The organism is Actinomycetospora cinnamomea, from assembly GCF_003096675.1.
Lineage (GTDB): Bacteria > Actinomycetota > Actinomycetes > Mycobacteriales > Pseudonocardiaceae > Actinomycetospora > Actinomycetospora cinnamomea.
The window spans coordinates 397566-453358 of record NZ_QEKW01000003.1 but is presented as its reverse complement, the minus strand read 5'-3'; the positions used below and the strand labels follow the sequence as shown (position 1 = coordinate 453358).

Genomic DNA, 55793 nt, shown 5'->3' with positions numbered 1-55793 from the left:
GCAGGCGCCCGTCGCCCCGCAGCGCGAGTGGTCGTGGCCCGCCGAGGGCGAGAACCGCTGGGGCGCCTGGTACGCCCGCTGCCGCGTCGAGGGTGCGGCGGGCGGGCCGCTCGCCGGGCGCACCGTGGCGATCAAGGACAACACCGCCGTCGCCGGCGTGCCGATGGCCAACGGCTCGCGTCTCGTCGACGGGTACGTGCCGTCCCGTGACGCGACCGTGGTGACGCGCCTGCTCGAGGCCGGCGCGACGATCACCGGCAAGGCGGTGTGCGAGGACCTCTGCTTCTCCGGCGCGAGCCACACCTCGCACACGGGTCCGGTGCGCAACCCGTGGGACCCGACGCGGACCACCGGCGGCTCGTCGAGCGGCAGCGCCGCGCTGCTCGCCGCAGGCGAGGTCGACCTCGCCACCGGCGGTGACCAGGGCGGCTCGGTGCGCATGCCGGCGTCGATGTGCGGGATCGTCGGGCACAAGCCCACCCACGGGCTCGTGCCCTACACCGGCGCCTTCCCCATCGAGACCACGATCGACCACCTCGGCCCGATGACGCGCACCGTCGCCGACGCCGCCCTCGCCCTCGGGATCCTGGCGGGGCCCGACGGGCTCGACCCGCGCCAGCCCGACGCCGTCGCGTCCGTCGACTATCTCGCCGAGATCGACCGCGGGGCGCAGGGCCTGCGCGTCGGGGTGGTCACCGAGGGCTTCGGGCACGAGGGCCTGTCGGTGCCCGGCGTCGACGCGAGCGTGCGGTCCGCCCTCGACGTCCTCGCCGGCGCGGGCCTGGCCGTCGACGAGGTCTCGCTGCCGTGGCACCGCCACGCCTTCGACGTGTGGACGGTCGTGGCCACCGACGGCGTCGTCGCGCAGATGATCGAGGGCAACGGTTACGGCCTGAACTGGGAGGGCCTCTACGACCCCGACCTCATCGCGCACTACGGGCGCCGTCGTGCCGAGGGTGGGCACCTGTTCTCCGACACCGTGAAGATGGTGACGATGGCCGGACGCCACGCCCTGACCCAGGAGCACGGCCGGTACTACGCCATGGCGCGCAACCTCGTCCCGACCGCCCGCGCGGCCTACGACGCGGCGCTGGCGCAGTACGACGTGCTGGTCATGCCCACCGTGCCGATCCTGCCGACCACGATCGTCGCCGACGACGCGCCCGTGGCCGAGAGCGTCGCCCGCGCCCTCGAGATGATCGTCAACACCGCGCCGACCGACGTCACCGGGCACCCCGCGACCTCGGTGCCCGCCGCGCCGGTCGACGGTCTGCCGGTCGGGATGATGATCGTGGGCCGGCGCTTCGACGACGCCACCTGCCTGCGCGTCGCCCACGCCTTCGAGCAGGCCGTCGGCGGCTTCCCCGCGCCGCCCGTGGGCGCGGGGGTCGCGGCGGGCTGAGGGACGGCCGGGTGTGCTCAGGTGGTGACCGACAGGCCCTGGCGACGGTGATCTGCACACGCCGGAGCGCGGGACCTGGGCGGTGGTCCTCGGCAGGTGCGGAGAACGCTTCGGGATCCGAAGCGAATTCGTGGTCGAAGCCGGCTGGGCCGCCCGGGGGCCGCCCGTCCTACTGCAGGTAGTCGTGCACCTGCTTCCCGGTCGCCTCGCCCGCGTCGCCGCCGTACTCACGTCCCGCGCGGCGGCGGCGCAGCACGTCCCAGCACTGGTCGAGCTGCTCCTCGATCGAGCGCAGCCGGGCCCGGTCGTCGTCGTCGATCCTCTCGCCGTGCGAGCGCAGGCGATGCTCCTCGTCGACCAGCGCGTGGATGGTCTGCAGGGTGTCCTCGTCGGCCATGGGCACGAGACTAGGTCAGCTGCGCACCAGGGCCACGAGGTCACGGACACGGGCCCGGGGCAGGTAGGCGCGGCCGATGCCGAGGCCGACGCGCGGCAGGTCGGCCTCGTCGCGGTAGACGAGGAACATCGGCGCGTACCGGGGCTGGAACTTCGCCTTGAAGGCGTGCAGTGAACGGAAGCCGTAGTAGGGCTCGAGCAGCTCGCCCATGCGGTCGAGCACCCGGTCGAGCACGTCCCGGCCCTCGACACCGCCCTCGATCTCGCCGGTGCGGGCCAGGGGCGCGCCGGACAGCGACACGAAGCGGGCGCCCTCGGCCTGGAAGGTCAGGCACGCCGACGCGATGAGGTACTCCACGACCGCGCGGAAGCCCTCCTGGCGCCGGCGCATCACGTCCAGGGTCCAGCCGACCACGACGCCGTCGGGCCCGTACACCGGCAGCCAGGACGTGACGCCGTGGATCGTGCCCTCGGCGTCGACGGCGAGACCCGTGCGGACCTCGGGGTCGAGCGCCTCCTCCACGCCGCCGAGGGTGAAGCCCATCTCGGGCAGGCCCTTGTCGCCGACCCACTCCTCGGAGATCGCCCGCACCTGGGCGACGACCGCGCGGGGCTCCCCGTCGAGACGCACCATGCGGTGGGTGATCCCCGCCTTCGTCGCCCGGTTGAGCGCGCTGCGGACGTTCTGCCAGGGCTTGCCCTTGAACTCGAGGCCGTCGAGATCGATCAGGGTGTCCTCGGCGACCTGCAGCGCCCGCCACCCGGCGGCCCGCGCCGCCGCCGCGAGCTCCTCGGTGGTGGAGAACAGGCAGGGCACCCAGCCGGCGCGCTCGGCCGTCGCGCGGAACTCGTCGAGGGCGACGGCGCGCTCCGCGGGGGCGACGATCGGGTCGCCCAGCGCCACGGCGACCCCGGCGTGCACGCGGTACGCGGTCACCCCGGCGCCGGGGCGGCCGTGGGCGAGGTACCGGTTCTCCGGCCACGTCGTCATCCACGACAGCGTCGAGCCGCCGTGGCGGTGCAGCGCCTCGCGGGCGACCTCGGGGCCCGTCGCGGCGCCGCGCTCGCGGCGGCGCAACCGGCGCCGTGACGGCACCGCGAACGCGTGCCGGCCCACGACGAGCCAGACCAGCAGGGCGGCCCACAGCACCGCGTTGGGCACGAACACCGCGAGGCCCACGAGCTCGACCTCGTCCATGCGGCCGGTGAGCTCCGCGACCACCACGACCGCGATGACGACCAGGCCCACCAGCGCGTAGAACGCCCCGAGCACCAGGCCGAGCACCCACGCCGGGCGCCGCCCGCGGCGCAGCCCCTCGGCGAGCAGCAGCGCGACGACCACGGAGACGACTGTCTCGGCGACGGTGGCGTCCGAGGCCGTGTTGCCGAGCGGCCCGACGACGGGCACGACGAGCGTCAGGACACGGATCGCCGCGATGACGACGAGCCCTACGGCGGCGACGAGGCGCCACTCGCGCCGCCCCGGGCGTCCGGCGGACCCGGCGGGCGCACCGGCGATCCGCCGGCCGAGGGGGAGCGCGACGGCCAGGACGAGCGCGTGCGCGACGTCGGCGAGGTGGCCGAGGAACAGCAGCCCGACCGCCGCGACGACCACGAGGACCAGGCGCAGCCGCAGTCGCCAGGGGGCGGCGAGGGTGGCCGACGCGACGGCGACCACGGCGAGCACGCCCGGTGACATCCCGCCCGTGAGGGCGCCGGCGAGCGCGACCGCCCACACCCACCCGGTGGCCGCGAGCGCCGCGACCAGCCCGATCGTCACCAGCGCCGCGGCCAGCTGGCCCACGACGAGCACCACCGCGGTGCGCCGGGACCCGAGCCGGCCCTCCGCCCAGCCCACCCCGACCGCGACGAGCAGGAGGCCGAGCAGGGCCGTCAGGGGATGGACACCGACGAGCCCGCCGCTCGCGACCGTCCACCAGTGGCCCGCCGCGAGGGACGGGACGCCGGAGGCGACCGCGTCGGCCCAGGGGCGGTCGGCGAGCGGGGACCAGAACGCGCCGGTGGCGACGCCGGCGGCGACCACCAGGAGCAGCGCCACCGCGGTGACCGGCCGCCGCCGGGCGACGGCGAGGGCCCGCGCACCCGCCGCCACCGCGCGCGACGGCGCCGGGGTGGTCGTCTCCGGAGGGGCGGTCACCGTCATGGCGATCTCCTCGATGTCACACAGAGCGAAATTTTCGTCGCTCGGTGCGGCTGGACGGGTGAGTTCTGCGACGAGTCTGCGGGGCGAGACGGCCGAAGACAATCCTCTGGGTGACCGACGGTCTCGACGCCGTCCGGTGCGGGCGCCATGATCGCGGGTGTGGAGGGGGACACCGAGGACGCCGACGACCCTGACGTCCGCGACCGACGCCTGCTGCTCCTGTCGGTCTGGGCGTCCGCCGCCTTCGCCGTGATCTCGTCGGTGTGGGGTGTGCTCAGCGGCTCGTCGATGATCGTCTTCGACGGTCTCTCGTCGTTCCTGTCCATCGGGCTCTCGGTGCTGGCCGTGCTCGCGCTGCGCACGTCGCGGCGCGGCCCCGACGACCGCTACCCGTGGGGTCGCGAGGTGTGGGAGCCGGTGACGGTGGTCGTCAAGGCGGTCGCGCTGGCGGCGCTCTGCGTCTACGCGGTGGTCGGGGGGATCACCGACCTGCTCGCCGGCGGGCGGGAGGTCTCGACGGGCTGGGCGCTGGCCTACGCGATCGTCGCGACGGTCCTCGGCGTCGTCGTCACCGTCCTCATGCGCCGCGGCGGGCGCTCGGACCTGGTGCGCGCCGAGGCCGCGGAGTGGGTCGGCGACACGCTGCTCTCGGTCGGGGTGCTCGTGGGCTTCGTCGTCGCGGTCGTGCTCGTCGCGGCCGGGCGCCCGGACATCGCCGCCTACGTGGACCCCGCGATGGTGGTGATCGTGTCGCTGCTGTTCCTTCGGGTGCCCGCCCGGCTGATCGGCGGCGGGATGCGCGAGATCCTCGCGATGTCCCCGCCGCCGGAGACCCGGGCGGAGCTCGAGGCCGCGGTCGCGGCGGTGCGCGACCAGTTCGGGCTCGCCGAGTCGTTCCTGCGCGCGTCGAAGGTGGGGGGTCGGGTCGACGTGGAGGTGGACTACGTGGTGGGGAAGGGCTCCGCGGTGCACACCGTGGCCGAGTGCGACGTGGTGCGGGAGGCCCTCCACGAGCGGCTCGCGGCGCTCGGGCACGAGCGGTCGGTGGTCGTCGCGTTCACGACCGACCGGCGGTGGGCGCTGTGACCGGGGCGCCGGTGGTCGTGCACCTGCGCCGGCCCGAGGAGCTGCTCGCCGTCGAGCCGCCGACGCTGGACGACGACGCCGCCGCACGGACCGTGCCCGGGGTCGATGAGCTGCTCGACGAGATGCTCGCCCGGCGACGGGTCCCACGTCGCGACCGGGTGGTGCTGACGCTGCCGGCCGAGGCGATCGGCCCCGACCCCGCCGCCACCGAGGCCCGGCTGGTCACCGCGCTACGGCACTGGGCGCGCCGCCGCCTCGTGCGCACCGAGCGCGAGGCGGCCGTGCTGTGGCGTCAGGGGCTCGCCTCGTTGCGTCCCGGCGTCCCGCTGTTCCTCGTCGGCCTGCTGCTCTCCACCGACTTCCTCGCCCCCGACGTCCCCGAGTTCTTCCAGAACCTCCTGGGCAACGGGGTGTTCCTCGTGGTCGCGTGGGTCGGGCTCTGGTACCCGCTCGACCTGCTGTTCTTCGCCCGGCTCCCGCTGCGTCGCCAGCACCGGGCGCTCGACGCGCTCCTGGTCATGCCGGTGGAGCTGCAGGTGGGGGACGCGGTGGGCCGAACGGGTGGTTCGGCGCCGCGGTCCGAGTGACGCCCGGTGCCCGACGCTCGCCCCGAGGAGGATCCTCGCGCGCGCGGGCGGCAGGGGGACGGGGCCGGCGATGGACACCACCCAGCGGGACGGTGCGTGGCTGGACCTCGTCGCCGACCTGATCGCGCGCCCGCTGACCCACTGGCCGGTCGACCGTGTCGTGCCGCTGCTCGTGACGACCTTCGGGGCGCCGGCCGGGGTGTTCTACGACGCGGACCCCTCGGGCGCGGTCGACCAGCGGCCGTGGCCGCCGGGCTTCCACGCGCACGCGCGGGCCGAGATGGAGCGCTGGACGCGCGAGGACGCGCCCCGGGAGCACCCCCTGCTGCGCTACTACCTGGCGACGGGTCGGGCCGAGATCATGCAGGTGGCCGAGGTGCCGGAGCGCATCGCCGACCGGCGGGTGCAGGAGCGGTGGCGGGCGACGTGCGGGGCGGTGCTCGGCGGCGAGGTCGTCGCCCAGGTGTCCCTGCCGGTGCGCCTCGGACCGGCCGGTCACCGGGCGCTCGTCGTGGGGCGCGTCGACGCCTTCACCCCCGGGGAGATGGCGCTCGCCGGGCGCCTGCAGCGGGTGCTCGTCGGTCTCGACCGGCAGATCGCGGCGCACGCGCGCTGGGCGGCGCGGACCGGCGAGCTCGCCGTGCCCGCCGCGGCGGCGGTGGGCCTGACCCCGCGCGAGAGCGCCGTGCTCGACCTGCTCGCCGCCGGCGGTACCGCGCGGGCGATCGCGCGGCGCCTGGCCGTGGCGGAGCGGACCGTGCAGAAGCACCTGCAGCACGTCTACACCAAGCTCGGCGTCGCCGACCGGCTCGCCGCCGTGCAGCGCGCCCAGCTCCTGGGCCTGCTCCCGCCGCCCGAGCTCGACGGCTCGGCCGTGCGTACGTAGTTCCCGCCCCGTCGCGTTCCTCACCTCCCGGCGCCATCGCGCGCGGTCCTTCCCGTCGGGCCGGTGGACCGGCGACGATGTCGGAGGCGTCGATCACGGCGCCGCCCTCGGCCACGGAGGTCCGATGACGTACCGACTGATCGCCGCCTACCACCACCCCGCCGACCACGAGGCGTTCGTCGCGCACTACCGCGACGTCCACGCGCCCCTGGCGGCGAAGCTGCCGGACGTGCGCGCCTTCACCTGGGGCGTCTGCGAGAGCCCCGACGGGTCGAGGTCTCCGCACGCGCTGGTCGCGGTGCTGGACTGGGACACCCGCGAGGCCGCCCAGGCCGCGCTGTCCTCCGAGGCGGGCGAGGCCGCCGTCGCCGACCTGCAGAACTTCGCCCAGGCGGGGGTGGACATGCAGTTCACCGAGGTCACCACCGCCGTGTGACTCAGCGGTCGAGCATGGCCTCCTCGTAGTCCAGCTCGCGGAGCATCTCGCGCAGGACGCCCTCGTCGATGCGGCCCAGGTCCCGGAACCGCACGAACGTCTCGCGCTCGGCGACGAGCATCGCGCGACGCACGCGGGTGAACGCGACCGAGGGCGCTTCGCCGATCTCGTCGTCGGAGCGCCCGAGGCGTTCCCACGCGCCGTTGGCCCGGTGCTGCGCCCAGGTGCGCAGCTGCTCGCTGACGTGCCCCGGCGTGGACTCGTCGGCGAGCTCGTCGAGCCGGGTCAGCGCGGCCTCGGCGGCGGCCTGCTTCACCGCGGCCTCGTCGAGGACGTCGCGCTGGGTGTCCTTGTCCCGCACCTGCAGGCGCCGGATCAGCGTCGGCAGGGTCAGGCCCTGCACCAGCAGGGTGCCGACGGTGATGACGAACGCGGCGAACAGCACGACGTCGCGGCCGGGCATCCCGGGACCGGCGGGGCCGCCGGCGGGGACGGCGAACGCCGCCGCCAGCGTCACCACCCCGCGCATGCCCGCCCACGAGATGACGAACGGCCCGCGCCAGGACAGCGCCGGGGACCGCGCGCGGACGCGCGGGACGAGGCGCGGCAGGTAGATCGTCGGGAACACCCAGACGAAGCGCGCCAGGATCGTCACACCGAGCAGGGCGAGCGAGACCAGCAGGATGCGGGCGGCGTCCTCGCCGAGGCCGTCGACGACGACGCGCAGCTGCAGCCCGATCAGCGCGAACACCAGCGCCTCGAGCAGCGTGTCCAGCGCCTTCCACACCGCCTGCTCCTGCAGCCGCGTGGCGTAGCCGGCCTCGGTGGCCTTGTGGCCGAGGTAGAGCCCGGCGATGACGACCGCGAGCACCCCGGAGGTGTGCAGCTCCTCGGCGAGCAGGTAGATCGCGAACGGGACGAGCAGCCCCACCGAGCTCTCCAGCGCCTCGTCGGCCAGGCGCAGGCGCACCCGGTGGAGCACGAAGCCGGCCACCGCGCCGATGAGCACCCCGCCGACCGCGGCCAGCGCGAACTCCTCGAGCCCGTGGAGGATCGTCGTGCCCGTGCCGATCGTGGTGGACAGCGCCGCGGCCAGCAGCACCCGGAACAGCGTGAGCGCGGTGGCGTCGTTGAGCAGGCTCTCGCCCTCGAGGATCGTCATGATCCGCCGCGGCAGCCCCAACCGGCGCCCGATCGACGCGGCGGCCACCGCGTCGGGCGGGGCGACGACGGCGCCGAGCACGAGGGCGCTGGCCAGCGGCAGCTCGGGCACCAGCAGCCAGGCGGCGAGGCCGACCACGGCCGTGGTGAACACCACCAGACCGACCGCGAGCTGGCTGATGCGCCGCAGGTTCTCCCGCAGGCGCAACGTCGAGCTCTGCAGCGCCGCCGAGTACAGCAGCGGCGGCAGGACGAGGAACAGCACGAGGTCCGGGTCCAGCGGCACGACCGGCACGCCGGGCACGAACGACGCGGCGAGCCCCACGACGACGAGCAGCAGCGGGGCCGAGATCGCCCAGCGGCGGGCGAGGGCCGTGACGCCGAGGGCGACGACGAAGACCGCCAGCAGGACGTGGGGGTCGGTCCCGGTCACGCCGTGGGGGCCCCGCTCGCGGCCTCCGGCGGGATCCAGGGCGTCGTCGCCTGCAGGACGGCCTCGGTGAGCGCGTCGGAGCGCAGGTGCGTGCCCTGCTGGTAGCCGGGGTCGGCGACCATGTCGCTGAACGCCTGCCGGCTCGGGTAGCGCACGATCAGCACCGCGTCCCAGGCCTGGCCGTCCTCGGCCACCAGCGCGGTGCTGCCCTCGCCGAGGTAGAGGATCTCGGCGCCGCGGGGTTCGGCGTACCGGCGGAAGTGCGCGAGGTAGGCGGTGTAGGAGTCCCGCGCCGCCGTGTGGCCGCCCTCGGTGTCGGGGCGGAAGCGCAACAGGTTGAGCATCACCACCGGGCCGCCCGGGTCCTCGGCCAGGAACGTCTTGAGGTCGCGCCCGCGCGGGTCGACGGCCATCAGGGTGCCTCCACTCGGCGATCGGTCAGGACGTGCACGCTGACGGCGTAGCCGCCGCCCGCGTAGGGCTCCCGGCCGGCCCAGTCCGCCGTGCGCTCGCGGAGCGCGAGCCCCGCGGCGGCGCAGGCGGCGTCGTAGTCGGCGAGCGAGGGGAACGGGACGTCGTCGGGCAGCGTGAACGGCACGTGGTCCACGTCGAGGCCGAAGCCCGCGACGAGCAGCCCGCCGGGCCGCAGCTGCCCAGCGAGCACCGCGACGACGGTCGCGTGCGTACCCGGCGTCAGCAGCGGCCACAGGTTGCCCGCCGCGACGACGGCGTCGACCGGCCGGTCGAGATCCAGGGCCCCGGGATCCGCGAGGTCGACCAGGCGCCAGTCGAGCTCGGGCGCCGCGGCACGCGCCTCGCCGAGCATGGAGGCGTCGAGGTCGGCCCCGACGACGTGGTGCCCGAGGCGCGCGAGGTGGATGGCGACCCGCCCGGTGCCGCAGCCGGCGTCGAGGACGGTGCCCGGCCGGCCGTCGAGCAGCGCGTGCACGCGTCGGGCCTCGCCGTGCAGGTCCTCACCCGCGGCCTCGAGGTCGGCGAAGCGGGCGGCGTAGCCCGGACCGGCGGTGCCGCCGGTGACGGCGAGCCAGGGGTTCTCGGCCACCGGGACACTCTAGGCCGCCCCGACGGGCCCGGTGATGATGTCCGCGAGCCCACACCGCACATGCAGAAGTGTGCATGTATCGTCCGGGTCGTGGGACACGGGCACGGTCACGGGCACGCCGGTCGCGACGACCGCCGCCGGCTCGGCCTCGCGCTCGGCGTCACGGTCGTGGTGCTCGTCGTCGGCGCCGTCGGCGCGGTGGTCACCGGGTCGCTGGCGCTGCTCGCCGACCTCGGACACGTCGGCACCGACGTCGTCGCGCTGGGCACGGCGCTCGCCGCCTCCGCGCTCGCGGCGCGTCCTCCCAGCCGGCGGCGCACCTTCGGCCTGGGGCGCGCCGAGGTGCTCGGTGCGGCGGTCAACGCGGTGCTGCTGCTCGGGGTCACGGTGTGGGTCGCGGTCGAGGCCGTCGAGCGGCTCGCGACACCCACCGAGGTCCCCGGCGGCGGTCTGCTGCTCTACGGCCTCGTCGGTCTGGTCGGCAACGTCGTCGCGCTCGCGGTCCTCCAGCGGGGCAGCGGCGGGATGAACGTGCGCGGCGCCGCGCTGCACGTGCTCGGCGACGCGCTGGGCTCGGTCGCGGTCCTGGTCGCCGCCGTGGTCACGCTGTCCACGGGCTGGGCCCACGCCGACACGAGCGCCTCGCTGGTGATCGTCGCCATCCTCCTGCCGCGCACGGTGGCGCTGCTGCGGGAGACGGGGCACGTGCTGCTCGAGGGCGCCCCGGCCGGCATCGACGTCGACGACGTCCACGCCGTGCTCCTCGACGTCGAGGGCGTGGCCGAGGTCCACGACCTGCACGTCTGGGCCATCAACGACCGCAGCCCCGCCGTCTCGGCGCACCTCGTGATCTCCGACGAGGGCTGCGCGACGGCCGACTGCGGCCCGCACGGGGTGCTCGACCGCGCGACGACGCTGCTGCGCGAGCACTTCGGGCTCGAGCACAGCACCCTGCAGATCGAGGCCACGGAGCACGCCGGGCACGAGCAGGCGTGCGACCCGCCGGTGCTCAGGAAGCGCTGACCGCGAACGCCCGCCGGTGCTCCGAGGGCGTGCGGCCGTAGGCGTCGATGAACGCGGTGCGCAGGGTCTCGGTGGAGCGGAAGCCGCAGCGGGCCGCCACCCGGGCCAGCGGGAGGTCGGTGGTGGCGACGAGGTGGGCGGCGGCCTCGGTGCGGGCGCGCCGGACGTGCTCGGCGGGCGTACGGCCCAGGTGCGCGCGGAACAGGCGGGCGAGGTGCCGCTCGCTGACCCCGGCGCGGGCGGCGAGGGCGGTGGCGCCCAGGTCGGCGTCGAGGTGCCCGGCGACATGGTCGACCACGCGGCGGACGACGTCGTCGGCGGGCACCGGGGCCGCGACGTGCAGGCTCATCTGCGCCTGCGTCCCGGGGCGCTGGAGGTAGGTCACCAGCGACCGCGCCACCCGGCGCGCGAGCGCCGGACCGTGGTCCTCGGCGACGAACGACAGCGTGAGGTCCAGGGCGCTGGTCACGCCGGCTGAGGTCGCGATCCGGCCGTCGCGGACGAAGATCGGGGCGGGGTCGACGGTCACCTCCGGGTGGGCGCGGGCGAGGTCGGCGGCGAAGCGCCAGTGCGTCGTGGCCCGGCGCCCGTCGAGCAGGCCGGCGGCGGCGAGGACACGGGCGCCGGTGCAGACGGACGCCACGCGGCGCGCGTCGCGGGCGAGACGGCGGACGTGGGCGACGAGCACCGGGTCGCGGGCCGCCGCCTCGCTGCCGAGACCGCCGACCACGACCAGGGTGTCGATCGGGGCCGTGTCGTGCTCGAGGGCGCCGTGTGCCTCCAGGCGCAGGCCGGGGCGGCAGGTGATCGCCCGGCCGCCGGGGGTGAGCAGGCGCACCGCGTAGGGCGGGTCGGCCCCGACGTCCCCGGCGACGGACAGGGTGCTGGTGACGCAGGACAGGTCGAGCAGCTCGGCGTCCTCGTAGCCGACCACCACCGTGTCCACATCGCGAGCCTAGCGGCGGGCGGGTCCGTCCGGACCCGGTGCGCAGGAATCCGGACACGATGCCTCTACTACCCCCTCGGGGTATGCGCCGGCGGCCACGCTCGCCGTCGTGAACACCCAGGTCCCCGCCCCGTCGCGCCCCGGCGTTCCCCGCGCCCTCGTCCACCGCTGGCCGATCGCGGTCGGCCTCCTCGCCGCCGTCGCGATCGTCCTGCCCGGCGCCGGCCGGGACGAGGTCGCGACGGTGGTGGTCATCGCCGTGTCCTGCTACGTCGCCGCCGCCGCGTCGTCGCGTCCGTGGATGGCGTGGGCGTGGTGCGCGCCGGCGACGGTGCTGGTCGTCGCGGCGCGCCTGCTCGACGTCTCACCCGTCCTCGTCAACGGGGTGGCGGCGGTGGCGCTGCTGCTGGTGGGCGTGCTGCGCGGCGTCGCCCGTCCGGCGCTCGCGCGACAGACGGTGGGGCTGGTGGTCTACGGCCTGCTCGTGCTCCTGGCGCTGGCGATCGCCCCGGCCGCCGGTCTCGTCGTCGCGGCCCTGACCCTGATCGGGCACGGCGCGTGGGACCTGTGGCACCTGCGCTGCCACCGCGACCAGGTCTCGCCGTCGCTCGCGAGGCGTGCGTGGCGCTCGACGTGCCCGCCGGCCTGGCCGTGCTGGTGCTGGCCCTGGTGGTGTGATGAGGGTCGTGACGACCTCGCACACCGTGGTGGACAGCCCGCTCGGGCCGCTGACCCTGCGGGCGGAGGACGGCATTCTCTCGGGGCTCTTCATGACCGCGCACCGCCACGGCCCCGCGGCCGACATGCTCGGCGTGCGCGACGAGAACGGCCTCCCAGCGGTGCGCGAGCAGCTCGCGGCGTACTTCGCGGGCTCGCTCCGCGTCTTCGACCTGCCCCTCGCCCTGCGCGGCACGGAGTTCCAGCAGCGCGTGTGGGCGGCGCTGCGGGAGATCCCGTACGGCGCGACGACGCCCTACGGCGAGCTGGCCGCGGCGATCGGGCGCCCGGCCGCCGTGCGCGCCGTGGGGCTGGCGAACGGACGCAACCCGGTCAGCATCGTCGTCCCGTGCCACCGCGTCGTCGGGGCCGGCGGCGCGCTGACCGGCTACGGCGGGGGCGTGGAGCGCAAGCGGGCGTTGCTCGACCTCGAGCGGGGTGTGGCGGCCGGGGCCGCGGGGCTCGTGCCCTCGACATGATCGCTCCGGTCGACGCGAGGGGCACGTTCGGCACCCGCGGAGCCCTGTCGATCATGCGCGGTGTGCCCCTCGCGGCACGGCTCAGCGCCCTTCGGCCGACCCCGCCCGCGTCGCGCCGGCCTGCTCGGAAGTACCTCGTGCGGCCTCGCCGTCCGGGTCGAACCACGGGTGCCCGCCCGACGACGAGGTGGCGGGCCGCTGACGGTCCTCGGCGGTGGCGTCGGGGGTGGTGTCCGGGGTCTCGTCCGTGTCGGTGACCGCGACGTCGTCGGGGTCATCGCCAGGCTCCTCGACGAGTTCGGTGCGGTCCGCTTCGGCGTCGGCGTCGACCTCGGCGACGAGCGCCGGTTCCGGCTCTGGCTCCGTGTCCGGCGCCGTGTCGGCCTCGGCGTCGGCCTCGGCCTCGGCCTCGAGCTCGGTGTCGGGCTCGACGTCGGTCTCGGTCTCCGTCGGCTCCGCGGGGGCCGTCGCAGCGATGGTGGTGGTGTCCGGCTCGTGCTCCGGTTCCACGTCGGGGTCGGCCGTGGCGGTCTCCGCGACGTCGTCGTGCGCCTCGTCCTCGGTCTCCTCGTCCTCGGTCGCGGCCTCGTCGAGGGATTCCGCCGTGACGGCCGGGGGCTCCTCGCGGGCCAGGTCCTCGTCGGCGTCGTCCGCGCCGGGCGTCTCGGGCCCGACGGCGAAGGTCTCGGTGACCGCCGGCTCCGGCTCGCGCTCCGGCGCGACGGGGAAGGTGGGCAGGGGCCCCGACGTCCCGGGCCTCTCGACCCGGGTGCTCGCCGCCGCGGCGCCGAGGCCCGCGCCCGCGCCCGCCCCGGCCGCGGCGGCGCCGACGGGCAGCAGGGTGGTGCCCTCCTCCGCGATGACCTGGGCACCCTGGTCGTCGAGCAGCGCGTGGCGCCCGGTGGGTGTGCGGTCCTCGGGGGCGGCGGGCAGGCGCCGGAAGAGCGCGAGGAGCAGCAACGTCCAGGACAGGACCTGGAGGACGATCACGGCGAAGCCGAGGATGCTGCTCACGGTGAGCAGTGCCTGGGGGGAGAGGCCGAACAGGCGCAGCGAGCCCTCGGCGACGATGAACGTCGCGGCCAGCAGCGCGACGAGCTGCAGGACCAGGCCGGCGATCGCCGGGCCCGACACCGCCGGCAGCGCCCGCCGACGCAGCACGGCCACCACGAGGCCGACCATGACCGGGATGCCCACGGGCAGGAACGCGGCGGCGATGCGGACGCCGGAGTCGAGCATGCGCCGAACCTAACGGAACAGGCCCGAACGGCGGAGGACCGACCACCTCGTTCCGTGCGCGTCGTCGCGCAGGGTGACCAGGCGTGCGGGGAGCGTCAGGGGAGGACCTGGGGGTCGGTCACGTCGAGATCGGGGAAGCCGAGTCGGCGCGCGACCGCGCGGGCCCCGTCGACGTCGATCACCTCGGCGCCGCCGGCGCCCGCGCCCAGCCACACCAGCGAGTCCGGCTGCGTGCTCGCGTGCCACCGGCCGTCGACGCCCAGGCGCGCCCCGCGCCGCACCCCGCGGCCACGCAGGTCGTAGCGGAGCAGCACCGGTCCGAGCGTGCCCGTGCGGTCGACCCAGAACGAGAAGCGGGACGGCCGGCCACGCCCGCCACCACGGCCGCCACCACGGCCGCGCGTGCTCGCGACGGACATGTCCGCCAGCATGGGTCGGTGTGGGCGGCAGCGCGACCGGCGGACGGGGCGACGTGACGGCCCCGGCTCTGGGCCGGACGGCGGAGCCCGGGCAGGTGCGGGCGGCACTGGACGAGGTCGACGCCGTCGGCGGCTTCTTCGCGGTGTCGACCCGGGGGGCCGAGGGGGCCGACCCGTCGTGGCGCCCGCTCGCGAGGCTGCTCGCCGTGCCGGCCGACGGCCCCGACCCGGTGGGCGAGCGCCTCGACCAGGTCGCCGAGGGGCTGGGGGCGGGACGGCGGGTCGCGGCGTCGCTGCTCGCCCAGTCGCTGGCCTCGCGGTCGGTGTCGGTGCTGCTGGCCGCGGCGGCCGGCGGCGTGCTCCCGGACCTCGGGCCCGCGAGCGTCCTGCACGCGCGCCCGTGGGTGGGCGGGCCCGTGCCGCTGTGGGCCGACCCCGAGCGGCTCACCGGCACCGACGTCGCGGGCGCCGATCCGGAGGACGTCGCCGCGGCCCTGGCCCGGGTGCTCGCGCAGGACCACGTCGCTCCGCTCGTGGCGGGCATCCGGGCGCGGGCGTCGGTGTCACCGCGCGTGCTGTGGGGCAACGCGGCGGCGTCGCTGGCCGGGGCCGTGCGGGTGCTCGGCGACGCGCGACCCGACCGGCACGCCACGGCGCTGGCGCTCGCCCGCGGGGTGCTGGCGCGCGAGCCGTTCGCGGGGCTCGGGCGCTTCGTCGCCGACCCCGCCCACCCCAGCGGGCTCGGCTTCGCCCGCACCACCTGCTGCCTGTACTACCGCGTGCCCGGCGGCGGCAAGTGCGGCGACTGCGTCCTCCGCGTTTGACCTCCGGTCGTGTGCGTGCTTCTCCGTGTGGGGGCACGGGGAAGCACGCACGAGACCGCAGGTCAAACCCAGATCACCAGCAGGCGCCCGGCGCCGAGCAGCGAGAACACGCCGACCAGCAGGAACAGGGCCACCCAGATGCCGGCGGGGACGCCGGTGAGGCGCTGGAGCTGGTCGGCGTCGGAGTCGGGCGCGCGCCGGCGCGCGCGCTTGCGCTGCACCTCGAGCACGGTGCGCAGGCCGCCGAGGATGAGGAACCACGTGACGAAGCACGCGAACCCGTACTGGACTCCTGCCGAGCCGTACGCGGCGACCACCACGAACACCGCGCCGGTGAGCACCACCGAGAGCACGCCGTAGGCGTTGCGCACGAGGATCAGGGTGGCCAGCAGCAGCACGACGGCGATCACGAGCATCGCCGCGATCTCGTCGGCGGCGACCAGGGCCGCCGCGCCGACCCCGAGCACCGGCGGCGTCGCGTACCCCGCCGCGGCGGTGGCGACCATGCCGGGCCCGTCGCGCCGCCCCTTCGAGACGGTGACGCCCGAGGTGTCGGAGTGCAGCAGGATGCGGGTGAGCGTCCGCCCCGAGCAGATCGCCACCAGCGCGTGCCCGCCCTCGTGGGCGATGGTCACCACGTTGCGCGCGAGCCGCCACGTGCCGTGCGCCCCCACGATGAGGAGCGCGACGAGACCACCGAGGATCACCAGCGTGGCCTGGGTCTGGCCGGTGGTGAGCTCGTCGAGCGGGAGCGAGAGGCCGGTCGTCACGATGGGTGCACGGTAGCCCGGCGTGTCGCGGGGCCCGGGTCCGCCTCCTCGGCGGATCGCGTTCCGTCACTGTCGTCCCTAGCGTCCCGTGAGGACTCTCCTGTCCGTCCGGCCACGACCGTCGGGGGACCTCGTTGCCTGTCCTGCGCCCGCTCCTCGCCGTGCTCGCGGTCCTGCTCGCGCTCGTGCCCGCCGGGTGCACCGCGCCCGCGGCGGGCGCGCCGCGGGAGCCCGCCCCACCGCCCGCGCCGCTCGTCGCGACGCCGGCGCCGGCGGTCCTCCAACTGCCGCGCGGGGGGACGACGCTCTTCCCGCAACACCGGGTGGTCGCGTTCTACGGCACCGCCGGCACCGACGCGCTCGGCGTGCTGGGGGAGGGCACCCCGGACCAGGCCGCGGAGCGGCTCGAGCAGGTCGCCGCGGCCTTCGCCACCCCGGGGCGCACCGTCCTGCCCACCATGGAGCTCATCGCGACGATCGCGACCGCCACGCCCGGTCCCGACGGCGACTACGCGACCGCCATCTCCCTCGCCGACGCCCGCGCCTATCTCGCTGCCGCCCGGGCCCGTCAGCAGCTCCTCGTCCTCGACGTCCAGCCCGGCAGGACCGACTTCCTCACCGCCGCCCGCGTCTGGGAGCCGCTGCTGCGCGAGCCCGACGTCGGCCTCGCGCTCGACCCCGAGTGGCGGATGGCGCCGGGGGAGGTGCCCGGCGAGGTCATCGGCGGGGTCGACGCCTCCGAGGTCAACGCCGTCGCGCAGTGGCTGGCCGCCCTCGTCGACGAGGGGGACCTGCCCCAGAAGCTGCTGGTCCTGCACCAGTTCACCCCGGACATGATCACCTCGCCCGAGGCGCTGGTCACCCCGCCCGGGCTCGCCGTCGTGCAGCACATCGACGGGTTCGGGGCGCCGGAGGTGAAGCGGGCCAAGTACGCCGAGCTCCAACGGCCGGCGCAGCTCCACCCCGGCTTCAAGCTCTTCTACGACGAGGACACCCCGGTGCTCTCACCCGCCGAGGCGCTCGCCCTCTCGCCGCCCCCGGACCTCGTCTCCTACCAGTGAGACGGTCATGCTGGACCGGTGAGCGACACCGCCGGGGCCGTCGACGAGGTCCGGATGGGCTCGGCCCGCGGGCGCTGGATCCTCCTGACGACGGTGCTGGGGTCGGGGCTGGCGCTGCTCGACGCGACGGTGGTCAACGTCGCCCTCGAGCGCATCGGCGCCGAGTTCGACGCGAGCTTCGCAGCGCTGCAGTGGACGGTGAACGGCTACACGCTCACCCTCGCCGGGCTGATCCTGCTCGGCGGCTCCCTGGGCGACCGCCTCGGCCGCCGACGGATCTTCCTGGTGGGCGTGGTCTGGTTCGCGCTGGCCTCGGCGCTGTGCGGGCTCGCGCCGTCGGTGGAGTTCCTCATCGCCGGGCGGGCGCTGCAGGGCGTCGGCGGGGCGCTGCTCACACCCGGGAGCCTGGCGCTGATCTCCGCGTCGTTCCACGGCGAGGACCGCGCCGCGGCCATCGGCGCCTGGTCCGGCCTGGGCGGCGTCGCCGGGGCGATCGGCCCGTTCCTCGGGGGCTGGCTCGTCGAGTGGACCTGGCGAGCGGTGTTCCTCATCAACCTCCCGCTCGCGGCGATCGTGCTGGCGGTGGCGCTGCGCCACGTCCCCGAGTCCAAGGACCCCGAGGCCGCTCACCACCTGGACATCCCGGGCACCGTGCTCGCCGTCGCGGGCCTGGGCGCCCTGACCTGGGCCCTGACGGCGGCCGGCGAGGACGGGACGACGCCGGCGGTGCTCGTCACGGCCGCGGCGGGGGTGCTCGCGCTGGCCGCGTTCGTCCTCGTCGAGCGCCGGGCGCGCGCCCCGCTCGTGCCCGGCGAGCTGTTCGCCGACGCGCGGTTCACCGGCGCCAACCTCGTCACGCTGCTCGTCTACGGGGCCCTGGGCGTGCACTTCGTGCTCGTCGTGCTCCAGCTCCAGGTCGCCGGCGGGTTCAGCCCGCTGGCCGCCGGCACGGCGATGCTGCCGATCACGATCATCATGCTGCTGCTCTCGGCGCGGTCCGGGCGCCTGGCGCAGCGGATCGGGCCGCGCTGGCCGATGACGGTCGGGCTGCTGCTCGCGGCGGCGGCGATGCTGTGGCTGAGCCGGATCGGGCCCGGCGCGTCCTACCTCGTCGACGTCCTGCCGCCCGTGGCCCTGTTCGGGCTCGGGCTCGCGGGCACGGTCGCCCCGCTCACCGCGACCGTCCTCGACGCCGCCGACGACCGCCACGCCGGCATCGCCTCCGGGGTCAACAACGCGATCGCCCGGGCCGCGGGGCTGCTCGCGGTCGCGTTCGTCCCGGCGCTCGCCGGCATCTCCGGCACCGACTACGAGGACCCGGTGGCGTTCAGCGCGGGCTACCGCACGGCGATGATCATCTGTGCCGGCCTGCTGGTCGCGGGCGCCGCGCTCTCGGCCGTGCTGCTGCGGCCACGGACCGCGGCCGGCTCGCCGACCCGCTTCCGCACCGAGGACTGCGCCCACTGCGGGATCAGCGCGCCGCAGCAGCACCCCCGCTGAGCGCCTCGAGGGCCGCGTCGGCGTCGTCCGCGGTGTTGTGCAGGTGGAAGCCCAGGCGCGCGGCCCCGTCCCGCGCGGCGGCGCGGATTCCGGCCGCGGCCAGCCGTTCGGCGGCCCCCTCCCGGCGCACCGACACGATCGCCGAGTCGCCCGGCGGCATCCCCAGCCCGGCACGCAGGCGGTTCGCCAGCCCGACGGCGTGATCATGGACGACGCCCGCGTCGAGACCCGCCAGCCACGGGAGGGCGATCGCCGCGCCGACCTGGGCGAGCCAGGCGGGGGAGAGGTCGAAGCGCCGGGCGTCGTCGTGAAGACGCAGCGGCAGGCCGTAGATCGCGTCCCAGCCGCCCGCGTACCAGCCCGCCTGCGCCGGGACGAGCCGCGCAGCGAGCCGGTCGGACACCGCCATCCAGGCCGCGCCGCGAGGAGAGAGCAGCCACTTGTAGCCGGCCGCGACGACCGCGTCGGCCCAGGAGACGTCGGCGGGGAGCCAGCCGAGGCACTGGGTGGCATCGAGGACGACGAGCGTCTCCGGGCCGACCGCGGCACGCAGGGCGGCGAGGTCCACCAGGGCGCCGTCCGCCGACGCGACGACGCTCACGGCCACGACGTCGGCGCCGCGCGCCTGCTCGGGCAGGGCGGCCACGGGCACCTCGACCACCTCGTGCCCGGCGGCGGCGAACGGGAAGGTGACGCTGGTGAACTCCCGCTCCGCAACGAGCACCCGCGACCGGGCGGGCAGCGCGCCGGCGACGAGGGCGACCAGTGCGGAGACGACGGTGCCGCTCGCCACCGCCGTCTCGGGCATCCCGACCAGCGCCGCGTACGACCGGCGCGCGCTCGCGACCGCCTCGTCGAACCCGGCCGGCGCGGTCTCCGCCCGACCCCACGCCGCCACCGACGCGGCCACCGCGTCGACCACCGGCCGCGGCGGCACCCCGATCGAGGGGGTGTTGAGGTAGACGCCCTCGACGTCGAATGTCGTGCCGAACGCCGCGCGCATCGGTCCTCCCGTCCTCGCCCGCCCTGCTACCCCGGGGAGTGCCGCTGTCGAACCCGCGACACGGGTTCGGGCGGGTGGGCGACGATCACGAGGAGCGAGGTGGTGTGATGCTTTCGTGACCTCGCACCGGCCGCCGCCGCGGCCGGCTCCGGACGGGCTCCGCGTCACGCCCCGTCCGCCCGGCACCGGCGGGTACGTCGCCGCCGCCGCACGCCACCGTGCGCCGACGGGACCACCCCCCGGTGGCGTGCTCACGGCGCCGCGGCACGCGCGGGGAGACCCGCCGCCCCGCGCGACCCCCCGGGTGGCTCCGGAGCGGGCGCTGGTCGGCGCCGGGGTGGGGGCCGCCGCGCCGCCGCCGTTCGTCGGGCCGCCGGTGCTCCCGCCCCCGCTTCGTCCCCGACCGCGGGTACCCGCGGCCCCGGACGCCCGGCCCGCCGCCCCGCCGCGCCACGGCCGGGTCCCCGAGCGCCCGGTCGCCCCGGCCCGCGAGGCCCGGCCCGCGGCCGTCGTGCCGCTGGTCGAGGCGCGCCCGCGCCGGCCCGAGCCGGCCCCGGGGCCGCCGCGGCGTCCCGCGCCCGAGCGCGCCACCCCGCCGCTCGCCCCTCGCGCCCGGCGGCGGCGTCAGGGCGGCGGGCTGCCCCGCGGGCTGGGCGCGGCGATGGTCGGCGCGGTGATGGCGGGAACGCTCGTCACCGTCGACGCGGTCACGGGCGCCCACGGTCCGCTGGCCACGCTGCCCCTGCCCGACCTGCCCCTGCCCGACCTGCCGCTGGACGGCACCGAGTCGGTCGCCGCGCCGACGGCCCCGGGCGTCCCCCGCGTCGACCTCGCCGGCGTCGTCTCCGCGGCGGAGGAGGCGGCCGGGGGCGGCGACGTCACCGTCGGTGTCGCCGTGGCCGACATCGCCTCCGGCGAGCTCTCGCCCGGCGTGGCGGGCGACGAGCGCTTCGACACCGCCTCGCTGGCCAAGCTCCTGCTGATCGTCGACATGCTCCAGCGCCAGCGCGACGGCGAGCTGACCCTGGGCCCCCGCGACCTGCGGCTGGTCCATGCGGCCCTCAGCGCGAGCAGCGACCCGGCGATGAACGCGCTGTGGACCCAGTACGACGGCCCGAACGCGATCACGCGGGTGGCCGAGACGCTCGGGCTCGAGGACACCAGCACCCCCGAGGACCCGTCCCAGTGGGGCGAGGTGCAGAGCTCGGCGCGCGACATGGTGACCGTGCTGCGCCACGTGCAGGTCGACCTGCCCCCACCCGACCGCGACCTCGTGCTGCGGGCCATGGGCTCGGCGCCGCCGATCGCCGGCGACGGCTTCGACCAGGGCTTCGGCTTCCTCGACGGCTCCGGCTCGCCGGTCAAGCAGGGCTGGATGTGCTGCATCGCCTCGCGTGCGGAGGTGCACTCGATCGGGGTCGTCGCCGGGCGCTACGTCGTCGCCGTGATGACCAGCCAGCCCCCGGGCTACGACCGCGCCCGCCAGGTCGTCGACGCCGCCGCCGGCGCGGTGCGCGAACGCCTCGGGACGGGTCCCCGCCCCGAGTAGCCTGGAGCCGCACCCGGCGCCAGGAGGGTCAGTGAACGGCTACGCGGGCAACAAGGACGACCACCTGCGGCGGCTGCGGCGGATCGAGGGGCAGGTCCGCGGGATCGCCCGGATGATCGAGGACGACAAGTACTGCATCGACGTGCTCACGCAGGTCTCGGCGGCGACCGCCGCGCTGCAGAACGTCGCGCTCGGCCTGCTCGAGGAGCACATGGGCAGCTGCGTCGTCGATGCCGCCAAGGCCGGCGACGAGCAGGCGGCCGAGAAGGTGCAGGAGGCCTCCGCGGCGATCGCCCGCCTCGTGCGGTCCTGAGCCCGGTCCCGGCGTCGGATCAGGCGCGGGCGGGGAGCGCGCCGTCCACCCGGGCGCGGAGCTCCGCGGCCAGCGCCTCGACGCCGCCGAACCGGCGGTCGACGATCACCTGACCGATCAGCGCCAGCACCACCGCCGGCCACTCGACGAGCCCGGCGATCCCGGCACCGATGTAGAGCCCCTGGAGCACGAGGCTCGTCGTCTCCGGCGTGTGCGCGCGGACCCAGGCGTACACGGCCTCCTCGTCGCCGGCGTCGAGCGCGGCGAGCAGGCTCGGCGCGTCCTCGGGCTGCAGGTCGGCCTCGCCGGGCAGCGCGGGCGTGCGGGTGGGCGTGGCGGCCGGCACGGCCGCGAGGTGCGCGCGGGTCGGGGCGGGGCCGTCGGCCATGGGGTGTCCTCCGGGGATCGGTGCGGTGAACGGGAACCGTCCAGGCCTACCCACCCTAGGCCCGCCTCGCGCGCCGGACGGCGGCCCGATCCGTCCCCTTCAGCCCGGGAAGATCCGGTCCAGGGCCCGGCGCCGCTCGTCGCGGTCCAGCCCGCGGAGGTCGGCCGGCCCGTGCTCGGTGACGACGACGTCGACGTCGTGGGACGGGGTGCTCACCGGCCGCGACAGCTGCGGCACGCGGGTCGAGCGGCCGCGGTGGTGCGACGCGAGCGCGATCACCGACAGGCCGCGCACCGAGCGCGCACCGGCCGCGGCGTAGTCGGGATGGCCGCCGACGCCGCCGACCAGGCCGCTCGCGGTGCCCTCGACGTTGACCTGGCCGTCGAGGTCGATCTCCACCGCCGTGTTCACCGCGACCAGCGGCGGCTCCGCGGCCAGGCGCGACGGGTCGTGGGTGTGCTCGATGCGGTGCACCACCGGGCGTCCGGCACGCCCGCGCGCGTCGGCCCAGGCGTAGAGCTCCGGGGTGCCGACGAGGTAGGTCGCGACCGGGTCCGACAGCAGCAGCCCGGCCTCGTCAAGGGCGACGACCCCGTCGCCGAGCAGGCCCGAGTCGGCGTGCACCCGCACCCCGGCCGCCCGCACCCCGCCGACCACCGCGGCGCCCAGCTGCCCGGGCGCCCACTGCAGGCGCACCCCGTCGGCGAGCAGGTCCGCGACGTGGCGCCCGATCGCCTCGTGCTCGCCGCGCGGGGCGGGCGTGGCGTGGACGTGCGGGCCGCCCGCGGCCTCGCCGAGCACGAACACCTGCTCGTCGGGCAGGGGCGGGCCGGCCGCGGCGCGGGGGAGCCCGGGGTCGAGGACGACGGCCACCGGCACCCCCAGGTCGATCACCGCGCGCACCCAGGACACCTCGGCGCCGAGCACGGGCCCGACCGGGCCCGGCGCCGCCGCGAGCACCAGCAGGTCGGGCCGCAGCGGGCCGTTCAGCAGCGCCGGCATCGCCGCCAGCCGCGCCGGAACCGTGCGCACGTGCCCTGCGTCGGCTGCCCGGCGCAGGCCCCAGCCGGGCATCACCGTGCGGGCGTCGGCGAAGGCGTCGAGGTCGAGCCCGTCGACGGGGCCGGGCAGCCAGCCGGTCACCAGGCGCAGGTCACCACGTTGACGCGCCAGCTCCGAGAGCAGCGGGTACGCCGCGCGCGGGCTCCCGCACCCGTCGGCCAGGGCGATCCGGGCGCCGGGACGCGCGAGGCTCGCGAGGATTCCGCCGTCGAGCGTCATGATCACCAGTCAAGCAGGGGCGCGAGGTGGCTGGCAGCGAGGGTCACCCCGGCTGCGTGGGACGCAGCGAGGGCGTCCCTCGCTGCGCGTCAGCCGCGGGCCGCCGCGCCGAGCACCCCGCGGGCGATGATCACCTGCTGGATCTGGCTCGTGCCCTCGTAGATCCGGAACAGGCGCGCGTCCCGGTACATGCGCTCGACGGGCACGCCGCGCATGTAGCCCGAGCCCCCGTGCACCTGCACCGCGCGGTCGGCGATGCGTCCGACCGCCTCGGAGCAGAAGTACTTCGCCGTCGACGGGCCGAGCGTGGTGTCCGAGCCGTCGTCGTAGGCCTTCGCGGCCTCGCGGACCAGCGCCCGCCCGGCGTGCCAGTCGGTCACCGAGTCCGCGACCAGGCCCTGGACCAGCTGGTACGCCGCGATCGGGTGCCCGCCCTGCTCGCGCACCGTGGCGAACTCGGTCATCTCGTGCACCAGCCGCGCCGCCATGCCCGTGCAGAGCGCGGCGATGTGCAGGCGCCCGTGGGCCAGGCAGCGCATGGCCGTGACGAACCCGCGGTGCAGGCCCCTCTCGCCGCCCACGAGGTTCGCGGCGGGCACCCGGACGTCGTCGAGGTAGACCTCGCAGGTCCACGAGCCGCGCTGGCCCATCTTCGCGTCGTGCTCGGAGAACGAGACCCCGGCGGCGGTGGTGGGCACGAGGAACGTCGAGATGCCCTTGGCCGGGGCCGCACCCGGATCGGTGCGCGCGAAGACCATGAGCACGTCGGCCAGCGGCGCGTTGGTGATCCAGCGCTTGGCCCCGGTGATCACGTACTCGTCCCCGTCCCGCACGGCCTTCGTGCTCAGCGTGGACGGGTCGGAGCCGGCGTCGGGCTCGGTGAGGGCGAAGGACGCGACGACCTCGCCGGTCGCCAGCCGCGGCAGCCACTCCTGCTGCTGCTCGGGCGTGCCGCCGGTGAGCAGCACCTGGCCGGCGATGCCGTTGTTGGTGCCGAACAGCGACCGCAGCGACGGGGTGGTCCAGCCGAGCTCCATCGCGAGCTCGACCTCCTCGGCCATCGACAGGCCGATCCCGCCGAACTCCTCCGGGATCGCGAACCCGTACAGGCCCATCGCCTTGCAGGCCTCGCGCAGCTTCTCGGGCACCTCGTCGGCGGCCTCGATCTCGTCCTCGCGCGGCACCACCTCGTCGCGAACGAACTCACGGACCGAGGCGAGGACGTCGGCGAAGTCGGACGGGTCCACCTTTGACCTCCGGTCTTGTGCGTGCTTGCCCGTGCCCCAGCACGGGCAAGCGCTCACACCCCCTGCGGGCTTCCTGAGACGAACGCTGTCACATCCGCGCCGCCCGCGCCGTCCACCTGGTGATCGCCCCGGAACCCACGTCGACGGAGGTCCTCCCGTGGCCCGCATCCCCCTCGTCGCCCCGCGTGACGCCGGCCTGCTCGGCCGGCTCGCCTACCGGTACGCCCGCCGCCGCTTCGGCGACGTCCCCGAGCCGTTCGCGGCCCTTCGCCACCACCCCGGGCTGTTCTGGTCGTCGGCGGTCGCCGAGTCGCTGGTCGAGAGGGCGGCCACGGTCCTCCCGGCACGGCTTCGCGACCTCGCGGTCTACCGCACGGCCACCCGCGTCGGGTGCTCGTGGTGCGTCGACTTCGGCGAGATGCTCTGGATCCGCCGCGGCCTCGACGCCGACCACCTGCGCCGCGCGGCCGCCGACGACGCCCCCGACGACCCCGGGTTCGACGCCGACGAGCGCGCCGTCCTGGCCTACGCCGACGCCGTGACGGCCCAGCCGCCGACGGTCGGCGACGCCCAGGTCGCCGACCTCGACGCGCGCCTCGGCCACGCGGGGCTCGTCGAGCTGACCCACCTCGTGGCGCTGGAGAACCAGCGCGCCCGGTTCAACGCGGCCCTCGGGCTGCACGCGCAGGGATTCGCGGCGTCGTGCGCGGTGCCTTCTCGGGGGTGAGCACCGCGTGGACCGCGCGGGCACGTCCGTCCGCGACGGTCAGGACGACGACGATCGGCGCCGGTGACGCCGGCACGAGCAGCCCGGCCTCGCCGTTGACCTGGACCGCCGCCGCGCCGGCCAGCACCTCGGGTCCGGCCTCCTGGACGAGGGCGACGAGCAGGCGCGCGACCTTGTCGGCGCCCCGCACGACGCGCCGCGCGGCCTTGACGATCCCACCGCCGTCGGTGTGCAGGGCCGCCTCCGGGTGCAGCAGCGCGACGAGGGCGGGCACGTCGGCGGCGGCGAGGGCGGCGACGACGGCGTCGAGCACCCGACGCTGCTCGGGCTCCGGCGCGGGCTCGGGCAGCTCACCGTCCGCCGCCGCGGCGCGCACCGCCCGCCGGGCCCGGGAGGCGAGCTGGCGGGCCGCGGTCGGCGTGCAGTCGAGGACGCCGGCGACCTCGTCGAACCCGAGTCCGGCCGTGTCGTGCAGCACGAGGGCCACGCGCTGGTCGGGGGAGAGGCGCTCGAGCACCAGCAGGGCGGCGATCCGCACGTCCTGCGCGGCGACGACGGCGTCGAGGACGTCGTCGGGCCCGGACGTCACCAGCGGCTCCGGGAGCCACGGGCCGACGTAGCGTTCCCGGCGCGCGGGCGCCGAACGCACCTGGTCGAGGCACAGCCGCCCGACGGTCGTGGTCAGCCACGCGCGAATGTCGCGCACCGCCGCCCGCCCCTCGGCGCCGAGGCGGTCCCAGCGCAGCCACGCGTCCTGGACGGCGTCCTCGGCGTCGGCCCGCGAGCCGGTGAGGCGGTACGCGACGGCCAGCAGGTGGGCGCGGTGCTCGGCGAGCGGGTCGACGCTCATGCGCCCAGCATCGCGCGCGCGAGCGTGTGGCGATACGGACACTCAACGTCTGCGATGGCCCACCGCTGACACGGGCGGGACCAACGCCCTGCGCTGGACGGTCGTCCCCCGAGGAGCAGGCGACCTAGGGTGGGAGACCGTTCGGTCGTTCTTCACCCGCACCACGCTCGTCGGACGGGCGCAACGGGCACCGGGTGGTTTGATCGTCCCGCATAGCCGAGCGGGCGCACGGAGGGGTGCATGGATCCGGTCCTCATCGTCGTCGTGGTCGCCGCCGTGCTGCTGGTCGTCGGCGTCGTCCTGGTCGTCGTCGCCCGCAACCGGTCCCGGTCGCGACGGGCGGCGCTGCGCAGCCAGTTCGGCGACGAGTACGAGCGCGTCGTCGGGGAGTACGGGCAGCGCGACGGCGAGCGGGAGTTGCGCGCCCGGCTCAAGCGGCGCCGCGAGCTGGACGTCCGCGAGCTCGACGGCGCCGAGCGCGACCGGTTCGGCCAGGCGTGGGAGCAGGCGCAGTCCGCGTTCGTCGAGCAGCCGTCGACGGGCCTGCGGGACGCCGACCTGCTGGTCCAGCAGGTGATGCGCGAGCGCGGCTATCCGACCGAGCGCTTCGAGGAGCGCGCCAAGATGATCTCGGTGGACCACCCCGACCTCGTCGAGCGCTACCGCTCGGCCCACCGCACCTCGACAGAGGTGGAGAGCGGCTCTGCGGGCACCGAGGACATGCGCCAGGCCATGGTCGACCACCGCTACCTCTTCGACGCCCTGCTCGGCGGCGGCGACGCGAACCGCACCCGACGGCTGTGAGCGCGCCCGGGCCGGCCCGGGTCCTGCAGGGCCGCTACGAGCTGCGGGAGCTGATCGGGCGCGGCGGGATGGCCGAGGTCCACCGCGCGGTCGACCTCGAGCTGGGCCGCGCGGTGGCGGTGAAGCTGCTGCCCGCCGAGCACCGCGGCGACGCCGAGTTCGGCGGGCGCCTGCGCGACGAGGCCCGGGCGGCGGCCGCGATCGACCACCCGAACGTCGTCGCGGTGCACGACGTGGGGTTCGCCGACGGTGGCGAGGTCTTCGTCGTCATGGAGTGCGTCCACGGCCGCACGCTGCGCCAGGAGCTGCAGGCCCGGGGCCGGCTCGACCCGGGGGAGGCGACGGCGGTGCTCGGGCCCGTGTGCGACGCGCTCGCCGCGGCGCACGACCGCGGGATCGTCCACCGCGACGTCAACCCGGGCAACATCATGCGCTGCCACGACGGCACCGTGAAGCTCATGGACTTCGGCATCGCCCGCGTGGCCGACGTCGAGGGCTTCACCGGCACCGGGGTCGTCATGGGCACCGCGGCCTACCTCTCGCCCGAGCAGGTGCGCTGCGACCCGCTCGACGGGCGCTCCGACGTGTACGCCGTGGGCTGCACGCTCTACGAGCTGCTCACCGGGCAGACGCCGTTCCGCGGGCCGAGCTCGGTGGAGGTGGCGTCCCAGCGCCTGCGCGAGCCCCCGATCCCGCCGCGCCAGGTGCGCCCCGACCTCTCGCCCGACCTCGACGCGGTCGTGCTGCGCGCGCTGGCGCTCGAGCCCGCGATGCGCCACCACGACGCCCGCGAGCTGGCCGACGACCTGCGGCGCTTCGCCACGGCCGACGCCACGGCGCGCACCGAGGTGCTGGCCAGCGCGCGCTCGGGCGGATCCGGTGGGGGCGGCGGCGCCGTGCCGGCGACCCGGCCCCAGGACGTGCCCGACGAGGGCCCGGACCCGGGCGAGCGCAACCCGTGGTCGTGGGTGCGGGTCCTGGGCCTCGCGCTCGTCGTGCTCGCGGTGCTGGTGCTCGCGGTGGCCGGCGTCCTGCTGGCGATGCGCTGAGCGGCACCTCGCCGACCTTGTCGCCGACCTTGTCCCGGCGACACCCGACACCAGAGGATGGCCGCGGTCCGGGCCACCGGGCCGCCGGTCCACGGATCCCCGGGGAGGAGGCCGCCGTGTTGCGCCGTCGTTGAGCCGTCGCCGTGCCGCCCGGTCGGGCGGCCTTCCCACGGTCGCGGCGGCCGCCGGCACCCTCCTGACGGGTGCGCCCCGGCTCCGCCGTGATCGTTCACCGATCCACGGAGGAGACCCCGTGCCCGTTTCTGCTGCTCCCGCACCGTCCGAGGTGCTCGACGCGGTCGGCGCCGTCGTCGACGACACCGTCGCCCCGGCCGCCGCCGAGGTCGACCGCACCGGCGCCTATCCGCGCGCCGACGTCGAGGCCCTGGCCCGGGTCGGCGCGCTGGGGGTGCTCAGCGGGCCCGACGTCGGCGGCGCCGGCGGCACCCTCGCCGACGTCATCGGCGTCCTCGAGACGATCGCCCGCGCCGACGCCTCCACCGCGATGGTGGTCCTGATGCACTACGCCGCGGTCGCGGTGATCGAGGCGCACGGCCAGGAGCCGGTCCGGCGCGAGATCGCCCAGGGCCGGCACCTGAGCACGCTGGCGCTCTCCGAGCGCGGCTCCCGCAGCCACTTCTGGGCGCCGGTGAGCACGGCGACGGCGGCCGAGGACGGTGTCCGCCTCGACGCGGCGAAGAGCTGGGTGACCTCGGCGGGCGAGGCGGACAGCTACGTCTGGTCCAGCCGGCCGGTCGCCGCGGCGGGCCCGATGACGCTGTGGCTGGTGCCGGCCGGCACGCCCGGGATCGCGGTGACGGGGACGTTCGACGGCTTCGGCCTGCGCGGCAACGCCTCGTCGCCCATGAGCGCCGACGGGGCGGTCGTCCCCGCGTCGGCCCGCCTCGCCGACGACGGCGGGGGCCTCGAGGTCGCGCTGAGCACCGCGCTGCCGACGTTCCTCGTCGGCAACGCGGCGGTCTCGTTGGGGTTGATGGAGGCGCTCGTCGACGAGGCCGCCGGACACCTCACCGCCAGCCGGCTCGAGCACCTCGACCAGACCCTGGCCGACCAGGCCCCGACCCGGCTCGAGTTCGCCGCCCTGCGTACCCGCGTCGACGCGACCCGCGCCTTCCTCGCCGACACCCTCGCGGCCCTGGACGCGGGACGACCGGACGCGACCCTGCGGGTGTTGCAGGTCAAGGCCGTGGCCGCCGAGGCGGCCGCGGAGGTCGCCGACGGGGTGATGCGCCTGTGCGGCGGCGCCGCGTTCCGCAAGGAGCTGGGCATCGAGCGCCGCTACCGCGACGCGCTGGCCGCCCGCGTGATGGCGCCGACGACGCCGGCGCTGCACGACTTCGTCGGCCGCGCCGCGCTGGGCCTGCCGCTGTTCGGGGGTGCGCGATGACGACGCTCATGGGCGGGGTCGCCTACGACCCGAAGGTCGTCACCATCTGGGACGGGTTCCGGCGCTGGTTGCGCGGGCAGGCCCTGGACTTCGACTACGTCCTGTACTCGCACTACGAGCGCCAGGTCGAGGACCTCGTCGCCGGCCACGTCCACGCCGCGTGGAACTCGCCGCTGGCGTGGGTGCGCAGCGCCCGGCTCGCCGCGGCGCGTGGACGGCGCGTGGAGTCCGCGGTCATGCGCGACACCGACCAGGACCTGACCTCGGTGGTGGTGGTGCGGGCCGACTCGCCGGCGCGCGATGTCGCCGACCTGGCCGGCGCGACGGTGGCGGTGGGTGCGGTCGACTCGCCGCAGTCCACGCTGATCCCGCTGTCCTTCCTGCGGGGCGAGGGGGTGCGCGACCTCGCCGTGCGCCGCTTCGACGTCGGCGTCGGCCTGCACGGCGACCACATCGGCGGCGAGCGGGATGCCGCGCGGGCGCTCGTGGCGGGCGAGGTCGACGCCGCCTGCATGATCGACGGCAACCACCTGCTGTTCGGCCAGGAGGGGACGCTGCCGGCCGGGACGACGCGTGTGCTGGCGCAGACCCCGGTCTACGACCACTGCACGATGGCGATCGTCGACACCGCCCCGCCCGAGGAGGCGGCCGAGTTCGTGCGGCTGCTCGGCACGATGTCCTACGCCGACCCCGAGGTCCGGCCGTTGCTCGACCTCGAGGGCCTCAAGCAGTGGGTGCCGGGACGGATGAGCGGTTTCGGTCCGCTCACCCGTGCGGTGGACGAGGTCGGCTTCTACGACGCGAGCGGCGGGGTGACCGCCGCGGAGTACGCGCCGTGACGGGCGAGCGCGCCCCGCTCGATCTGGGCTTCCTCTCCTTCGAGCGGGGCGCCCACCTGCTCGTCGCCCGGGCTCTGCGCGGGATCCCCATCGGCGGGCGGGTGCTGGTCACCGGCGGCGACCCGGCCCTGGGCGTGCACCTGCGCGCCTGGGCGCGGCAGCGGGGCCACGGGTTCACACCCGTCCCCGAGCGGTCCGCGACGTGGGAGCTCGTACGCGGGCCGTCGGAGCTCCAGCGGTGGCAGGGCGCGGAGCGGGCCGGCGGGCCGGGTGTCGACGGCATCGTCGATCGCCCCCCGGCCCGCTGGGGCCTCGCCGCCCGCGGGGCGCTGGTCGAGCCCGGAGGACCGGAGCCGCGCTTCGACATCGACCGCCGCGAGGTGGTGTGGGCCGATCTCGCGCCGCGGCTCTACGCCCACGCCGCGGCGGCGCAGTGGGACCCGGCGACCGCGGTCGACTGGGCCGCGGCGCCCGCCGAGCCCGTCCCGGCCGACGTCGAGGCCGCCGTCGTGCAGGTGATGACCTACCTCGTGGAGAACGAGCAGGCCGCGCTGGTGGTCCCGGCCGGGCTGCTCGCCCGCGTGCACCCCCACTTCCGCGAGGTCCAGCAGCTGCTGGCGGTGCAGGCCGCCGACGAGGCCCGCCACGTCGAGGTGTTCAGCCGCCGCGCGACGCTGCACGGCGGCCCGATGGGCACCTCGTCGGCGGGCGGGCGCTCGTCGCTGGCGTCGCTGCTCGCCGAGCCCGACTTCTCGCTGGCGTCGTTCCTGCTCTCCGTGCTGGGGGAGGGCAGCTTCCTGGCGCTGCTGGGTTTTCTCGAGCAGTACGCGCCGGACCCCGTCACCGCGCGCATCACGCACCTCGCCCGCGTCGACGAGGCCCGCCACGTCGCGTTCGGGGTGGCCCACCTCGAGCACCAGAGCAGCCTCGACCCGACCCTGCGCGGGGCCCTGCGCAGCGCGATCGAGCGCCGTCACGACGCCCTCGTCGACACCGCCGGGCTCAACGCGGACGTCTTCGACGCGCTGGTGCTGCTCGCCGCGGGCGGCTGGACGCCCGCAGCGATCGCCCGCGGCCACGCCCGGGTCCAGGAGCTCCAGCACGCGATGGACGACGGGCGGCGCCAGCGTCTCGCCCGCCTCGGCTTCCCTCCCGACGAGGCCGCCGAGCTCTCCGCCCTGCACACCCGCAACTTCATGTGAGGCCCTTTGCGCTTCGCGCTCGTGCGCGCTCGTCCGTGCCCGGGCACGGACGAGCGCGCACACGCGCGACAGCGCCAAGGGCCTCAGGGCCGGCCGAGGCGCTGCAGCGAGAGCCGGCCGTCCGCCGGGCCGGAGGATGTCCAGGCGCCCGACGCGACCGTCCACGTCCGCCCGTCGTAGGTGACGCTCTCGAGCGCGAGGCGCTCGGCGTGCGCGACCAGCCACGTGGCGATCGCCCAGCCGGTCTCGGTGGGCTGCTCGCCCGACAGCCGGGCGGTGCCCAGCTCGCGGGCCGCGAGGGTGGCGACGTCGTTCTCCGACGGGTCGGTCGCCGGGGTCGCCGGGAGATCCGTGCAGGTCCAGGACGCGGGCGCCTGGCCGAGCAGGGACACCGCGATGAGGCGGGCCTCGGGCTCGTGGTCGGCGTAGGCCTCGGGGAAGCCGCTGCGCTGCACGGCCTGGGCGGCCACGGTGATGTCCATGGTGGCCCAGCCGGGCACCTGCAGGAGTCCCTCGTAGAACATGGTGGTGCTGGTGACCGGGTCGAGGATCTCCTCCGGGGTGCCCCAGCCCTGGCTCGGGCGCTGCTGGAACAGGCCCAGCGAGTCCCGGTCGCCGTAACGCAGGTTGACGAGGCCCGACTCCTGGATGGCCGTCGCCACCGCGACCGTCACCGCGCGGTCGGGGACGCCGAGGCGTCGGCCGACCCCGACGATCGTCGCGGCGCTGTCGGCCTGCTCCGGGGTGAGCGACCACGTGGCGGGCAGGCCGGGGGAGTCGGGCGGGGCGGTGATCGTGCAGCGCCCCCGCGCCGTGGGCTCCCCGGCGAGGACCACGATCAGCGTGATCACCAGCGCGAGGACGGCGAGGACCGCGACCAGCGCCACGGCGAGGCGGGCCCGGTCGGCGAGCGGGCTGCTCAGGGCCGTCCCCCCTCGGCGCGCGACACCTCGGGGCCGGCCATCTCCGCCCGGTGCCGCGCCACGGCGTCGACGACGTCGCCGAGGAAGCGCGTCACGAGGGCGAGCTCGTCGGGGGAGTAGTCGGCGACGACGGCGTCGAGGCGCGTGGCGAGGGGGCCGAACCAGGCGCGTCCGACGTCCGCGCCGGCCGGGTCGTGGTGCAGCGTCACGCGCCGGCGGTCGACGTCGTCGCGGACGCGATGCACGTGACCGAGGCGCTCGAGCCGGTCGACCGCCGCGGTCGTCGCTCCCGAGGACAGGCCGACCTCCTCGCCGAGGCGCCCGGGCGTCAGCGCGGCGCCCGCCCGCTCGGCCCGCAGGACGGCGAGCAGCGCCTGGGCGTCGGTGCGGTGCAGGCCCTGCCCGGCGGCGAAGGCCTGGCCGAGCCGCCCGGCCTCGTCGCCGTAGTCCTGGAGCAGCTCGACCAGGTGCTCGCGCGCCTCCCGGCCCCCGTCGGTCACACCCTGCAGCTTAGCGGCGCGTCGGGTAATCTTCATCATCGAGAGGCTCGACCATGGAGGAGAAGATGACCGCGTCCGTGTCCACGCCGGCCGCCAGGGCCACCACCGCCGACCGTGTCCGGGCCGGCGCGCTCCTGGCGGGAGCGTTGCTGCAGGTGGTCGCCGGTGCCCTGGGCGGCTCGGGGGCGTTCGGGCTCTCGGTCGGTCAGGTGGCGCAGGAGAACACGACGGTCGTCATGCCCGTGCCGGCCGCGTTCTCGATCTGGGGCCTGATCTACGCGGGGCTGCTGCTGCTCGCGGTGCGGCAGGCGCTGCCGGGCCAGCCCGGGCGCGCGGTGCACCGGGCGACGGGCTGGTGGCTCGTCGCGTCGACGGTGCTCAACGCGGGGTGGATCCTCGTGTTCTCGGCGCAGGCGGTCGTCCTCGCGCAGGTCGTCATCGTCGCGCTGCTCGTGGTGCTGGCCGTCGCGCTCGCCCGGCTCACCGCACACCGGGCCGAGGGCGCGGCCGACCGGCTGATGCTCCACGGGCCCGTGGCCCTCTACGCGGGGTGGGTCAGCGTCGCGACCGTCGTCGGCGCCGCCACCACCGGCACGTTCCTCGGCGCCCCGGGCAGGGGCGGTGTCGCGACGGTGCTCGGCGCGCTGGTCCTGCTGGTCACCGGGGCGATCGCGGCCGCGGTGACCGCCCGCGGCGCCGGCGCGGTGGCCTACGCCGCGTCGGTGGTGTGGGCGCTCGGCGCGATCGTGGTGATGGGCCCGCCCCTGGCGGTCACCGTGGCGGCGCTCGTGGCCCTGCTGGCCGTGCTGGCCGTCGCCGTGCGCCGCGTGACCACGGCACCCCGCGGCACCCGCCTCGCCGCCGCCTTCGGCTGACCCCGCCTCCCGGCGCGCGCGGGGTGGACAGGGGTGGAGTGGCACACGGGGTGTGCCAGCAATGCGGCGTTGCTGGCGTTCAACGCCAGCAACGCCGCATCGATCACGGTAGGTCCTGGGTCCCCGGGGTACGTCCTGCGTGGTCAGCACCCGCAACGAGCACGTGGGGGGTCACGGCGCGATGAGGGTCGAGACGGTCGGCGACGGCGTGCACCTCGTGCGCGGGATGGCCGTGAACTGGGTGCTCGTCGCCGACGGCGACGCGGTGACCGTGATCGACGGCGGCTATCCCGGCGACGCCGATGCCCTCGAGACCTCGCTGGCCGCGATCGGGCGGGCGCCCGCGGACGTCGTCGCCGCGCTCGTGACCCACGCGCACGTCGACCACGTCGGCGGCCTCGCGCGCTTCGCCGCCCGCCACGGGACGCCGGTGCGCACGGGTCCGACCGAGGCCCGCCACACCCGCCGCGAGTTCCTCGAGCAGGCCGGCCCGTCCGACGTCGCCCGCAACGCCTGGCGCCCGCGTGTGCTCGCGTGGGCGGTGCACGCCGCGCGGGCCGGGGCGCTGCGCGCGGTGTGCATCCCCGACGCCGCCGGCGACGCCGTCCCCGGCGTCCCGCTCGACCTGCCCGGGCGCCCCGTCCCCGTCGCCACGCCGGGCCACACCAGCGGGCACACCGCCTACCTGCTGCCGGGGGCGGGAGCACTCGTGAGCGGCGACGCACTCGTGACCGGCCACCCGACCACCGCCCGCACCGGCCCGCAGCGCCTCCGCGCGTTCTTCGACCACGACACGGTCCGGGCGGATGCGGCCCTCGACGCGCTCGCCGGGCTCGACGCCGGGGTCCTCCTGCCCGGCCACGGCCCGCCATGGCCCGGCACGCCCGCCGAGGCGGTGGCCCTGGCCTCGGGGCCGCGCTCGTAGCGGGGGGCCACCCGGAGCTGGTGGACTGCCCGCCATGACCGATCGGGGGACACAGGACGTCGAGGACGTCGGCGCGCAGCAGCCGCGCCGGCGCTGGAGCATCGTCGGCCCGGGCATCGTCGTCGCGGCCACCGGTGTGGGTGCGGGCGACCTCGTCGCGACGCTCGTCGCCGGCGCCGAGTTCGGCTACGCGCTGCTGTGGGCGGTGGTGCTCGGCGTGGTCGTGAAGATCGCGCTGGCCGAGGCGACGGGGCGCTGGCACCTGGCCACCGGCTCGACGATCTTCGCGGGCTGGCGGTCGTTGGGGCCCTGGACGACGGTGTACTTCGTCGTCTACGTCGTGATCTGGGGCTTCGTGTACGGCGCGACGGCGATGACGTCGTCGGCCCTGCCGCTCGCCGCCCTCTTCGGCGGCTCGATCCCGGCCTGGGGCATCCCGTGCGGGCTGCTCGGGCTCGCCCTGGTGTGGTTCGGCTCGTACCGCCTCTTCGAGCGGATCATGACGGTGCTGGTCGGCGTCATGTTCGTCGTGGTGGTGGGGCTGGCGATCCTCGTGCTGCCCGACGTCCCTGCGATGCTGGCGGGGCTGCTGCCCAAGCTCCCGAGCGGTTCGGGGGTCTACACCCTCGGTCTCGTCGGCGGTGTCGGCGGGACGATCACGATGGCGGCGTACGGCTACTGGGTCAACGCCAAGGGCTGGCGCGACAGCTCCTGGATGCGGATCATGCGCCTCGACAACCGCGTCGCCTACATCACCACGGGCATCTTCGTGGCCGCGATGCTCGTGGTCGGCGCCGAGCTGCTCCACACCGCGAACATCGCGCTGGTGGACAGCGACCGCGGGCTGCTCGACCTCGACGCGGTCCTCGCCGAGCGCTTCGGCCCGGTGATCGCGACGCTGTTCCTCGTCGGCTTCTTCGCGACGTCGTTCTCGTCGCTGCTCGGCGTGTGGCAGGGCGTGAGCCTGCTGGTCACCGACTTCGTGCGCACCCGTCGCGAGGCGGTCGCGCGCACGCCCGACGAGCTCGCCGCGGCGGGCCAGCTCTCCGACGACGCGACCCGCAGCCTGCCGTACCGCGCCTATCTGCTGTGGCTGACCTTCCCACCGATGGTGCTGCTGTTCCTCGGGCGCCCGTTCGCCCTCGTCGTGGCCTACGGCGCGCTCGGGGCGTTCTTCATGCCGTTCCTGGCGATCACGCTGCTGTGGCTGCTCGGCGGGCGCCGCACGCCGCGGGAGTGGCGCAACGGGTGGCTCTCGACGACCCTGCTCGTCGGCGCGGCGCTGCTGTTCCTCGTGCTCTGCGCGACGGAGCTGGTGGACCTGTTCGCCTGACCACGTGCGTGATCTCCCGAGGTATGGCCGGGAAGATCACGCACATAGGGCGTCAGCCGAAGGTCAGGACCAGCCGGCCGCGCACACCGCCGGCCTCGAGGCGCCGGTGGGCCTCCGCAGCCTTCTCGGCGGGCACGGTGTCGGCGACGCGCATCGTCAGCACGCCCTCCTCGACCTGCCGGCGCAGCGCGTCGAGGCGCGCGTGGTCGGTCGCCACGTCGCGCACGAGCACCGGCGCCCAGGTGATCCCGCGATCCTCGGGCCCCCGGTAGCCGCGGACGGTGACGATCGTCCCGCCGTCGCGCACCGCGTCCATCAGCACGTCGCCCTGCACCGACCCGTCGACCAGCCCGTCGACCCCGCCGGGCTGGCTGTCGCGGATGCGGGCGGCCACGTCGTCGCCCCGGCGCACCACGACATCGGCGCCGAGCGCGCGCACGAGCTCCTCGTCGGCCTCGGAGGCGTCGGCGACGACGGTCAGCCGGTCGGCCTTCGCGAGCTGCACCACGGAGCCGCCCAGGGCGCCCGCGGCGCCCGTGACGGCCACCGTCTGCCCGGGCGCGAGCCCGAGCGTGTCCAGCGCCAGGCGCGCGGTCAGCCCGTTCATCGGCACCGTGGCGGCCTCGGCCGTCGAGGCGTCGGAGGGGATGCGCACCACCGAGCCTGCGGGCACCACGACGTACTCGCTGTACGCGCCGTGGCTGCCGTCGGGCACGACGATCGCCATCGCGGCGTCGCCCACGTGCAACTCGGTGTCGGTGCCCTCTCCGATCTCGTCGACCTCCCCCGCCGCGTCCATGCCCGGCACGTAGGGCGGCGGGTCCTTGCGCTGACGTTCGGCCCGCGCGCCGTTGCGCACGAGGGTGTCGGTCGGGTTCACCGCCGCGGCGCGCACCCGAAGCCGGACCTCGCCGGGCCCGGCGTGGGGTTCGGGCAGCTCGACGACCTCGAGGGCGTCGGGCCCTCCGTACTGGTTCACTCCGATGGCTCGCACGTTCCTGGCCTACCCGTGCGGGTAGACCGGGACGCGTGATCCGCCGTCGCTTCCGTGTCGTCGACAGCCCCCTCGGCCCGCTGACCCTCACGTGGGACGACGAGGCCGGCGCCGTCCGCGGGGTCCACGTCCACGACCAGCGCAGCCACGACCGCATCGGCTCCGATCCCGACCCGGCGTTCGGCGAGCCCGACGACGGCGCGTGCGCCGCGCTGGACGCCCTGGCCGGTGAGCTCGACGAGTACTTCGCCGGCACGCGCCGCACGTTCACGCTGCCCGTCGACCCGCCCGGCACGCCCTTCGCGCGCGAGGTGTGGGCGGCGCTGCGGGAGGTGCCCTACGGCGCGACGACCACCTACGGCGCGCTCGCCGCCGCCGTCGGACGGCCGCGGGCCGCGCAGGCGGTGGGCACGGCGAACGCTCGCAATCCGGTCAGCCTGCTCGTTCCCTGTCACAGGGTGCTGACGGCCGCGGGTCTTCCCTCGGGTGGGGGGCCCGGCGTCGCACGCAAGCGGTTGCTCCAGGAGTGGGAGCACGCCGGTGGCTCACAGCCCTTGACCCGTCGCTCCTCGTGAGTACATTCGGAGGTGTCGATGTGGCAGCGATCACACGAGGTGAAGGCTGATCGCGTCGCGCGACCGACCCAGTTGTATGACCGGGAAGAGGTGATGGATTGGACGCAGGGAGTACCCCGCACCGCATCACGAGGACCCGGTCGACCCGGCGCCGTACCGCGCCAGGGAGCTGATCAACACCAGACTCCACGCCGATGAGCGCATCTCAGCGGACGGCGGGACGACCGGGACCGTGCGGGTCCCGAGCTGACACTTCCTCCCAGATACGAGCCGGCGTCCCCGCGAAGGGGGCGCCGGCTCGTACGTGTCGGGAGTCGCTCAGTTCCAGTCGTAGAAGCCGCGTCCGGACTTCTGCCCGAGCTCGCCGCGCTCGACCTTGTCGCGCAGCAGCTGCGGCGGCGTGAAGCGGGGGCCGAGCTCGCGGGTCAGGTGCTCGGCGATCGCGAGGCGCACGTCGAGCCCGACGACGTCGGTCAGCCGCAGCGGGCCCATCGGCCAGCGGTAGCCCAGCTGCATCCCGGTGTCGATGTCCTCCGGGCTCGCCACGCCCTCCTCGACCATCCGGATCGCCTCGAGCCCCACGGTCAGGCCCAGCCGCGACGTCGCGAACCCGGGCGCGTCGTTGACGACGATCGCGGTCTTGCCCAGCGCGTCCACCCACTCCCGGGCGGCCTGGGTCGTCGCCTCGGAGGTGCCGGCGTGCACGACGAGCTCGACCAGCTTCTGCGCGGGCACCGGGTTGAAGAAGTGCATCCCGATGACGCGCTCGCCGGGCAGGTCGGCGGCGATGGCGCCGATCGAGAGCGACGACGTGTTCGACGCCAGCACCGCGTCGGGGCAGGCGCGGGCGGCGCCGCCCAGCACCGTCTGCTTGATGTCCACCCGCTCGGGCACGGCCTCGACCACCAGCGCGGTGTCGCCCGGCAGCGCCTCGACGCTGGTCGAGAGCGTCAGGCGGGCGAGCAGGTCGTCACCCGTCGTGCCCTCGGGCAGCTTGCCGCGCTGGGCGGCGCCGTCGAAGCCGGTCGCGACGGCCGTCCGGGCGGCCTCGCCGCGGGCGTCGTCGGCCTCCACCAGCGTGACGGGGGAGCCGGCGGTGAGCAGGACCTGGGCGATCCCCGCGCCCATCGTCCCACCCCCGACGACGGCAGCGGCCGGGCGTGCGTCCATGCGTGCGACCTCCAGGTGTGCGTGATCGGCCCGTGTCATAGCACGGCGGGGCCCGCCAGCGCCGCCGCCACGTGGTCGGGCAGGAGGACCGCGGTCCGCGCGACGAGCCCGAGGAACCGGTTGGTCAGCGCGTCGGGCTCGGCCCCGGTGTAGGCGACCAGCTCGCGCTCGACGCGCGGGGCCGGCCGCGCGATCGTGCCCGCGAACACCGGCGGCACGATCGCCGCGGGGACGAGCGAGGGCCCGATGCCGGCCGCGGTGAGCAGGGGCGCGGCCGCGGTCTGCTCGGTGCGCACGGCCACGCGCGGACGGAAGCCCTCGCGCCCGCACGCCTCGACCAGCACGTCGGCCAGGGCGTGGTCGGGCGCGTACTGCACCCACGGCACGGGCTCCAGGCGGCGGAGCGCGATCTCCCCGCCGACCGGGGCCATGACGTCGTCGGCGCCGAGGTTCGGCGGCAGCAGCACGACCATCTCCTCGTGGCCCAGGCTGCGCTGGCGGCCGCGCCATCCGGTGGGCACCGGGCCCACCCCGACGTCGGCCTGCCCGGCGGCGACCGCCGCGGACAGCGCGTCGCCGTGGCGGTGCTCGTAGAGGCGCACGGTGACGTCCGGGTTCTCCGCCCGCCACACCCGCAGCACGCCGGGCAGCAGGCCCAGGCTCACCGAGTGGACGCACGCGATGCGCAGCTCGCCGCCCTCGGACCCGGTGACGGCGCGGGCGGCGGCCCGCCCACGTTCGGCGGCGGTCACGGCCGCGCGGGCGTGGGGGAGCAGCGCGCGGCCCGTCGGGGTGAGCGAGACCGACCGCGGCAACCGGCTGAAGAGTGATCCGCCCAGCTCCTTCTCCAGCGTCGCGATCTGCTGCGAGAGGCCGGGCTGGGTGACGAACAGCTGGTCAGCGGCCCGGGTGAACGAGCCCTCGTCGACGACGGCGACGAAGTACTCGAGCTGGCGCAGCGTCGGCATCAGCTCATCTTATCGACCTGCGCTCTGACCTACTTCGACTTATCGGTGCTGGCCGCGAACCGTGGACGCCGAGGGATGAAGACCAGTCGTCCCCGTGTCGTCCCCGAGGAGCTCCCCGTGCCCCTGGCCCTGCTCGCCCTCGCTCTGGGCACCTTCGGCATCGGTACCACCGAGTTCGTGATCATGGGTCTGCTGCCCGAGGTCGCGGACGGTCTGGGCGTCGGCGTCGCCGAGGCCGGCCACCTCATCTCCGCCTACGCCGTCGGCGTCGTCGTCGGCGCGCCCCTGCTCGCCGGTGCGACCGTGCGCCTGCCCCGACGGCCGGTGCTGATCGCGCTCATGGGCGTCTTCGCGCTCGGCAACCTGCTCTCCGCGGTGGCCCCGGACATGGGCTCGCTGCTGGCCGTCCGCTTCCTCACCGGGCTGCCGCACGGCGCCTTCTTCGGGGCGGCGTCGGTGGCCGCGGCGGCCATGGTCTCCCGCGACCGGCGCGCCACCGCCGTCTCGCGGGTCTTCCTCGGCCTGACGATCGCCAACGTCGTCGGCGTGCCGCTGGGCACCCTGCTGGGGCAGGCGGCGGGCTGGCGCGCGACCTTCGCCGTCGTCGGGGTCATCGGCCTCGTCGCCGCGGGCGCCGTCGCGGCGTTCGTCCCCGCCGCGGCGCCCGCCGCGGCCCGGCGGGGCGCCCTGCGAGCCGAGGTCGCGACCCTGCGCCACCCGCAGGTCGTGCTCTCGCTCGCCGCGGTGATCTTCGGGTTCGGGGCGATGTTCGCCTGCTACAGCTACGTGGCGCCCATGCTCACCGAGGAGGGCGGCTTCTCCGCGGCGACGGTGACCGTGCTGCTCGCCGTGGTGGGGCTCGGCATGACCGCGGGCTCGGTGCTCGGCGGGCGCGCCGCCGACCGGGCCCCGCTGCCCACGCTCTACGGCTGCCTCGTCGCCCTCGCCGGCGTGCTGGTGAGCTTCGTGGTGACCGTGCACCACCCCGTGCTCGCGGTGCTGTCGCTGTTCGGGGCGGGCATGTTCTCGCTGGCCCTGGGCCCGGCGATCCAGACGCGCATCCTCGACCTCGTCGGGGACGCGCCGACGATGGCGTCGGCGGCGATCCAGTCGGCGTCGAACATCGCGAACTCGCTGGGTGCGTGGCTCGGCGGCATGGTCATCGCCGCGGGCCTGGGCTACCTGGCGCCGGCGCTGGTCGGCGCCGTGCTCGCGATCGTCGGCCTCGCCGTCCTCGCCCTCTCCGGCGGGCTCGAGGTCCGCGTCCGTCGGCGTGAGAGCGCGGCCGCCCTTGCCTGACTACGTGCGTGATCTTCTGCGCTATAGCTCGAAAGATCACGCACGTCACAGCGCCACCAGGAGCAGTACGGGCACGCTCACGACGGTCGTGACGAGCGCCGCGTCGCGGGCCAACGCGACACCGGTGTCGAAGCGCACCGCGTAGCCGAAGACGTTCTGCGCGGTGGGCAGCGCGGCGCTGACCACGACCGTGAGCAGCGCCGGCCCGTCCAGCCCGAAGGCCAGCCCCAGCAGCCAGGCCAGCAGCGGGTGCACCAGGTTCTTCAGCGCCACGACCGCGCCGAGGCACACCGGGTCGTCGTCGCGGCCGGGCCGCTGGGCGTGCGCCAGCGAGAGCCCGAACGCCAGCAGCATGGCCGGGACGGCGAGGTCGGCGAGCAGCTCGAGGGGCGCGAGCAGCCCCTCGGGCACCCTGACGCCCGCGACGTTGCACCCCAGCCCCGCCGCGGTCGCGAGCAGCAGCGGGTTGCGCAGCGGCGCCACGACCGCGCCCGCGAGCCCGGCCCGCTCCCCGCGCCGGCGGGCGGCGACCGCGTCCAGCAGCGTCGTGTACAGAGGCGTGAGCACGGCGAGCTGGAAGATCAGCGCGGGTGCGATCTCGGCGGCGCTCCCCAGGGCATAGGCCGCGATGGGCAGCCCCAGGTTGCCGGCGTTGAGGTAGCCGCTGGCCATCGACCCGACGACGGTCTCGCCGCGGGGCCGCCGTCGCAGCATCCCGACCGGCACGTAGAGCGCGCACACGGTGAGCGCCGCCAGCGCCGTCACCACGAGCCCGGTCGAGAGCACCCGGGCGACGTCGGCGCGCAGCAGGGTGACGAACAGCAGCGCCGGGGTGGCCACGAAGAACGCGGTGCGCGAGAGCACCTCGGTGGCCGCGTCGGGCAGCAGGCGCATCCGCCCGACCACGACGCCCACCGCCACGACGACGCCGATGACGAGGAAGCCCTCCAGCACCCCGCTCACCCGCCGATCACCGGACGAGCCTAGGAGAGCCCTCGTGCCCTACGGTCCCGTGACCATGGGCATCCTCGATCGCTTCCGGCTCGACGACCGCGTCGCCGTGGTCACCGGCGCCTCCTCCGGGCTCGGCGTCGTCTTCGCCACCGCGCTGGCCGAGGCCGGCGCCGACGTCGTGCTGGGGGCGCGGCGCACCGAGAAGCTCGAGCAGACGCGCCGGGCGGTCGAGGAGCGCGGGCGCCGCGTCGTGACCGTCGCCACCGACGTCGCGAAGCCCGAGGACTGCCGGGCGCTGGTCGACGCCGCGGTGGGCGAGTTCGGGCGCGTCGACGTGCTGGTCAACAACGCCGGGGTGGGCACCGCCGTCCCCGCGACCAAGGAGACCCCCGAGCAGTTCCGCGACGTCATCGACGTCAACCTCAACGGCTGCTACTGGATGGCCCAGGCCGCCGCCGCGCACATGGCGCCGGGCAGCAGCATCGTCAACGTGTCGAGCATCCTCGCGCTGACGACGGCGGGCCTCCCCCAGGCCGCGTACTCGGCGTCGAAGGCCGGGCTGATCGGGTTGACCCGCGACCTCGCCCAGCAGTGGACCCCGCGCAAGGGGATCCGCGTCAACGCCCTCGCGCCCGGCTTCTTCACCTCGGAGATGACCGACAGTTACACCGAGGGCTACCTCGACACGATGATGCCGCGGGTGCTCGCGGGCCGGATCGGCGATCCGGAGGAGCTCGCGGCGGCCCTCGTCTTCCTCGTCTCGGACGCCGGCTCGTACGTGACGGGCACGACCCTCACCGTCGACGGGGGCGTGACGACCACCTGAGCGGGTTCGCCGCGGCCCACCCGCCGGGTAGGCCCCGCCCATGGACGACACGCTCAGCGAGGAGCAGAAGGTGACCGCGCGGGCGGTGCTCGGGCGCGAGGGCCGCGGGTTCGCCGAGGAGATCGGGCTCGGGCGCACGAACAACCCCGCGAGCCTGTTCGGCCTGCTCGTGGCCGCGGTGCTCGTCGCCCCGCGCGGCGAGGCGGCGGGCCCGGCCCGCGCCGCGCACGAGGTGACCAACCGCTGGCACACGGCCGGTGACCTCGCCGCGGCGTCGGAGCAGGACGTCGCGAAGGAGCTCGGCGCGGCGGTGGAGGGCTTCGACCGCGACGACGACCGCGACGACAGCGCCTCCGACGACGCGGGGACGCTGATCGCGCTCGCCGCAACGTTGAGCGAGACGTGGGGCGGGGACCTGCGCACCCTCCGCGAGGAGGCCGGCCAGGACCCGGCGCGGGAGCGCGCGCTGCTCCTCGACCTGCCCGGGGTGGACGAGCGCGTCGCCGACGTGTTCCTGCGCGAGGTGCAGGTGCTGTGGGAGGAGGTCTCCCCGTTCGCCGACGACCGCGCCCTGCGCGCCGCCTCGGCCCTCGGGCTGGGGGAGTCGGCCGACGACCTCGCCCGTTACGGCGGGGGCGCGGAGAAGATCGGCCGCCTGGCCGGGGCGCTGGCGCGCATCGAGGTCGAGGGCTCCCACGACGAGGTCCGCCGGGCGGCCGCGTCCGCGTGACGACGGTCCTCGCCCGAGCCCATGTGAGCGATATTCACGGCGATAGCCGTGAATATCGCTCACAAGCGCCGTGTGTGATCAGCCCGCCGCCGGCGTCGCGGTCGCCGCGAGGGCCCCGGGCAGCACGTGGGCGGCCTCGAGCAGGCTCGGCCCGTACCAGGTGAGCAGCCGCCCGCTGACCAGCGCGGACGGGGCGTCGAACGCCTCGGGCCCATCGTCGGCGGTGAACCGGTAGGGCTCGTCGGGCAGCACGACGAGGTCGTGCGGGGGGAGCTCGGCGGGGTCGAAACGCGGGTAGCGCTCCGGGCTGTCGCCCAGCACGTTCTCCACCCCCAACCGGGCGAGGACGTCGCCGGCGAAGGTGTCGGACCCGACGGCCATCCACGGCTTGCGCCAGATCGGCACCACGGCGCGGCGCGGGCTGTCGGGCAGGGGGAGGGCGTCCCAGGCGGCGCGGGCGCCGTCGATCCATGCCGGCCGGTCCAGCCCGCACGCGGCGAGCACGCGCTCCAACGAGCGCAGCGCGCCGTCGACGGTGCGGATGTCGGTGACGTAGACCGCGAGCCCGGCCTCGCGCAGCCGCTCGAGCTCGCCGGGCTTGTTCTCCTCGGCGTTGGCCAGGACCAGGTCCGGGCGCAGCGCGACGATCGTCTCGACGTCCGGGTTCTTGGTCCCCCGCACGCGCGTGACCCCGTGGTCGTCGAGGTCGTCGGGGTGGGTGCACCAGTCGGTGGCGCCCACCAGCAGGCCCGGGGCGGTGACCGCCACGGCCTCGGTCAGCGAGGGGACGAGGCTGACCACCCGGTTGACGGTCGCGGGGAGCGTGACGCGGTGGCCCTCGTCGTCGACGACGTTCATGCCCCCAGCGTGCCACCCGAGGGAGTCCGATACCGTCGGTACCGGCAACTTCTGCGTGACCGGAGGCACACCCGTGGACCGTTGGGCGTCGGGCATCGACACCGCCTGGCTGCAGCTCGAGCAGCCGACCAACCGGATGGTCGTGCACGGGGTGCTGTTCTGCGACGGCCCCGTGGACGTCGGGACGGTGCGCGAGCGGGTCGCGCAGCGCTGGGTGCCCCGCTACCCCGGTCTGCGGCAGCGACCGCAGTGGTCGGCGGGCGGTCTCGGGCCGGTCCGCTGGGTCGACGACGAGCCGGACCTCACCGCCCACGTCGACACGGTCCCGCTCGAGACGCCGGGCGACGACGCCGCGCTGGCCCGGCACGTCGGGCAGCTGATGTCGCGGCCGCTGCCCACCGACCGGCCGTGGTGGGCGATGCACGTGCTGACGGGGTGGGAGGGCGACGGGACCGCGGTGGTGGTGAGCATCCACCACGGGCTCGCCGACGGCGTCGCCCTCAACCACCTCTTCCACGCCCTGGCCGACGACCCGCCCGGCACCGACGAGGGCACCCCCGTCGCGTACGCCGCACCCCCGAAGCGGCGCCGCGGGGTGCGGGACGTGCGCCTCGTGCGGCGGGAGATCCCGCAGCGCCTGCGGCGCCTGACCCGCACGGTCGCCGGGTCGTCGCGGCCCGGGGGAGCGGAGGAGCTCGCGGCCACGGGCACCGCGATCGGGCGCTCCACGGCGCTGATCGTGCGCCCGCCCGCCGACGCCGAGACCGCGCTGCGGGGCGAGCTGGGCACCGCGAAGTCGGCGCGCTGGACCCGCTCGGTGGACCTGGCGACGATCAAGAAGGTCGGCGGGGAGCACGGGGCGAGCGTCAACGACGTCCTGTGCGCGGCGATCGCCGGCGCCCTGCGGGAGTACCTGGGCGAGTCCGGGGGCGGGGACGACGTCCCTCGCCTGCGCGCGGTCATGCCCACGAACCTGCGCCGCCTCGACCGGCCGGTGTCGCACTGGCTGGGCAACGAGTTCGGTCTGGTGCTGCCGACGATCCCCACCGACGAGCCCGACCCGGACCGGCGCATCGAGCGGGTGCGCCGCACGATGGCCTCGATCAAGCGGACCAACCAGGCCCTGGCCACCTTCATCGGCATCGCGGCCGCCGGCCACGGACGCTCGGCCTGGACCCAGCGCCTCGTCCGCCGTTACGCCGAGGCGGCCAGCCTCATCATCACGAACGTGCCCGGTCCGGTCCGGGAGCTCACGATCGCCGGCACGCGGGTGCGCGACCTGCTGTTCTGGGTGCCCTGCTCCGGCCAGCTCGCGCTCGGCGTGAGCATCCTGAGCTACGCCGGTCGCGTGCGCCTGGGCGTCGCGGCCGACACCGGCGTGCTGGGCGGTGAGCACGGAGTCGACCGCTTCCTCGCCGCGCTCGACGGGCAGCTCGCGCGGCTCTGACCTTGTCCACCCGGTCGGCCGATGGTTCCCTGAGCGGACACACCGCCGACTCGCGGGATGACGCCATGGCAGGACCGAAGCAGGGTCACGACGACCACCTCCGGCCCGACCTGGCCGCGGTGACCACCGCCCAGCAGCAGACCTGGTCCAGCGGTGATTTCCACGAGATCGCCCGTCAGAACGTCGTGATCGCCGAAGCCTTGTGCGCGGCCGCGGACCCGCACGCCGGGCAACGCGTGCTCGACGTGGCCTGCGGCAGCGGCACGGCAGCTCTCGTGGCCGCCCGTCGCTACTGCGAGGTGACAGGTATCGACTACGTGCCGCACCTCCTCGAGCGCGCTCGACAGCGGGCCCGGGCCGAGGGTCTCGCGATGGACCTCCAGGCCGCCGACGCCCAGGCCCTGCCCTTCCCGGACGCGAGCTTCGACGTGGTCCTCTCGGTGTACGGCGTGCAGTTCGCGCCGGACCAGGCCGCAGCCGCGGCCGAGTTGCTCCGTGTCTGCCGTCGCGGCGGCACCATCGGCCTGGCGGGGCCGGTGCCGGACGGTTGGAGCGGTGACCTCTTCGCGACCCACGCCGAGCACGCGCCGCCCCCCGCCGGCGTGCCGCCACCGTCACGCTGGGGGACGGAGGACGGTGTGCACGAGCTGCTGGGCGGCGGCACGGTCTCGATCGACAACCGGCGCGCCACCGCGCTGCAGTACTACCGCTCGACCCGCCACGCGGTCGAGGTCTTCTCCACCTGCTTCGGGCCCACCCTCCGTGCCCTGAACGTGGTCGGGCCCCAGGGACGCGAGTCGTTCCTCGCCGACCTGGCCGCGGTCTTCGAGCGCTACGACCGCGCGGACGACGGCACGGCCGTGGTGGAGAACACCTATCTGCGGACGGTCGCGGTCAGGGGGTGACCTCGGGCCCGGATGCTCGAGCAGCACAGGTGCTCATCTGCGGTGGAGCCGCGACCTACATCGAGCGCCGGTACTGCCCGCCGACCTCGAAGAACGCGTCGGTGAGCTGGCCCAGGGTGCACACGCGGGCCGCCGACATCAGCTCGGCGAAGACGTTGCCGCCCGAGGTCGCGACGTCCTGCAGGCGGCGCAGGGCCTCGGGGGCGGTGTCGGCGTGCCGGGCCTGGAAGTCGGCCACCCGCTGCAGCTGGGACCGCTTCTCGTCCTCGGTGCCGCGGGAGAGCTCGAGCTCGGGTGCCTCCTGCTCGGCGTCCTCGGGCGGCAGGAAGGTGTTGACGCCGACGATCGGCAGCGTGCCCTCGTGCTTGCGCGACTCGTACAGCATCGACTCGTCCTGAATCTTGCCCCGCTGGTAGCCGGTCTCCATCGCGCCGAGGACGCCGCCGCGCTCGGCGAGGCGGTCGAACTCGGCGAGCACGGCCTCCTCGACGAGGTCGGTGAGCTCGTCGATGACGAACGAGCCCTGGAGAGGGTTCTCGTTCATCGACAGGCCCCACTCGCGATTGATGATCAGCTGGATGGCCAGCGCGCGGCGCACCGACTCCTGCGACGGGGTGGTCACGGCCTCGTCGTAGGCGTTGGTGTGCAGCGAGTTCGCGTTGTCGTAGAGCGCGCAGAGCGCCTGCAGCGTCGTGCGGGTGTCGTTGAAGTTCATCTCCTGCGCGTGCAGCGACCGCCCCGAGGTCTGCACGTGGTACTTCAGCTTCTGGCTGCGCTCGTTCGCCCCGTAGCGGTCCCGCATGGCGACGGCCCAGATGCGCCGCGCGACCCGCCCGATCACGGAGTACTCGGCGTCCATGCCGTTGGAGAAGAAGAACGACAGGTTGGGCGCGAAGTCGTCGATGTCCATCCCGCGGGCGAGGTAGGACTCGACGTAGGTGAAGCCGTTCGCGAGCGTGAACGCGAGCTGGCTGATGGGGTTCGCCCCGGCCTCGGCGATGTGGTAGCCCGAGATCGACACCGAGTAGAAGTTGCGCACCCCGTGGGAGATGAACCACTCCTGGATGTCGGCCATCATCCGCAGCGAGAACTCGGTGGAGAAGATGCAGGTGTTCTGGCCCTGGTCCTCCTTGAGGATGTCGGCCTGCACCGTCCCGCGGACGTTGCGGTAGGCGTGCTCGGCGAGCTCCGCGCGCTCGTCCTCGGACGGCTCACGGCCCTCGCGCTCGCGGAACGCGTCCACCTGCTGGTCGACCGCGGCGTTGAGGAAGAACGCCAGCATCGCCGGCGCCGGGCCGTTGATGGTCATCGACACCGATGTGGTGGGCGAGGTCAGGTCGAACCCGGAGTAGAGCACCTCCATGTCGTCCAGCGACGCGATCGACACCCCGGACGTGCCGACCTTCCCGTAGACGTCGGGCGGCGTGGCCGGGTCGTGGCCGTAGAGGGTCACCGAGTCGAACGCGGTCGACAGGCGCTTGGCCGGCGAGTCCTGCGACAGGTAGTGGAAGCGGCGGTTGGTGCGGAACGCGTCGCCCTCGCCGGCGAACATGCGCGCCGGGTCCTCGCCCTCGCGCTTGAACGCGAACACCCCGGCCGTGAACGGGAAGTGGCCGGGCAGGTTCTCCTTGCGCAGGAACCGCAGGATCTCCTCGTCGGCGGTGAACGGCGGCAGCGCGACGCGGTTGACCTTGTTGCCCGAGAGGGTCTCGCGGGTCAGCTGCGTGCGCAGTTCCTTGTCCCGCACGTGGACGACCATCTCGTCGCCGGCGTAGGCCTCGACGGTCTCCGGCCAGGTGTCGAGCAGCGCCGCCGCCTCGCCGGACAGGTCGCGCTCGGCCTCGGCGAGCACCGCGGGCAGCTCGCCGGCGTCGCGGTCGCCCAGCGCCGCGGCGGCCTCGCGCAGCGCCGCGCGCCGCCGGGCCGCGGCGACCATCGCCTCGGTGTCGGCGTGGTAGCCGCGCACCGTGCCGGCGATGTCGGCGAGGTAGCGGGAGCGCTCGGGCGGGATGGAGGCGGCGTAGTCGGTGGACGTCTTGGTGTCGGGGATGGTCAGCCGGCCCTCGCCGACCGACATGCCGTGCTCGGCGAGCAGCGAGCGCAGGTGTCCGTAGAGCGCGGTGACCCCGTCGTCGTGGAAGGTCGCCGCGCTGGTGCCGTAGACCGGCATGTCCTCCCAGGAGGCGCCGAACGCGTCGCGGTTGCGCACCAGCTGGCGGGCGACGTCACGGCGGGCGTCGTCGGCGCCGCGACGCTCGAACTTGTTGATGGCCACGACGTCCGCGAAGTCCAGCATGTCGATCTTCTCGAGCTGCGACGCGGCGCCGAACTCCGGGGTCATGACGTACAGCGAGGCGTCGACGTGGTCGACGATGCCGGCGTCCCCCTGGCCGATGCCCGGCGTCTCGACGATGACGAGGTCGACCCCGGACGCGCGCAGCAGCGTGATCGCGTCGGACAGGTGCTCGGGCAGCGTCCCCCCCGAGTTCGACCCCCTCTGGCTCCGGCTGGCCATCGACCGGAAGTAGACCTGCGGCCCGCCGAGGGAGTTCATCCGGATGCGGTCGCCGAGCAGCGCCCCGCCGCCCTTGCGCCGCGTCGGGTCGACCGCGAGGACCGCGATCCGCAGCTTGTCCTCCTGGTCGAGGCGGAAGCGCCGGACGAGCTCGTCGGTCAGCGACGACTTGCCCGAGCCACCGGTGCCCGTGATGCCGAGGACGGGCACCGTGCGGCCGTCGAGCGCCGCGACCGCCCGCTCGCGCACCTCGCCGGGCAGGGCGCCGGCCTCGGCCACGCTGATCGCGCGGGCGAGCGTCGCGGGCTCGCCGGTGAACACGCCGTCCCAGCTCGACGGCGGCTGCGCGCCGAGGTCGACGTCGCAGGCCCGGATCATCGTGTTGATCATCCCGGGCAGGCCCATCCGCTGGCCGTCGGTGGGGGAGAAGATGTGGGCGACGCCGTGGGCGTGCAGCCGGTCGATCTCGTCGGAGACGATCACGCCCCCGCCGCCGCCGTAGACCTTGACGTGGCCCGCGCCGCGCTCGCGCAGCAGGTCGACGAGGTAGGAGAAGTACTCGACGTGCCCGCCCTGGTACGAGCTGATCGCGACGCCGTGCGCGTCCTCCTGGATGGCCGCGGTGACGACCTCGTCGACCGACCGGTTGTGCCCGAGGTGGACCACCTCGGCACCCTGCCGCTGCAGGATGCGCCGCATGATGTTGATCGCCGCGTCGTGCCCGTCGAACAGGCTCGCCGCGGTGACGAAGCGGATCGGGTGGGTCGGGACGTACAGCTCGTCCGTCATCGTTCCTCGCAGTCCGGGTCGGCGCCTCGGTCAGAATAGTAGGACGTCATAGCTTTTCGCGGGAGCGACGCCGGTCACTCACACGGTGAAGCTGCTGTTGGGCCATAAGAGTGATGAGAAACCCCCGTGCCGCCGACTCTGATTACTGTGCGTTCCAGCGGAACCACCGTGCCCGCGCCGATCCCCCCGCACCCCGTCCTCCCCGGGAGACGCCATGAGCACCTCCACGCCGCCCTCCGCCTCGTCCGGGTCCGAGGACCCCGCCGCCCGCCCGACGGCCGTCGTGGGCCAGGTCCCCGAGTCCGCCCAGCACACCGCGGTGGTCGGTCAGGTCCCCGGCGCCGGCGCCCCGACGGCGTACGGACCCGTGGGTCCTCCCGGATACCCGCCGTCGGGGTACGACCAGGCCGCGTACGCCGCGCCGCGGTACACCGACGCGACCGTTCCGGCGCCGTACGCCGGCTACGGACCCGGCCGGCCGCCCACCGGCGGCATGCCCTACGCCGGCTACGGCGCCCCCGCGCCGGCGCCGCGGAAGCGCGGCTGGATCGCGTGGCTGATCGGCGGCATCGCGCTGGTGCTGGTGGCCGGCGTCGTCGCGGCGTACCTGCTGCTCTCGGGCGGGGGCACGTTCATCGGGGTGTCGTCGAACCGTGTCGCGATCCCCGACGCCAGCACCAGCGGCGTCACCGACACCGTCGTCCTCGACGGCTCCGGCACGGTGCAGAACGTGCACCTCGAGGCGTCGATCACCCACCCCTACACCTGCGACCTCACCGTCCGCCTGATCTCGCCACAGGGCACCCAGGTCACCGTCGCCGACCCGACCGAGTGCACCCGGTCGAACCCGAACCTGCCCGTCAACCTCGACGGCAGCACGGCCGGCAGCCCGCTCGCGGCGTTCGTCGGGGAGGAGGCCGGCGGCGAGTGGCGCCTGCAGGTCATCGACTCGGTGGGCATCGACCAGGGCACGCTGACCGGCTGGGGCCTGACCGTCCAGGCCGGCTGACGCGCGCACCGAAGGACGCCCTCGCTGCTCCTGACGCAGCGAGGGCGTCCCTCGCTCCTCCTGGTGCGCCGAGTCCCCCGGCTCGCGACGCAGCGAGGGCGTCCTTCGCTGCTCCCGACGCAGCGAGGGCGTCCCTCGCTGCACCCCAGGGTCGGGTCAGCGGGTGCGCTCGGCCTGCAGCGCGAGCACGCCGACGAGCGAGCCGGCGCCGAGGAGCTCGCCGGCCAGCGCGAGCCGGACGGCCTCGGCGAACGGGATCCACCGCGCGCGGCCCGGCTCGTGGGGATCGAGGGGCAGGTCGCCCGGGACGGCTCCGGTCCACACGTGCACCGACATCGGGGCCTGGGCGGCGCCGGGCAGCGGCTCGAAGGCCACGAGCGTGCGCCCCGGCCCGACCGGGCGCCACCCGGTCTCCTCGGCGGCCTCGCGCGACGCCGCGGCCATCGGGTCCTCGCCCGGGTCGACCACACCGCCGGGCAGCTCCCAGCCGTCGCGGTCCACGACGTGGCGGTGGGTACGGAGCACGAGGACCCGATCCTCCTCGTCGAGGACGAGCGCAATGGCCGCGCGGGGAAATATTGCCCGATCGTGAGGGAAACGGTCGCCGGCCGGCGCAGTAACATCCGCCACCTCCACACGAACGGTGCGCCCGGTGTATGCGGTGTGGCGTGAATGTTCGACCCAGGAATGATGGTTCGATTGTGGGGTGTCCTGGGTCATGAACCGGGGTACATGGCAGGCCCGAGCGCTTGATCACCAACTGGTGGAGGAACGAAGTTGATCATTCTGGGTGTCATCCTCATCATTCTCGGAGTGGTGTTGGGCATCAACATCATCACCACCATCGGCATCATCCTCGCCGTCGTCGGGCTCGTGCTGACGATCCTGGGCGCCGTCGGGCGTGGTGTGGGTGGTCGCAAGACCTACTTCTAGGACATGTGTCCGGGCGCCCCGTCTCCTCGCGAGGGGACGGGGCGCTCTGGCGTCGTCAGCCCGCGGGGGGCCTGGTTCGGTCGTCCCGGAACGGGAACGCGCCCAGCGCCTCCCACGGCCCACCGCGGTAGCGCCACAGCCCCACGCCGGTGACCGTCGCGGTCCAGGGGCGATGGGAAGCCGCGAGCTCGGCGAGCGTCGCCCGCGCGGTCTCCGGGTCGACCTTGTTCTGCACGGTGACGTGCGGGCGCCACCGCTGCCGGTCCTGGTGGGTGAGGTCGGCGGCGAAGCGCCGGGCGATCTCCTCGTGCACCCGCACCAGCTCCGGCGCGTCGATGCGGTGCGCCACCCCGTGCCCCAGCGCGAACGGCTCGCCGATCCCCGCCGACGGCGCCGGCCGGTCCGTCACGTCCTCCAGCGCCGCCGCCACCTCGTCGGCCCGGTCGCCGGGCAGGGCGTGGAAGAGGGTCAGGTGGGCGCCGACGATCCGGCGCCCGGGCGGGAACCACCGCCGGCGGCGGGCGTCCAGCTCGGCCTGGCTGTCGGCGTCGAGCAGGGCCGAGACGATCAGGGGATCGGTGTCGGTCACGGCGCCGCCGGGCCTCGGGCCCAGCCGCCGGGGTCGTCCCACGCCTGCAGCACCCGCCGGCTGGTGAATCGGCATCGCCCGCCGGTGCGCGGATCCGGGAACGCGAGCTCACGCGCGAGCAGCTGGAGCGGCGCGCGGAAGTCGTCGAGCGGGACGTCGCGGACCTGCGGGTAGAACGGGTCGCCGAGCAGCGGGAGGCCGAGGGAGGTCATGTGCACCCGCAACTGGTGGGTGCGCCCCGTCCGCGGCGTGAGCCGGTACCGCCCGATCCCGTCGCGCGCCTCGAGGAGTTCCACGAGCGTCTCGGCGTTCGGCTCGCCGGGCACCTCCTGCGCGGTCAGCACGCCGCGCTCCTTGACGATGCGGCTGCGCACCACCCGCGGCAGCGCGACCGCCGGGTCGTGCGGCGCGACCGCCTCGTAGACCTTCTCGACGCGCCGGTCGCGGAAGAGGTTCTGGTACGTGCCGCGCCTCGACGGTTCGACGACGAACAGCACGAGGCCGGCGGTGACCCGGTCGAGCCGGTGGGCGGGGCTCAGCGCCGGCAGCCCGAGGCGGTGCCGCAGCCGCACCAGCGCCGTCTCGCGCACGTGGCGACCGCGCGGGATCGTCGCGAGGAAGTGCGGCTTGTCGACGACGACGATCTCCTCGTCGCGGTGCACGACGTCCGGCTCGAAGGGCACCGGCGCCTCGTCCGGCAGGTCGCGGTGGAACCACACCACGGCCCGCGGCACGAACGGCGTCTCGGGGCCGAGCGGGCCGTCGTGGTCGACGATCCGCCCCTCGGCGAGCATCGCGTCCACCCGCGCGGGCGGCACGGGCAGCCGGTCGACGAGGTGGTCGCGCAACGTCGCCCACGGCCCGGCGTCGGGCAGGCGCACGCGGGCGGGGTCGAGCCCGTCGCGCGGCGGGAGCGGGGGAGCGGCGCGAGGCACGGGTCCGAGGTTAGATGAGCGCCCGCGCCAGCCCCGTGGTCAGCCGGTCGAGGGTGGCCTCCGGCACCGTGCGGTAGTCGGGCCGCCCGCGGTGGCTCCACATCCGCTCGGCGAAGGTCCACGCGAGATCCCTGGTACCGGTGACGAGGATGTCGCCGAGCACGTTGCCCGCGCGGTCGAAGATCGACCCGTGCCCGCCGACGTCCGACCACGGGGCGTCGAAGGAGTTGCAGAGCTCGTCCATGTTCCGCTCGAAGATCGTGTTGATCGCGAGGTAGTCGTCGTACTGCTGGCGGGGCGTGCCCAGCGGCACCCGGTGGCGCTCCCAGACGTCGAGCAGGGCGAACGCGAGGTCGAAGTTGACGTGGGCGTTCACCCCGGCGGCGGCGAAGCGCCACGGGTCGGTCTCCTCGTCCCGTCGGCGCTCGAACAGCAGCTGCCAGCACCCCGGGGCCGTCCCGCCACCGTGGGCGGCCAGGGCGTCGAGGTAGCGCCGGGCGAAGGCGACGTCGAGCTCGAGGATGAAGTCGCCCGGGCAGGAGAACAGCTCGCCCGCGTCGTAGCCGGCGAGGACGTCGACGGTGATCTGGTGGTAGAGCCGGGTGAAGCACGCGATGCCGTCCTCCTCCCCACGCGGCGACAGCACGGCGGCACGCTCGGCGATGCGCGCCAGCCGGTCCACGACGCCGGGCACGTCGGTGGGCCGTGGGTCGGCGAGGGCCGCCAGGGCGGCGAGGTTGTCCTGGAGCGTCTCGGTCACGGTGTCCCCCCGGTGCGGTCGGAGCTGGTCGGGCGCGCGCGGATGCGCTGGAGCAGGGCGGCGGCCTGGGTGCGCGAGCGGGTGCCGGTCTTGGTGAGCACGCGGGAGACGTGCACCGCCACGGTCCGCTCGCTGATGTACAGCCGCTGGGCGATCTGGCGGTTGGAGAGGCCCTCCGCGAGGACGGCGAGGATCTCGTGCTCCCGCGGGGTGAGGCCGGCGAGCTCCGGCGCGCGGCGCTCGGCCGTGCTGCGGCCCGCGGTGCCGGCGCCGCCGCTGACCACCGCGTCGCCGGCGTGGGCGATGTCGATGCGGGCGCGCCGGGCCAGGGCGGCGATCTCGTCGAGGAACGGCCGCGCGCCCATCCCGGTGGCCGTCTCGGCGGCGGCGCGCAGGGCCCGGGCGGCCTCCCCGCGGCGTGCGCCGGTCGCGAGCAGGGCGTCGGCGCGGCGCAGCAGCGCGTAGGCGGCGGGGTAGGGGTTGAGCAGCGCGCTCCAGGTCTCGGCCACCTTCCCCCAGGCCACCGGGTCGGGAGCGCCTGCCGCGCGCCCGGCCTCGGCGTGGCACATGCGGACGTAGGCGAGCACGGTGCGACGCAGGGCGGGGACGGTGTGGGGCACCCGTGCCTCGAGCCGCGTCATGTGCCGGCCGAGGCGTTCCAGGGCGGTCCGGTCGACGGGCACGCCGCGGACGACGGCCTCGGCCTCGGCGCGCAGCCCGTGCCAGACGAGCGGGGCGACGAGGAAGACGTCGTCGGGGGTGCGCTCGGCGACGTCGAGGCCGCGGGCGACGAGGTCGCGCGCCAGGTCGGGGCGTCCCCGCCACATCTCGATGCCCGAGCGCAGGGTCAGCAGCGGCACCCGGTAGCGCGAGGCCACGGTGCCGCGCCGCGGGGTCTCGGCCGAGGCGGCCTCGTCCGGCGCGGCGGCACCCGGCGGCGGGGCCTCCTCGCCCGTCCCGTCGAGGGCGAGCAGGTCGACGGCACGCAGGTCCTCGTCGGCCTCGACGAACTCGCCGCGACCGACCTGCAGGCGGCAGCGGGCGAGCCGCACCTCGAGCGCGTCGGCGCCGGTGGGGCGCAGCGCCCAGGCCTCGTCGACGGCGTCGGAGGCCTCCGACCAGCGTCCGAGGCGGAACAGCCCGTTGGCCGCGGTGGCCAGCAGGCGCACGCCGGTGGAGCGGGCGAGCCCGAGGTCACGCATCCGCGCGACACCCTGCCGGGCGATCTCGACGCCCTCGTGCAGCTCGCCGAGCGGTCCGGAGAGCAGGTCCGCCCACGCCTGGTACGCCCGGCCCACGGCGGCCGCGTCGCCGGTGCGCTCCGCGATCATCAGGCCCTCGGACACGGCCGCGAGCCCGGCGTCGGGGTTCTCCAGATAGGCCAGCGCGAAGCCGAGCGTGGCGAGCATCGCCGCCTGCTCGGCCTGCTCGCCCCCGGCGCGGGACACCGCGAGCGCCTGCTCGGCCTCGCGCCGCGCGCCGCTGACGTCCCCGGTGATCAGCAGCGCCTCGGCGTACGCCGCGTGCACGGCGGCGAGCGCCGGGTCCCGGTCGGTGCCGCCGGCGCGCGATGCCGCACGCCCGGCGTCGTGCAGCACCCGCACCGCGTCCGCGGTGTGCCCCGCGTCGAGCAGCGAGCGCCCCAGCCGCACCACGGCGGGCAGCTCGCCGACGCCCGCCCCGGCGGGGTCGGGCACCAGCCGGCGCAGCAGGGCGACCGCGGCGTCGT

Annotated in this window: 57 protein-coding genes (2 of these 57 cut by a window edge); 29 read left to right on the top strand and 28 right to left on the bottom strand. The window is 75.5% G+C overall.

The annotated features are described in order from the left end of the window. Positions 1-1402 carry the 3' portion of an amidase gene (locus C8D89_RS09160; protein WP_116707756.1) on the top strand. 149 nt of this gene lie to the left of the window's left edge, so only the last 1402 of its 1551 coding nucleotides appear in the window; the start codon falls outside the window, past its left edge; the stop codon is at positions 1400-1402. A 169-nt stretch (positions 1403-1571) separates the two neighbouring features. Here the strand turns inward: C8D89_RS09160 and C8D89_RS09155 are convergent, their stop codons facing one another. Both C8D89_RS09155 and C8D89_RS09150 read right to left on the bottom strand, forming a co-directional pair. Continuing rightward, positions 1572-1799 carry a DUF2630 family protein gene (locus C8D89_RS09155; protein WP_116707755.1) on the bottom strand — a complete coding sequence of 76 codons (228 nt, stop codon included), beginning with the start codon at positions 1797-1799 and terminating at the stop codon, positions 1572-1574. A gap of 15 nt (positions 1800-1814) precedes the next feature. Continuing rightward, a complete protein-coding gene (locus C8D89_RS09150) occupies positions 1815-3962 on the bottom strand; it encodes a bifunctional lysylphosphatidylglycerol flippase/synthetase MprF (RefSeq protein ID WP_116707754.1) in 2148 nt (715 codons plus the stop codon). 159 nt (positions 3963-4121) lie between these two features. Between C8D89_RS09150 and C8D89_RS09145 the strand changes: the two genes are divergently transcribed. From C8D89_RS09145 to C8D89_RS09130, 4 genes are all read left to right on the top strand, one after another. Next, the gene (locus C8D89_RS09145; RefSeq protein ID WP_243417968.1) at positions 4122-5048 is read left to right on the top strand and encodes a cation diffusion facilitator family transporter; all 927 of its coding nucleotides are present in this window, start codon (positions 4122-4124) and stop codon (positions 5046-5048) included. After that, the gene (locus C8D89_RS09140) at positions 5045-5635 is read left to right on the top strand and encodes a hypothetical protein (protein ID WP_116707752.1); all 591 of its coding nucleotides are present in this window, start codon (positions 5045-5047) and stop codon (positions 5633-5635) included. The genes C8D89_RS09145 and C8D89_RS09140 overlap by 4 nt, the downstream gene beginning before the upstream one ends. Positions 5636-5705: 70 nt before the next feature. After that, positions 5706-6521, top strand: coding sequence for a helix-turn-helix transcriptional regulator (locus tag C8D89_RS09135; RefSeq protein WP_243417967.1), 816 nt, complete (start codon positions 5706-5708; stop codon positions 6519-6521). A gap of 124 nt (positions 6522-6645) precedes the next feature. Then, positions 6646-6957, top strand: a complete 312-nt coding sequence (locus tag C8D89_RS09130; RefSeq protein WP_116707751.1) for an EthD family reductase — start codon at positions 6646-6648, stop codon at positions 6955-6957. Position 6958: 1 nt separating this feature from the next. On the opposite strand, the gene C8D89_RS09125 is transcribed toward C8D89_RS09130, so the two are convergent. Genes C8D89_RS09125 through C8D89_RS09115 form a run of 3 tightly spaced genes read right to left on the bottom strand, consistent with a single transcriptional unit; the run spans position 6959 to position 9614 of the window. Beyond that, on the bottom strand, positions 6959-8551 hold the full coding sequence (locus tag C8D89_RS09125) for a Na+/H+ antiporter (RefSeq protein ID WP_207787130.1): 1593 nt from the start codon (positions 8549-8551) through the stop codon (positions 6959-6961). Further along, a complete protein-coding gene (locus C8D89_RS09120) occupies positions 8548-8964 on the bottom strand; it encodes a DUF1330 domain-containing protein (RefSeq protein WP_116707750.1) in 417 nt (138 codons plus the stop codon). The genes C8D89_RS09125 and C8D89_RS09120 overlap by 4 nt, the downstream gene beginning before the upstream one ends. Beyond that, positions 8964-9614 carry a class I SAM-dependent methyltransferase gene (locus C8D89_RS09115; protein ID WP_116707749.1) on the bottom strand — a complete coding sequence of 217 codons (651 nt, stop codon included), beginning with the start codon at positions 9612-9614 and terminating at the stop codon, positions 8964-8966. Before C8D89_RS09115 ends, C8D89_RS09120 begins: the two co-directional genes overlap by 1 nt. A gap of 90 nt (positions 9615-9704) precedes the next feature. Between C8D89_RS09115 and C8D89_RS09110 the strand changes: the two genes are divergently transcribed. After that, complete coding sequence (locus C8D89_RS09110) at positions 9705-10637, top strand: cation diffusion facilitator family transporter (RefSeq protein ID WP_243417966.1); 933 nt, start codon at positions 9705-9707, stop codon at positions 10635-10637. On the opposite strand, the gene C8D89_RS09105 is transcribed toward C8D89_RS09110, so the two are convergent. Both C8D89_RS09105 and C8D89_RS29115 read right to left on the bottom strand, forming a co-directional pair. Further along, a complete protein-coding gene (locus C8D89_RS09105; RefSeq protein ID WP_243417965.1) occupies positions 10624-11583 on the bottom strand; it encodes a GlxA family transcriptional regulator in 960 nt (319 codons plus the stop codon). The two genes, C8D89_RS09110 and C8D89_RS09105, sit on opposite strands and share 14 nt — an antisense overlap. Before the next feature lie 364 nt (positions 11584-11947). Further along, positions 11948-12136, bottom strand: coding sequence for a hypothetical protein (locus C8D89_RS29115; protein WP_165825608.1), 189 nt, complete (start codon positions 12134-12136; stop codon positions 11948-11950). Between the two features lie 133 nt (positions 12137-12269). Between C8D89_RS29115 and C8D89_RS09095 the strand changes: the two genes are divergently transcribed. After that, positions 12270-12779 (top strand): methylated-DNA--[protein]-cysteine S-methyltransferase, encoded by a 510-nt coding sequence (locus tag C8D89_RS09095; RefSeq protein ID WP_243417964.1) that lies wholly within the window; start codon positions 12270-12272, stop codon positions 12777-12779. A gap of 81 nt (positions 12780-12860) precedes the next feature. On the opposite strand, the gene C8D89_RS09090 is transcribed toward C8D89_RS09095, so the two are convergent. Further along, the gene (locus C8D89_RS09090; RefSeq protein ID WP_116707745.1) at positions 12861-14018 is read right to left on the bottom strand and encodes a hypothetical protein; all 1158 of its coding nucleotides are present in this window, start codon (positions 14016-14018) and stop codon (positions 12861-12863) included. 95 nt (positions 14019-14113) lie between these two features. After that, positions 14114-14437, bottom strand: a complete 324-nt coding sequence (locus tag C8D89_RS09085) for a hypothetical protein (protein ID WP_133251855.1) — start codon at positions 14435-14437, stop codon at positions 14114-14116. Positions 14438-14490: 53 nt separating this feature from the next. Between C8D89_RS09085 and C8D89_RS09080 the strand changes: the two genes are divergently transcribed. Further along, on the top strand, positions 14491-15261 hold the full coding sequence (locus C8D89_RS09080) for a (2Fe-2S)-binding protein (protein WP_133251854.1): 771 nt from the start codon (positions 14491-14493) through the stop codon (positions 15259-15261). Between the two features lie 62 nt (positions 15262-15323). Here C8D89_RS09080 and C8D89_RS09075 read toward each other — a convergent pair whose 3' ends face one another. Further along, positions 15324-16031, bottom strand: coding sequence for a M50 family metallopeptidase (locus C8D89_RS09075; RefSeq protein ID WP_116707742.1), 708 nt, complete (start codon positions 16029-16031; stop codon positions 15324-15326). Between the two features lie 134 nt (positions 16032-16165). On the opposite strand from C8D89_RS09075, the gene C8D89_RS09070 reads away from it, so the two are divergent. Next, positions 16166-17092, top strand: coding sequence for a hypothetical protein (locus tag C8D89_RS09070; protein ID WP_116707741.1), 927 nt, complete (start codon positions 16166-16168; stop codon positions 17090-17092). Positions 17093-17146: 54 nt separating this feature from the next. Next, the gene (locus tag C8D89_RS09065) at positions 17147-18592 is read left to right on the top strand and encodes an MFS transporter (RefSeq protein WP_116707842.1); all 1446 of its coding nucleotides are present in this window, start codon (positions 17147-17149) and stop codon (positions 18590-18592) included. Here C8D89_RS09065 and C8D89_RS09060 read toward each other — a convergent pair. Then, positions 18564-19595, bottom strand: a complete 1032-nt coding sequence (locus tag C8D89_RS09060; RefSeq protein WP_116707740.1) for an aminotransferase class V-fold PLP-dependent enzyme — start codon at positions 19593-19595, stop codon at positions 18564-18566. The two genes, C8D89_RS09065 and C8D89_RS09060, sit on opposite strands and share 29 nt — an antisense overlap. Positions 19596-19899: 304 nt before the next feature. Between C8D89_RS09060 and C8D89_RS09055 the strand changes: the two genes are divergently transcribed. Together C8D89_RS09055 and C8D89_RS09050 are read left to right on the top strand one after the other, a co-directional pair. Further along, positions 19900-21144 (top strand): serine hydrolase, encoded by a 1245-nt coding sequence (locus C8D89_RS09055; protein WP_133251853.1) that lies wholly within the window; start codon positions 19900-19902, stop codon positions 21142-21144. A 31-nt stretch (positions 21145-21175) separates the two neighbouring features. After that, on the top strand, positions 21176-21457 hold the full coding sequence (locus C8D89_RS09050; RefSeq protein ID WP_116707738.1) for a metal-sensitive transcriptional regulator: 282 nt from the start codon (positions 21176-21178) through the stop codon (positions 21455-21457). A gap of 19 nt (positions 21458-21476) precedes the next feature. Here the strand turns inward: C8D89_RS09050 and C8D89_RS09045 are convergent, their stop codons facing one another. The 3 genes from C8D89_RS09045 to C8D89_RS09035 form a co-directional block, all read right to left on the bottom strand. Beyond that, complete coding sequence (locus C8D89_RS09045) at positions 21477-21845, bottom strand: hypothetical protein (RefSeq protein ID WP_116707737.1); 369 nt, start codon at positions 21843-21845, stop codon at positions 21477-21479. A gap of 99 nt (positions 21846-21944) precedes the next feature. After that, positions 21945-23126, bottom strand: coding sequence for an acetyl-CoA hydrolase/transferase C-terminal domain-containing protein (locus tag C8D89_RS09040; protein WP_116707841.1), 1182 nt, complete (start codon positions 23124-23126; stop codon positions 21945-21947). An 89-nt stretch (positions 23127-23215) separates the two neighbouring features. Continuing rightward, positions 23216-24373: an acyl-CoA dehydrogenase family protein gene (locus C8D89_RS09035; protein WP_116707736.1), complete on the bottom strand. Its 1158-nt coding sequence runs from the start codon at positions 24371-24373 to the stop codon at positions 23216-23218. 157 nt (positions 24374-24530) lie between these two features. Here C8D89_RS09035 and C8D89_RS09030 point away from each other — a divergent pair, with 157 nt between their 5' ends. Further along, positions 24531-25100 carry a carboxymuconolactone decarboxylase family protein gene (locus tag C8D89_RS09030; RefSeq protein ID WP_116707735.1) on the top strand — a complete coding sequence of 190 codons (570 nt, stop codon included), beginning with the start codon at positions 24531-24533 and terminating at the stop codon, positions 25098-25100. Here C8D89_RS09030 and sigJ read toward each other — a convergent pair. Continuing rightward, positions 25033-25950: an RNA polymerase sigma factor SigJ gene (gene sigJ / locus C8D89_RS09025; protein WP_116707734.1), complete on the bottom strand. Its 918-nt coding sequence runs from the start codon at positions 25948-25950 to the stop codon at positions 25033-25035. The two genes, C8D89_RS09030 and sigJ, sit on opposite strands and share 68 nt — an antisense overlap. A 240-nt stretch (positions 25951-26190) precedes the next feature. On the opposite strand from sigJ, the gene C8D89_RS29110 reads away from it, so the two are divergent. From C8D89_RS29110 to C8D89_RS09000, 5 genes are all read left to right on the top strand, one after another. Further along, positions 26191-26754, top strand: coding sequence for a hypothetical protein (locus C8D89_RS29110; protein WP_116707733.1), 564 nt, complete (start codon positions 26191-26193; stop codon positions 26752-26754). Then, a complete protein-coding gene (locus tag C8D89_RS28705; protein ID WP_165825607.1) occupies positions 26751-27803 on the top strand; it encodes a protein kinase domain-containing protein in 1053 nt (350 codons plus the stop codon). The genes C8D89_RS29110 and C8D89_RS28705 overlap by 4 nt, the downstream gene beginning before the upstream one ends. A 253-nt stretch (positions 27804-28056) precedes the next feature. Continuing rightward, positions 28057-29211, top strand: coding sequence for an acyl-CoA dehydrogenase family protein (locus tag C8D89_RS09010; protein ID WP_243417962.1), 1155 nt, complete (start codon positions 28057-28059; stop codon positions 29209-29211). After that, positions 29208-30050: a phosphate/phosphite/phosphonate ABC transporter substrate-binding protein gene (locus tag C8D89_RS09005; protein ID WP_116707731.1), complete on the top strand. Its 843-nt coding sequence runs from the start codon at positions 29208-29210 to the stop codon at positions 30048-30050. The genes C8D89_RS09010 and C8D89_RS09005 overlap by 4 nt, the downstream gene beginning before the upstream one ends. Further along, positions 30047-31252 carry a ferritin-like domain-containing protein gene (locus C8D89_RS09000; RefSeq protein WP_116707730.1) on the top strand — a complete coding sequence of 402 codons (1206 nt, stop codon included), beginning with the start codon at positions 30047-30049 and terminating at the stop codon, positions 31250-31252. Before C8D89_RS09005 ends, C8D89_RS09000 begins: the two co-directional genes overlap by 4 nt. A gap of 83 nt (positions 31253-31335) precedes the next feature. On the opposite strand, the gene C8D89_RS08995 is transcribed toward C8D89_RS09000, so the two are convergent. Beyond that, positions 31336-32139, bottom strand: coding sequence for a hypothetical protein (locus C8D89_RS08995; protein WP_243417961.1), 804 nt, complete (start codon positions 32137-32139; stop codon positions 31336-31338). A gap of 32 nt (positions 32140-32171) precedes the next feature. Next, on the bottom strand, positions 32172-32675 hold the full coding sequence (locus C8D89_RS08990; protein WP_243417960.1) for a MarR family winged helix-turn-helix transcriptional regulator: 504 nt from the start codon (positions 32673-32675) through the stop codon (positions 32172-32174). 65 nt (positions 32676-32740) lie between these two features. On the opposite strand from C8D89_RS08990, the gene C8D89_RS08985 reads away from it, so the two are divergent. From C8D89_RS08985 to C8D89_RS08975, 3 genes are all read left to right on the top strand, one after another. After that, positions 32741-33550 carry a tryptophan-rich sensory protein gene (locus C8D89_RS08985; RefSeq protein WP_116707728.1) on the top strand — a complete coding sequence of 270 codons (810 nt, stop codon included), beginning with the start codon at positions 32741-32743 and terminating at the stop codon, positions 33548-33550. 181 nt (positions 33551-33731) lie between these two features. Next, a complete protein-coding gene (locus C8D89_RS08980) occupies positions 33732-34475 on the top strand; it encodes an MBL fold metallo-hydrolase (protein WP_116707838.1) in 744 nt (247 codons plus the stop codon). A gap of 34 nt (positions 34476-34509) precedes the next feature. Beyond that, entirely contained in the window at positions 34510-35808 is a 1299-nt protein-coding gene (locus C8D89_RS08975; RefSeq protein ID WP_116707727.1) for an Nramp family divalent metal transporter, read from the top strand. Positions 35809-35860: 52 nt separating this feature from the next. Here the strand turns inward: C8D89_RS08975 and C8D89_RS08970 are convergent, their stop codons facing one another. Next, positions 35861-36802 (bottom strand): NADP-dependent oxidoreductase, encoded by a 942-nt coding sequence (locus tag C8D89_RS08970; protein WP_116707726.1) that lies wholly within the window; start codon positions 36800-36802, stop codon positions 35861-35863. Positions 36803-36837: 35 nt separating this feature from the next. On the opposite strand from C8D89_RS08970, the gene C8D89_RS08965 reads away from it, so the two are divergent. Beyond that, positions 36838-37377: a methylated-DNA--[protein]-cysteine S-methyltransferase gene (locus C8D89_RS08965; protein WP_116707725.1), complete on the top strand. Its 540-nt coding sequence runs from the start codon at positions 36838-36840 to the stop codon at positions 37375-37377. Positions 37378-37695: 318 nt separating this feature from the next. Here the strand turns inward: C8D89_RS08965 and C8D89_RS08960 are convergent, their stop codons facing one another. Both C8D89_RS08960 and C8D89_RS08955 read right to left on the bottom strand, forming a co-directional pair. Then, complete coding sequence (locus C8D89_RS08960) at positions 37696-38547, bottom strand: 3-hydroxyacyl-CoA dehydrogenase family protein (RefSeq protein ID WP_116707724.1); 852 nt, start codon at positions 38545-38547, stop codon at positions 37696-37698. A 35-nt stretch (positions 38548-38582) separates the two neighbouring features. Next, positions 38583-39515 carry a LysR family transcriptional regulator gene (locus tag C8D89_RS08955; protein ID WP_116707723.1) on the bottom strand — a complete coding sequence of 311 codons (933 nt, stop codon included), beginning with the start codon at positions 39513-39515 and terminating at the stop codon, positions 38583-38585. Positions 39516-39632: 117 nt separating this feature from the next. Between C8D89_RS08955 and C8D89_RS08950 the strand changes: the two genes are divergently transcribed. Then, on the top strand, positions 39633-40814 hold the full coding sequence (locus tag C8D89_RS08950) for an MFS transporter (protein WP_165825616.1): 1182 nt from the start codon (positions 39633-39635) through the stop codon (positions 40812-40814). Positions 40815-40859: 45 nt separating this feature from the next. Here C8D89_RS08950 and C8D89_RS08945 read toward each other — a convergent pair whose 3' ends face one another. Continuing rightward, a complete protein-coding gene (locus C8D89_RS08945) occupies positions 40860-41777 on the bottom strand; it encodes an AEC family transporter (RefSeq protein ID WP_116707722.1) in 918 nt (305 codons plus the stop codon). A 55-nt stretch (positions 41778-41832) separates the two neighbouring features. On the opposite strand from C8D89_RS08945, the gene C8D89_RS08940 reads away from it, so the two are divergent. Then, the gene (locus tag C8D89_RS08940) at positions 41833-42594 is read left to right on the top strand and encodes an SDR family NAD(P)-dependent oxidoreductase (protein ID WP_116707836.1); all 762 of its coding nucleotides are present in this window, start codon (positions 41833-41835) and stop codon (positions 42592-42594) included. A gap of 40 nt (positions 42595-42634) precedes the next feature. Then, complete coding sequence (locus C8D89_RS08935; RefSeq protein ID WP_116707721.1) at positions 42635-43324, top strand: hypothetical protein; 690 nt, start codon at positions 42635-42637, stop codon at positions 43322-43324. A 78-nt stretch (positions 43325-43402) separates the two neighbouring features. Here the strand turns inward: C8D89_RS08935 and C8D89_RS08930 are convergent, their stop codons facing one another. After that, positions 43403-44182, bottom strand: coding sequence for a helical backbone metal receptor (locus C8D89_RS08930; protein ID WP_116707720.1), 780 nt, complete (start codon positions 44180-44182; stop codon positions 43403-43405). Positions 44183-44255: 73 nt separating this feature from the next. Here C8D89_RS08930 and C8D89_RS08925 point away from each other — a divergent pair, with 73 nt between their 5' ends. Next, positions 44256-45629: a wax ester/triacylglycerol synthase family O-acyltransferase gene (locus C8D89_RS08925; RefSeq protein ID WP_116707719.1), complete on the top strand. Its 1374-nt coding sequence runs from the start codon at positions 44256-44258 to the stop codon at positions 45627-45629. A 65-nt stretch (positions 45630-45694) separates the two neighbouring features. Next, positions 45695-46534 carry a class I SAM-dependent methyltransferase gene (locus C8D89_RS08920; protein WP_116707718.1) on the top strand — a complete coding sequence of 280 codons (840 nt, stop codon included), beginning with the start codon at positions 45695-45697 and terminating at the stop codon, positions 46532-46534. A gap of 55 nt (positions 46535-46589) precedes the next feature. On the opposite strand, the gene icmF is transcribed toward C8D89_RS08920, so the two are convergent. Further along, a complete protein-coding gene (gene icmF, locus C8D89_RS08915; protein ID WP_116707717.1) occupies positions 46590-49838 on the bottom strand; it encodes a fused isobutyryl-CoA mutase/GTPase IcmF in 3249 nt (1082 codons plus the stop codon). 214 nt (positions 49839-50052) lie between these two features. On the opposite strand from icmF, the gene C8D89_RS08910 reads away from it, so the two are divergent. Continuing rightward, positions 50053-50847 (top strand): proprotein convertase P-domain-containing protein, encoded by a 795-nt coding sequence (locus C8D89_RS08910; RefSeq protein ID WP_116707716.1) that lies wholly within the window; start codon positions 50053-50055, stop codon positions 50845-50847. Between the two features lie 156 nt (positions 50848-51003). Here C8D89_RS08910 and C8D89_RS08905 read toward each other — a convergent pair whose 3' ends face one another. Next, entirely contained in the window at positions 51004-51567 is a 564-nt protein-coding gene (locus C8D89_RS08905) for an NUDIX domain-containing protein (protein ID WP_116707715.1), read from the bottom strand. A gap of 93 nt (positions 51568-51660) precedes the next feature. On the opposite strand from C8D89_RS08905, the gene C8D89_RS30155 reads away from it, so the two are divergent. After that, positions 51661-51780: a DUF6131 family protein gene (locus C8D89_RS30155; RefSeq protein WP_423716838.1), complete on the top strand. Its 120-nt coding sequence runs from the start codon at positions 51661-51663 to the stop codon at positions 51778-51780. Between the two features lie 55 nt (positions 51781-51835). Here C8D89_RS30155 and C8D89_RS08900 read toward each other — a convergent pair whose 3' ends face one another. The 4 genes in view from C8D89_RS08900 to C8D89_RS08885 are tightly spaced (at most 10 nt apart) and all read right to left on the bottom strand, a layout consistent with a single transcriptional unit that may run on beyond the window. Continuing rightward, positions 51836-52369 (bottom strand): 2'-5' RNA ligase family protein, encoded by a 534-nt coding sequence (locus C8D89_RS08900; RefSeq protein WP_243417957.1) that lies wholly within the window; start codon positions 52367-52369, stop codon positions 51836-51838. Then, on the bottom strand, positions 52366-53304 hold the full coding sequence (locus C8D89_RS08895) for a pseudouridine synthase (RefSeq protein WP_116707713.1): 939 nt from the start codon (positions 53302-53304) through the stop codon (positions 52366-52368). Before C8D89_RS08895 ends, C8D89_RS08900 begins: the two co-directional genes overlap by 4 nt. Positions 53305-53314: 10 nt before the next feature. After that, complete coding sequence (locus tag C8D89_RS08890) at positions 53315-54064, bottom strand: DUF5995 family protein (RefSeq protein WP_116707712.1); 750 nt, start codon at positions 54062-54064, stop codon at positions 53315-53317. Beyond that, positions 54061-55793: the 3' portion of a helix-turn-helix transcriptional regulator gene (locus tag C8D89_RS08885; RefSeq protein WP_116707711.1), read on the bottom strand. The gene runs 1405 nt beyond the window's last position; 1733 of the gene's 3138 nt are visible here — the last part of the coding sequence; its start codon lies beyond the right edge, outside the window — the gene reads right to left on this strand; it ends in the stop codon at positions 54061-54063. Before C8D89_RS08885 ends, C8D89_RS08890 begins: the two co-directional genes overlap by 4 nt.

Coding starts and splice junctions, on each gene's coding strand:
- C8D89_RS08975 (WP_116707727.1), top strand. CDS start 34,510: ATGACCGATCGGGGGACACAGGACGTCGAGGACGTCGGCGCGCAGCAG.
- C8D89_RS08955 (WP_116707723.1), bottom strand. CDS start 39,515: ATGCCGACGCTGCGCCAGCTCGAGTACTTCGTCGCCGTCGTCGACGAG.
- C8D89_RS09155 (WP_116707755.1), bottom strand. CDS start 1,799: ATGGCCGACGAGGACACCCTGCAGACCATCCACGCGCTGGTCGACGAG.
- C8D89_RS09040 (WP_116707841.1), bottom strand. CDS start 23,126: ATGACGCTCGACGGCGGAATCCTCGCGAGCCTCGCGCGTCCCGGCGCC.
- C8D89_RS08960 (WP_116707724.1), bottom strand. CDS start 38,547: ATGGACGCACGCCCGGCCGCTGCCGTCGTCGGGGGTGGGACGATGGGC.
- C8D89_RS09130 (WP_116707751.1), top strand. CDS start 6,646: ATGACGTACCGACTGATCGCCGCCTACCACCACCCCGCCGACCACGAG.
- C8D89_RS09060 (WP_116707740.1), bottom strand. CDS start 19,595: ATGCGCGCGGCGTTCGGCACGACATTCGACGTCGAGGGCGTCTACCTC.
- C8D89_RS08940 (WP_116707836.1), top strand. CDS start 41,833: ATGGGCATCCTCGATCGCTTCCGGCTCGACGACCGCGTCGCCGTGGTC.
- C8D89_RS08920 (WP_116707718.1), top strand. CDS start 45,695: ATGGCAGGACCGAAGCAGGGTCACGACGACCACCTCCGGCCCGACCTG.
- C8D89_RS09135 (WP_243417967.1), top strand. CDS start 5,706: ATGGACACCACCCAGCGGGACGGTGCGTGGCTGGACCTCGTCGCCGAC.
- C8D89_RS09090 (WP_116707745.1), bottom strand. CDS start 14,018: ATGCTCGACTCCGGCGTCCGCATCGCCGCCGCGTTCCTGCCCGTGGGC.
- C8D89_RS09085 (WP_133251855.1), bottom strand. CDS start 14,437: ATGTCCGTCGCGAGCACGCGCGGCCGTGGTGGCGGCCGTGGTGGCGGG.
- C8D89_RS09005 (WP_116707731.1), top strand. CDS start 29,208: ATGACGACGCTCATGGGCGGGGTCGCCTACGACCCGAAGGTCGTCACC.
- C8D89_RS08905 (WP_116707715.1), bottom strand. CDS start 51,567: ATGACCCAGGACACCCCACAATCGAACCATCATTCCTGGGTCGAACAT.
- sigJ (WP_116707734.1), bottom strand. CDS start 25,950: ATGAGCGTCGACCCGCTCGCCGAGCACCGCGCCCACCTGCTGGCCGTC.
- C8D89_RS08910 (WP_116707716.1), top strand. CDS start 50,053: ATGAGCACCTCCACGCCGCCCTCCGCCTCGTCCGGGTCCGAGGACCCC.
- C8D89_RS08935 (WP_116707721.1), top strand. CDS start 42,635: ATGGACGACACGCTCAGCGAGGAGCAGAAGGTGACCGCGCGGGCGGTG.
- C8D89_RS08930 (WP_116707720.1), bottom strand. CDS start 44,182: ATGAACGTCGTCGACGACGAGGGCCACCGCGTCACGCTCCCCGCGACC.
- C8D89_RS09120 (WP_116707750.1), bottom strand. CDS start 8,964: ATGGCCGTCGACCCGCGCGGGCGCGACCTCAAGACGTTCCTGGCCGAG.
- C8D89_RS09150 (WP_116707754.1), bottom strand. CDS start 3,962: ATGACGGTGACCGCCCCTCCGGAGACGACCACCCCGGCGCCGTCGCGC.
- C8D89_RS09045 (WP_116707737.1), bottom strand. CDS start 21,845: ATGGCCGACGGCCCCGCCCCGACCCGCGCGCACCTCGCGGCCGTGCCG.
- C8D89_RS08980 (WP_116707838.1), top strand. CDS start 33,732: ATGAGGGTCGAGACGGTCGGCGACGGCGTGCACCTCGTGCGCGGGATG.
- icmF (WP_116707717.1), bottom strand. CDS start 49,838: ATGACGGACGAGCTGTACGTCCCGACCCACCCGATCCGCTTCGTCACC.
- C8D89_RS29110 (WP_116707733.1), top strand. CDS start 26,191: ATGGATCCGGTCCTCATCGTCGTCGTGGTCGCCGCCGTGCTGCTGGTC.
- C8D89_RS08985 (WP_116707728.1), top strand. CDS start 32,741: ATGACCGCGTCCGTGTCCACGCCGGCCGCCAGGGCCACCACCGCCGAC.
- C8D89_RS09065 (WP_116707842.1), top strand. CDS start 17,147: ATGGGCTCGGCCCGCGGGCGCTGGATCCTCCTGACGACGGTGCTGGGG.